The organism is Kribbella sp. NPDC023972 (genome assembly GCF_040639075.1).
Lineage (GTDB): Bacteria > Actinomycetota > Actinomycetes > Propionibacteriales > Kribbellaceae > Kribbella.
Genome location: NZ_JBEZZH010000003.1, coordinates 275317 through 331633, shown reverse-complemented (window position 1 = coordinate 331633; position 56317 = coordinate 275317). Strand labels below are relative to the sequence as shown.

Here is a 56317-nt window from a genome sequence, read left to right as displayed (position 1 = left end):
TCGTGGTGTTCACCCCGGCCCGGCCCGAGTTGATCGAGCGGACGATCGAGTCCGTCGCCGGGATGCGTTCGCCGGTCGTGGTGCACATGTACGCCGCCACCGCTCCGGTGTGGCGCGACGTCGTACTGCGTCGTACCCGAGACGAACTGGCGTCACTGATCTACGCCGGCTCGGAACGGATCCTGCGGCTGGCCGGGGACTCGGTGCGGTTCCAGTTCTCGCCGGAGGTGTTCAACCTGACCGAGCCGGATTTCGTGCTGGAGTTGAGCGATCAGCTGACCAAGCAGTGGGATGCGACGCCCGAGCGGCCGGTGATCCTCAACCTGCCGGCGACGGTCGAGGCCGCCACGCCGAACGTGTACGCCGACCAGATCGAGTACATGCACAAGAACCTCCCGCGCCGTGACGGCGTCATTTTGTCCGTCCACCCGCACAACGACCGTGGCACGGGCATCGCCTGCGCGGAACTAGCCGTACTTGCCGGTGCGCAGCGGGTCGAGGGCTGCATCTTCGGCAACGGCGAACGGACCGGCAACGTCGACATCGCCACCCTCGCCCTGAACCTGCACGCGCAGGGCGTCGATCCGATGATCGACTTCTCGAACATCGACGAGATTCGCCGGGTGGTCGAGGAGTGCACCCGGATGCCGATCCATCCACGGCACCCGTACGTCGGGGACCTCGTCTACACGGCGTTCTCCGGGACACATCAGGACGCGATCCGGAAGGGATTCGCCCGGCGGACGGCCGACGACGAGTTCTGGGAGGTCCCTTACCTGCCGATCGATCCGGCCGATGTAGGTCGCGGGTACGAGGCCGTCGTACGAGTGAACAGCCAGTCCGGGAAGGGTGGGATCGCGCATGTGCTGGAGGCGTCGTACGGCGTGCGTCTCACGGCCGCCCAGGAGGTCGAGTTCGCGCGGCACGTGCAGCAGCACACGGATGCGACCGGCCGGGAGGCGACCGCGGTGGAGCTGAAGGAGCTGTACGAGGAGGTCTTCGGGTGCTCGAACTGAAGGACGTCGGCTTCGTCCGGGACACGTGACCGAAACTTCTGCCACCCCATCAACATCACCCGAAACGCCGACCGCTGGACCGCCACCGCCCGACCAGGTAACCCACCCCGCTGATCACACCGAGCCCGGCGCAGATCCCGGCGACAGTCAGCCCGAACACCGCATCTGAGCGAGCAGCCTCGACAGCCCAGACACTCCGGCCATCCGCCGGGCGGGCGACGACGTACTCGATGGGTACGACGTCGCCGGCCCGGAGGAAGCGGTCGCCGGGATCCCTGGCGGTCTCGATCAAGTAGTCGACTCCGCCAACGGTGTAACGCACGATCACCGTGCCGGATCCCTTGTCGAACCAACCTGGCTCACGTTCCGCGAACACAGTCCCGTCTGCCACGGCCGTCGGCTCCGACCGCGGCCGCGACTCCTGCAACGAGTGCCCACCATCCGCCCCGATCAACACGGCCATCATCGCCAAGAACAACACCAACGACAGCCGGCGAACACCGCGTCGGAGACAGACCCACCGGCCACCATGCCGACCAGCGCCCCGATGCCCGCCCCCATGCCGGCGAACAACCCCATCGCGGCGACCACACCCACCGAGAACAGCGACGAGCCCGAGTCCGCCAACTCATAGGCCGCCGCCGGCCCGCGGACGAACACCCAACCGAGCAACGCCCGCACCCGCCCCATAAACCAAGTGTCACCGGTGCTGGGGGACTTGTCCTGCATTACAGTGATCCTGCTCCGGGGGGAGTCCAGAGCTGGGGGTCACATGGCGGTCATGGGGGAAGAGCAACCGGAAGTCTGGACGGCCGAACTCCAACGGTCCGGCCGAGTGCTGTTTCCGGTACGGCGACGTCCGGTGCTGATCCGGTCGGTCCTGTTTGGCATCGTGTTCGGGGCAAACCTTGCGGACTCGCTGATCGACGACCTGAACGCGGGTGGGGCGCGACGCGTCATGACTCTGCTCGGCCTCGCAGTGGTTCTCATGATCGTTGGCCTCTGCTTCTGGCAAGTGACCACCCGGCGCCCGATCCTGATCGTCGACCGCGAAGGCATCCGCCTCGGTCGGAAACGCTTCATGCCGTGGACCGACGTAGGCACCATCGGCATCCCCACCGGCCCGAAGTTCTTCATGAACGTCCCCGTGCTGCCAGCCAACGTCTGGGCCAAGGAACTCCGACTCTCGCAGGACAACGTGAAGGACATCCCAGCCTTCGCCCACTGGCTGGAAGACGTCCTGAAGGAGCAACGCCGCCTGACAACACCACCGGGTCAGCAGCCATGAGGGTTGAGGGATTCCTGTGGTGATGGGGGAGGCTTCGGCGATCACCTGGGCGGACGAGTTACGTCGTACTGGAAGAGTGGTCTTCACGCAACGGCCGCGGGCTGTGCTGTCGGGACTCTTGCGGATGTGGGTGCCGTACGCCTTTGCCCAGTGGTTGTCGTCGTCCGGCAGGTTAGGCGACGACGGGCCGTGGATTGTCGTCCTGGTTGTCGTCTTGTGTGTGACGATCACCTGCTGGTACGGCTTGGAGCTTGTCATCCGCCGCCCTGTGCTGACGGTGAGTCAGCAGGGGGTCCAAGTCCGGCGCAGATTCCTGACGTGGGCAGAAGTGGGCGCCATCGGGATTCCGCGCGGGTTCAAGGCCTACTGGTCTCTCCCCATCATCCCGAGAGATACGCGGGGCAAGGACTTGGTTGTCAACTACACGACTGTGAAGAACATCCCGGCGCTTGCCCGCTGGCTCGAGGACGTATCCCGGGAGCACCGGGAGAACGAGCGGGCCCGTGGGAGAACATCCGATGGCGGCGGCTAGCGTCGCCGCAGTCGGAGGGCTCGGGCGACTCGCGCCGGCAGCGGGAGTGGTCGCGCGGCGGCGGAGCCGGCCTCGCAGGCTTGCTGGGCTGCGGCGTAGGCCTCGGTGGCACCGGGGTCTTGCCTGCGGCTGTGGCGGAGCCCACAGCATGTGGCTGACGCTGTGAGGTTTCTACGTGACCGTGGGATCAACTGAGGCCGAGGCGTTTGGACAGGCGGGGGCCTCGTTTGATTTTGATTTCGGCGAGGATGGCGGTGCCGCGGATGTGGAAGGTGGTGGGGCGGGTGGTTGGGGTGTTGGGGTCGGCGGAGCCGGACTGCTGTTCGGACACGGAGCCGAGGATGGGGTTGCTGTCCAGGTGGACGATCGCGTTCTGGGGGACGCGGATCTTCACGTCGGCCAGGATCGACTTCACCTCGAGGTAGACCTCGTCGTACGGGAGCTGCGCCTCGGTGTAGTCCAGCGTCACGTCGCCCAGGACGGCATTGACTTCCTGGCGCTGCGGGACGAGCCAGTTGCCGGTGCGCTTGGTCTCCGACATGAACGCGTTGATCACCGGGCCGGACTCGACCATGGCGCCCGAGTACTGCGGGCTGACGGCCGGCGCACCGGGAATCCTCGGGCCGTTCGGAAGGTCGGCGGTGAGCTGGACGAGTTCGCCGTACGTCTTGGACGCGTACAGGGTCTCGAGTCGCTCCTCGAGCTCACCGTACGACAACCGCCCCTCGCCGGCGGCCTCGCGCAGTACGTCGGCGACCTCCTCGCGCTCAAGGTCCGACACGCGTCGTCGCAACGCCAGCTCGTCACCGGTCGGCGGCGCCGGCGTGGGCACAGCGTCCTGCGGTCGGTTGTCCTGGGGAACCTCATCCTGAGCCACGACAAAACCTTACGCGTCGACAGGTGTCGGGCGAGACGGGTTTCCTCCCCGATTCAACCCTGAGCGGATCCCTGATCCATGGCTCATACTGTCCGCCATGGATTGGCCCCGCGAACGCACAGGACGGATCTTGGCCGCCGCCTACCTGGCCGGTTTCGTCGCGACCCTGATCGGCATCGTCTGGACACTGATCACTCAGTGGACCGGCGGCAGCGGGCCGCAAATGGTCGTCGGCGGTGTGTTCTTCGCCGCCGGCCTGCTGGCCCTCTTCGCGGTGGCCTTCGCCCTCCGCGACCGGGGCGCGGCGGAATCGCGGGAGAGCGCCTGGCGGAAGACCGAGCGTGTCTGGCATCGGCTGGCTCTCGGACGTGAACTGCGCGCGGCGGTGCAGCTGCTCAGAGGATGAGGCGTACGACGGAACGCCGGGGTCCGGACGTGAGCGTCGGTGGCTCGATCTAGGCTTGGGGGCTCAGACCACTTGTGATGGAGGTACGCCGGTGTCCGCCGACTTCACCTACTCCGACCTGTTGCCGCTCGGTGCCGACGAGACGGAGTACCGACTGCTGACGACCGAGGGCGTGAGCACGTTCACGGCGGGCGACCGGACGTTCCTGCAGGTGCAGCCGGAGGTGCTGCAGGCGCTGACCGCGGAGGCGATGCACGACATCTCGCACTACCTGCGGACCGCGCACCTCGCCCAACTGCGCCGCATCATCGACGACCCGGCGGCGTCCGGCAACGACCGGTTCGTCGCGCTCGACCTGCTGAAGAACGCGAACATCTCGGCCGGCGGCGTGCTGCCGATGTGCCAGGACACCGGTACGGCGATCGTGATGGGCAAGAAGTCCGAGGGCGTGCTGACCGGCGCGGTCGACGAAGAGTGGATCAGCCGCGGCGTGTACGACGCCTACACCAAGCTGAATCTGCGGTACTCGCAGATGGCGCCGCTGACCATGTGGGACGAGAAGAACACCGGCTCCAACCTCCCGGCCCAGATCGAGCTGTACTCCACCCCGGGGACCGCGGACCCGGCGTACAAGTTCCTCTTCATGGCCAAGGGCGGCGGCTCGGCGAACAAGTCGTTCCTGTTCCAGGAGACCAAGGCGGTGCTCAACCCGGACGGGATGATGCGCTTCCTGGACGAGAAGATCCGCTCCCTCGGTACGGCGGCCTGCCCGCCGTACCACCTCGCGGTCGTGGTCGGCGGCACCTCCGCGGAGTACGCGCTGAAGACCGCGAAGTACGCCTCCGCGCACTACCTCGATTCGCTGCCGACCTCCGGGTCGCCGCTCGGGCACGGGTTCCGCGACCTCGAACTCGAGGAGAAGGTCTTCGAGCTGACCCAGCAGTTCGGCATCGGCGCGCAGTTCGGCGGCAAGTACTTCTGCCACGACGTCCGCGTGATCCGGCTGCCGCGGCACGGCGCGTCCTGCCCGGTCGCGATCGCGGTCTCGTGCTCGGCCGACCGGCAGGCGCTGGCGAAGATCACGCCGGAGGGTGTGTTCCTGGAGCAGCTCGAGCGCGACCCGGCCCGGTTCCTGCCGGACACCACCGACGAGCACCTGGCCGACGACACCGAGGTGGTCCGCATCGACCTCAACCGGCCGATGAGCGAGATCCGGGCCGAGCTGTCGAAGTTGCCGGTGAAGACCCGGCTGTCGCTGAGTGGTCCGCTGGTCGTGGCCCGGGACATCGCGCACGCCAAGATCAAGGAGCGGCTGGACGCCGGCGAGCCGATGCCGCAGTACCTGCGCGACCACGCGGTGTACTACGCGGGCCCGGCCAAGACGCCCGAGGGCTACGCGTCGGGGTCCTTCGGGCCGACGACCGCGGGGCGGATGGACGCGTACGTCGACCAGTTCCAGGCGGCCGGTGGATCGTTCGTGATGCTTGCCAAGGGCAACCGGTCGGCGAAGGTGACGCAGGCGTGCAAGGAGCACGGCGGGTTCTACCTGGGCTCGATCGGCGGGCCGGCGGCGCGGCTGGCGCAGGACTGCATCAAGTCGGTCGACGTGATCGAGTACGCCGAGCTGGGTATGGAAGCGGTCTGGAAGATCGAGGTCGAGGACTTCCCGGCGTTCGTGGTCGTCGATGACAAGGGCAACGACTTCTTCACCGACACCGCAAAGCCGGTCCCGCTGACTGTCCGCCCCCGCAGCTGAAACAAGCAGAGGCGCTGAGGGGGCACCGCAAAGCCGGTCCCGCTCACCGTCCGCCCCCGCAGCTGACGCATGCGTAGGCGCTGAGGAGGCGGCACCACCAGGCCCCCGCAGCTGGAGCCGTTTGTGGTGGGTGTCTTGACGGCGTGCGGTCGGCGCAGGAACCTCTGGGGAGGGGGTGGTGGTGATGAGCCGGCGGACGATGCGGATCGGGAACCGGATCGGGGTGTGGATGTATCGCACCCTGGACGGGCGGCTGGCGAGCGGTAGCAAGGACGTGCACGTGCTGATGCTGACCACGCCCGGCCGCCGGACCGGCGTACCGCACTCGACCTGCGTGCGGTTCCTGGAGCGCCCCGACGGCCTGCTGGTGTGGGGAACCGGCTCGGGCTCCCGGCAGGATCCGGACTGGTTTCGCAACCTCCGTGCGGTCGAGACGACCGACGTCCAGGTCGGCGCGAAGCACCAGACCATGCGCCCGCGCGAGCTGACCGGCCAGGAACGTCAGACCGTCTGGACCGACGTGATCCTGGGCGAGGATCCGCGCATCGGGCGCTTCGCGACCAAAGCCAAACGCACCATCCCGGTAGCCGTGCTGGAACCCGTGGAGAACTAGCCGGCCTTGACGTCTACTGGCTCAGGCAGCTTGAGGAGAAGCGTCTTCGCGGCCTGGACGACGTCGGCCTCGTTGTGGCCGAACGCCTGCAGGTACGACCCCAGGGCGGATCGCAGTAGTCGCAGCTCCTCAGGTTGCAGTTCGATCGTATACATGTTTCCACGGTAAGACGGATCCCGGCAGGAGCAACCCCTCGTGATCCACCCGTTGTCTCACGCCGGCCAGCCGGCCGTGACCAGGATGTCTGCGGCGACCTCCTCCGGTGTGCGGTCGTTGGTGACGGTGAAGTCCTGAATCGGCTGATGCGTGGCAGCCTGAGCCAGCGCGGTCGCCAAGTCCCACTCCGGTCCGCGCGTGGTCCGGGTGCGCTCCGCGATCACGTCCGCCGGGGTGAACAGCCGGACCAGCTGTACGTCGCACTCCGCCAACGACTCGGTGTACGCCGCCCGCAGTTCCGGCGACTCCACATGACCACTCACGACCATGAACTGAGCACCCGCCTCGCGGTACGTCGTCCAGACCGCGGCCAGGTTGCGGACCCGGAGCCGATCGTGAAAGCGCAGCCCTGAAGCGGGCTGTGCCGGGCCGAACTGGGAGATCGCGTCCAGGTCGAGCAGGCCGGTCGGGTGCCGGCCGGACGTGAGCAGGCGACCGATGGCTTGGGCGATGGTGGTCTTCCCTACGCCGTCGCCACCGGTGAGCAGAAGAGCTTGCGGCATCAGCTGTGGAGTTCCTCGGCGATCAGGGTTGGCTGGTGGGTGGTTGGGGCGGTCGGCAGGCGCCAGCTGGGCGGCGGGCTCCAGGATTTCCAGCCGTCGGAGAACGGCGGTCCCCACGCCTCGATCTCGCGCACCGCGGCCTGAGCGTCGGCAACGATGCCGGCGGCCTCGTCGGCGGTGAAGCGACCAGCCGTCACCGCACCTTCCAGCTCGTCCTCGTCTTTCCACTCGATCGTGCGATCCGGCCGGATCCACAGATCGAGGACATGATCGACGGTGCTGGTACGCCGGCCCGTGACGTCCCGCACATGCGGCGCCTCGAGGTTCACGTACCACCCGCGGAACGTGCCGTCGTCCGCCCAGAAGTGCCAGACCGACCACGGCTTGCCCGGCGGCAGCACCTTCAGGATCCCGGTACCGCGCCAGACGTCGAGCTTCAGCACCCGCTCCTCGGTGAACATCGCGACCGGACCGGCGTACCTGGTCTCTCGGCCGTCGGTGAGCACCGGCTTGATCAGCGGCGTACCGGGCGCGAGCCAGGCGACCAGCCCGTCGGAGTCGTCACGCACCACGGTCATCGGCCGGACGTTTGGTTTGTCCTCGTGCCGGCCGGTCCCCTGGTACACCCACTCGATCACCGTTCCCGGCTCCCAGAAGCGCCCCGGCCCAGGCACCGCCGCCGTCACGACTCGACCGGGCTCTGGGCCGGAGCCTGGGCCGGCCTGGTCATCGACAGTACGTCGAGCGCCGCGTCCAGCTGCTCCTCGGTCAGATCACCCTTCTCGACGTGGCCGTTCTCGATCACGACCTCGCGGATCGTCTTGCCCTGCTTGAGGGCGCTCTTCGCCACCGCGGCCGCGTTCTCGTAGCCGATGTAGCGGTTCAGCGGGGTGACGATCGACGGCGACGACTCGGCCAGCGCCCGGGCGTGCTCGACGTTCGCGGTGATGCCGTCGACACAGCGCTCGGCCAGCAGGCGGGACGAATTCGCCAGCAGGGTGATCGACTCGAGCAGGTTGCGCGCGATCACCGGGAGCATCACGTTCAGCTCGAAGTTGCCGCCGGCGCCGGCGACCGTGATCGTGGTGTCGTTGCCCATCACCTGGGCGGCGACCATCAGCGTCGCCTCGCAGATCACCGGGTTCACCTTGCCCGGCATGATGCTCGACCCCGGTTGCAGGTCGGGCAACTGGATCTCGCCCAGCCCGGCCCGTGGCCCGGACCCCATCCAGCGCAGGTCGTTGCAGATCTTGGTCAGGCTGACCGCGATCGTCTTCAGCTGCCCCGACAGCTCGACCAGCCCGTCGCGCGCCCCCTGTGCCTCGAAGTGATCCGCCGCCTCACTCAGCTCCAAGCCGGTACGGCGGTTCAACTCCTCGATCACCTTGGCGGCGAAACCCGGTGGCGTGTTGATCCCCGTCCCGACCGCCGTCCCTCCCAAGGGCAGCTCGGACACCCGCGGCAGCGTCGCGCGGACCCGATCCGCACCACGGCGGATCTGCATCGCGTAACCGTCGAACTCCTGTCCGAGCGTCACCGGCGTCGCGTCCATCAGGTGGGTCCGGCCGGACTTGACCACCTCGACGAACTCGGAACCCTTGTCCGACAGGGATTGCGCCAACTGCTCGAGCGCCGGCAGCAACTCCTGGACGACGCCCGCGGTCGCGGCGACATGGATCGCCGAGGGGAAGGTGTCGTTACTGGACTGGGACGCGTTCACATGGTCGTTCGGATGCACCTCGGTGCCGAGCTCGCGGGAGGCGAGGGTGGCGAGCACCTCGTTGGTGTTCATGTTCGTCGACGTCCCCGAGCCGGTCTGGAACACGTCGATCGGAAACTCCCCGTCGTACTCCCCCGCGGCCACCTTGTCCGCGGCGGCGACGATCGCGTCGGCCTGCGCGCGGTCGAGGACGCCGAGCTCGGCGTTCACCACCGCGGCCGAGGCCTTGATCTGGGCGAGCGCGTGCACGAGCGCCGGCTCCAGCGGCCGGCCGGAGATCGGGAAGTTCTCCACCGCACGCTGGGTCTGCGCCCGCCACAACGCGTCCCGAGGCACCTTGACCTCGCCCATCGTGTCGTGCTCGATCCTGAATTCGACGTTGTCACCCATACCTGCAGAGTACGTCGCTCAGCGCTGTCGGCCCGCCCTGATATCCATACCTGTGGACAGTGCCAATGCCCCCCGGCCGACACAGGAGCCGACCAGACGTCCTCACCGGGCAAGACCGTCGCGGCGGACGGCGACCCGACCGGTCTCACCGGCGCCGTCACCTACGAGCACGACGAGCAGGGCGCTCGCATCACGGTCGACTACGACCTGCCCTGATACACGTAGTACGTCTCGGCCCGTCCCTGCAACTGGACCGGGACGGGCTTGACCTCGCACCCGCCGAAGACTGACGCGACAGCGTTCTCCAGGGCCGCGGACGAGGACGACGACCAGATGGTCAGCGCACCATCGGGCCGCAGCTTCGAGGCGCACTGTTTCAGGAACGACGAGGAGTAAATGGCGGAATTCTCGTTGTAGACAAGGAAGTCCGGCCCGTTGTCGACGTCCAGCAGGATGGCATCCAGCGAAGCGTCGTCCTGGGCAGGCACCACTTCGCGTACGTCGCCAACGACCACACCCACCCGCGGATCGTCCAGCACGGACGGCACCAGGCCGGACCGCATCCACGCGACCAGGTCCGGCTCGATCTCGGCGACCACGACCGATCCCAGGCGCGGGTCAGCCAGGAGCGCCCGCACGGTGTAGCCGAGCCCCAGACCGCCCACGAGCACCCGGTCAGAACGTCGTACCGAGGCCAGAGCAGCTGACGCCAGCAGCTCCTCGCTGGAGGTCTCCACGTCGTCCATCACGAAGACGCCGTTCACCCGCAGCTCCAGCGCGCCGTCGCCGCTCCGCCGCCGCAGCACCAACTCTCCCCGCTCACTAACCGCCCGCGCCACCTCGCTCACGGGATCAACAGTAGGAGAGGATCAGTACCAGCCTTTGGCCTGGGAGTGGGCCCAGGCGGAGCAGGGGGAGCCGTAGCGGTCCTCGATGTAGTCGAGGCCCCACCTGATCTGGGTGACCGGGTTGGTGCGCCAGTCGGAGCCGTATGACGCCATCCGGTTGCCGGGCAGGGCCTGTGGGATGCCGTACGCCGAGGAGGTCGGGTTGTCGGCGTCGACGCGCCAGCGGGACTCCTTGTTCCACAGCTTCTCCAGGCAGCTGAACTGGCTGTCACTCCAGCCGTGGTCAGCCAGGAGGTTCTTCGCGACCTCCTTGGGCGTGCCCTCGAGCTTCTTTCGCTCGGCGTCGCGGCTGGCGCGCTCTTCCCTGGAGCTCTCGTTGGTCTTCCGCAGCGCCTCGTACCGCCGCAGAGCCGCGTTCTTGGCGTCCCGCTTGACCTGGGCCTGGTCCTGCGCCGCTTTTCGGGCCTGCTCGACGGCCTCGAGCTGATTGCGCATCCGGGCAACCTCCCGGGCATGCTCCTCGGCGCTGAGCGACGGCGTGGCCGACGGAGTACTGGCGGCGCGTGCCTTCTCGCTGTTCAGCACGGCCATCTCGGCCCGACCTGACACCTGGCCCGAGGCCGCACTGCTCCCGGGGGAGGTGAAGAGGTCGATACCGGCGACAACGGAGACGACCGCGATCCCACACACTGCGAGAGCCGCGACGGAGCGCTTCGCTTTCATCTGTCCTTCCGAGAAAACCCGACCCCCGTCGGCTGCAACAGGAACATACTCTGGACTAAAGAGACCGTGATCACAAGCAGGTCACAAAGAACGGTGCGGCCGCCTGACAGGCGGCCGCACCGGGTACTGCGGAAGTCTTACCTTTGCTTTACAGACTCCTATGACCTAAGAGCACAAACGCTCCTTACAGCTGCAGGTCGTCGAGCATCTCGGTGACGAGGGCGGCGATCGGGGACCGCTCGGAACGGGTCAGCGTGACGTGGGCGAACAGCGGGTGCCCCTTCAGCTGCTCGACCACCGCGACCACACCGTCGTGCCGGCCGACCCGCAGGTTGTCCCTCTGGGCGACGTCGTGGGTGAGCACCACCCGCGAGTTGGCCCCGACCCGGGACAGCACTGTGAGCAGCACGTTGCGCTCCAGCGACTGAGCCTCGTCCACGATCACGAACGCGTCGTGCAGCGACCGGCCCCGGATGTGGGTCAGCGGCAGCACCTCGAGCATGCCGCGGTCCATCACCTCGTCGATCACGTCAGCACTGGTGAGCGCACCGAGCGTGTCGAACACGGCCTGCGCCCAGGGCTGCATCTTCTCCGACTCCGAGCCGGGCAGGTACCCGAGCTCCTGGCCGCCGACCGCGAACAGCGGCCGGAACACGACGACCTTCTTGTGCTGCCGCCGCTCCATCACCGCCTCGAGCCCGGCGCACAGCGCGAGCGCCGACTTGCCGGTGCCGGCGCGGCCGCCGAGCGAGATGATCCCGACGTCCGGGTCCAGCAGCAGGTCGAGCGCGACCCGCTGCTCCGCCGACCGGCCGCGGATCCCGAACGCCTCCCGGTCACCCCGGACCAGCCGGATCCGCTTGTCCGGCATCACCCGGCCGAGCGCGCTGCCCCGCTCGGACAGCAGCACCAACCCGGTGTGGGTCGGGAACTCACCGGCCTGCGGAAGCTCCAGTACGCCGTTCTCGTACAGGTCGTCGACCTCCTGGGTGCCGACCTCGAGCTCGGCCATCCCGGTCCAGCCGGACTCCAGCGTCAGCTCGGCCCGGTACTCCTCGGCCATCAGGCCGCAGGCCGACGCCTTGACCCGCATCGGCAGGTCCTTCGAGACCAGCGTGACGTCCTTGCCCTCGGCCTTGAAGTTGCAGGCCACGGCCAGGATGCGGCTGTCGTTGTCGCCGAGCCGGAAGCCGGCCGGCAGGGTCTCCGGATCGGTGTGGTTCAGCTCGACCCGGAGGGTTCCACCGTTCTCCCCCACTGGCAGGGGCGCGTCCAGACGTCCGTGCAGGGTCCGGAGCTCGTCCAGCAGCCGCAGCGCGGTGCGAGCGAAGTAGCCGAGTTCCGGGTGATGCCGTTTGCCCTCCAATTCGGTGACGACGACCACCGGGACGACCACCTCGTGCTCGTCGAACCGCATCATCGCGTGCGGGTCGGACAGCAGCACGGAGGTGTCCAGCACAAAAGTGCGCTGGGCCGGTGTGGATGAGGTACTTGACGCCTTGGCGTGGGTGGCAGCCATGTCGCACGTCCTCTCGGGCCGCGACGTGCACCACGCCCGGCCCACCAGTGGTTAGGTGATGGACCGGGAGTTGAGGGCCCCGGGGTCTGGTGCAGACCCCGTCCGCTGCGCCGCACGAGCGTCAACGGGAACCAGTGAGATCGAGACCTCGGGTCTCGGGCACTCCGTTCTGCCCCTCATGGGGCAACCGGCTGGCGAACTATTCTCAAGCTGATCGGGCCTCCCGGACAGCCGGCTTCCCCTCCGACCGTCACTTAGGAGGGTAGATCCGCCGCACAAACGGCGCAGCCCGACACGCGCGTCCGCGGGGTTAACGGCTTGTTACACCTTGTCCACCCTGCGAGGGAGATCGCTCACTCTCCGGAGTGATCCGGTACGGCGCCCGCTCGCGCGACGCTGACGGCATGCGAAAACACTGGCCGAAACTGACCGGATATGCGACAGCCGTCTGGTCCTTCGCGTACGGCGTACTCGGCGTCTACTGGTCATTCGGCGGAGCCGGCTACCCGTTCGCGAAGGTGGCGGACGACCGCGCGACCGGCTCGATTCTGGAGGGGTCGCCGGCCGATGTGGTCGCGCCGGTCATGGCCGTGGTCGGCCTCGGCGGCGCCATCCTCGCGCTCGTGATGACCAGGCGGCGGGCACGCGGCTGGGTCCTGCAGACGATCGCCGGGATCCTCGCGGTCGGCATGGCCCTGGTGATCCCCGACTACACCTTGATCGCACTGCTCGCGTTGTCGCCGGCACTTGCCGTCTTCGCGTTCACCGGCGTACCGGGCCCTCAGGACCTGGGCGACATCCTGTACTGGCACCGGCTGAACCTGGTCATCATCTTCGTCGGCGGTCTGCTCTGGGCCGCGACGGCGATCGCGTACCACCGCCGCAGCCGCCACGCCTGCGTCTCCTGCGGCCGCAGCGAGCGGCCTGACCAGGGCTGGACCACGCCGGAGTCCGCACTGCGCTGGGGACGCTGGGCGGTCGCCGTCGCGGTGGTGGCGAACCTTCCGTACGAGTTCACCCGCGTGGCCTGGTACTTCGGCTGGCCGCTGGGCATCACCGACGAGTTCCACCAGATGATGGCGGACACTCCCGGGATGCTGGAGATGGGCCTCGGCCTGGCCGTGATGGGCATCGCCGGCAGCATCCTGACCCACGGCCTGGTGCGGCGCTGGGGTGAGGTCTATCCACGCTGGATCTGGTTCAAGGCCGGCCGGCGGGTGCCGCCGCTGCTGGCGATCATCCCCGCCTCGACGGTGGCCGTCGTACTGATCCCCGCGGGCCTCATGAACGCTCAGCTCCCGACGGACGCGGACAACTGGGCGGTGAACCTCCCGGGCGTCCTGTGGGTGCTCTGGGGAGCAGGACTCGGTACGGCGACGTACGCCTACTACCTGCGACGTCGTACGGCGTGCCGCCGGTGTGGACGCGGTGTCACGTCCCGAACCGGCGCTCCCGTTGTGCATAGCTCCGGATCGCCCGCAGGAAGTCGACGTGCCGGAAGTCCGGCCAGAGCGCCTCGCAGAAGTAGAACTCGCTCAGCGCGCTCTGCCACAGCAGGAACCCGCCCAGCCGCTGCTCACCCGACGTACGAATGACCAGGTCCGGATCGGGCTGGCCCTTCGTGTACAGGTGCCGGGCGATGTGCTCGACGTCGACGCGCTCGGCCAGTTCCTCGATCGAGATGCCCTTGGCCGCCTCCTCGAGCAGCAGCGAGCGGACGGCGTCGGCCAGCTCGCGGCGGCCGCCGTACCCGACCGCGACGTTGACCAGCATCCCGTCGACGCCCTGGGTGGCCGTCTCGGCCGCCTTCAGCGCCTCCGCGGTGGCGCCGGGCAGCAGGTCGAGCGCACCGACCGGGTGGATCCGCCAGCGGCCGATCGAGGTGAGCTCCTCGACCGTCTGCTCGATGATCCGCAGCAGCGGCTCCAGTTCGTCGGCCGGGCGGCTCAGGTTGTCGGTGGAGAGCATCCAGACGGTGACCACCTTGACGCCGACGTCGTCGCACCAGTCCAGGAACTCGGAGATCTTGTTCGCCCCGGCCTCGTGACCACGCGACACCGGGTCGCCGACCGCCCGGGCCCAGCGCCGGTTGCCGTCGATGATGACGCCGATGTGCCGCGGGATCCGGTCCGGCGACAGGGACCGGCGCACTCGACGCTCGTACAGGCCGTACACCGCGTCGCGCAGCTTCTGCTTGCCTGGTGTCCGCATGGGCAGGTTGCTCTCCTCGAAGGCTCTCAGGGCTTCGAGGCTAGCCCAGATTCGACCGTCGCGAGAGGCCGTGGCGAGCTGCAGAACGGCTCGGGAGAAAGTCCCGGCCGGCGCCGAACTTTCACCGCAGTTCGTGCGTCGGACACGCCAGGGGAGGTGTGCGATGGTGGTGATCTCGCCTACATTTCATCCTTCTGGACCATTGAAGCTACGGTTCCGTAGGTTACGGTTGCGTAGGTAAGACCACCGCCCGGCACCTCGAAAGGACGGCGATGACGGCTGCCAGCTCCCAGCCCCAGGAACTCGGTCACCGGATCTCCGGGCGGCTCAAACCCAAGCTCCGCGGCTGGCTGCATGCCGGCACCTTCCCGCTCGCGACCGCCGCCGGCATCGTGCTGATCTGCCTGGCCCCGGGTACGAGCGCACGCTGGGCGGCCGCGGTCTACACACTGGGCGCGATGCTGCTGTTCGGCATCTCCGCGCTCTACCACCGGTTCTACTGGGGCCCGGCCGGCGAGGCAGTCCTGCGCCGGCTCGACCACAGCAACATCTTCCTGCTGATCGCCGGCACCTACACCCCGCTCGGCATGGTGCTGCTGAGCGGCAGCGACCGGGTCCTGCTGCTCAGCATGGTCTGGGGCGGAGCGCTGCTGGGCATCCTGTTCCGGATCTTCTGGGTGCACGCGCCGCGCTGGCTCTACACGCCGATCTACCTGGCGCTGGGCTGGGTCGCGATCTTCTGGATGGGCGACTTCTACCACCAGGGCGGCGCCGCCGTGGTCACCCTGATCGCGGTCGGTGGCGGGCTGTACTCGATCGGTGCGGTCGTCTACGGCACCAAGCGGCCGAACCCGTCACCGCTGTGGTTCGGCTTCCACGAGATCTTCCACGCCTTCACCGTGGCCGCGTTCATCTGCCACTACATCGCGGTCAGCATCGCGACGTACCGAGCGGGTTGAGTTTCGGAAACTTCCGTGCCGGCCCTGAAGACTGGCTGAAGATCCTCCCGCACGATGGGCAGTAGACATCGCGTGGGGGGACACTGCCATGATCAGCGCACTGGAGCCGTTGGGGCGCGACGCCCTGGCCGAGGACGACTTCGCCGCTCTCGTCCGGACCATCACCGGCCATCCGGAGGCCGACCCGGGGGACGTCAGGGTCGAGCCGGTCGACTACCCGATCGGTACGCCGAGCACCGAGGCGCTGCTGCGCATCTTCGGTACGGCGACCCTGCCCACCGGTGCGCCGGAGACGTACACCGTCGACTGGTCCTGCTTCGTCAAGAAGCTGCGGTCGGTCCGGCACTGGCCATTCCTGCACATGGTGCCTGAGCCGTTCCGGGAGGTCTTCGTCCAGAACCTGCCCTGGCAGCTGGAGATCGCGGTCCACCGCAGCGGGGTCGCCGACCTCCTCCCCGACGGCATGCGGCTGCCCAAGGCCTACCGGATCGATCTGTACGACGACGACCGCGGCACGGTGTGGATGGAGAACGTGATCCAGGAGCCGGGCCCGTGGCCGCTGGAGCGGTTCGAGCGCGCGGCATACCTGCTCGGCCGGCTGTCCGCCCGTCGCCAGCCGCATCTCGTCGAACCGCTGCTCCCCCGCGGCGGCGCCTTCAACCAGCCCGGCTACGCACTGCGCTACTACACGAACGGACGCGTGATGATGTCCGCGCTGCCGGCTCTCGCCGATCCGGAGACCTGGCGCCATCCGTTGCTCGCCGCCGCCGTGTGTCATCTGGGTGACCACCGGCTGCGTGACGACCTGCTCACGCTGGCCGAGCGGCTACCCGCCGTACTCGATGCTCTCGACGCGCTGCCGCAGTGTTATCAGCACGGCGACGCGAGTCCGCAGAATCTCCTGGTACCGCGGGGGAAACCGGACGAGTTCGTGGTGATCGACTGGGGGTTCGACTGTCCGCAGGCGGTCGGGTTCGACCTCGGTCAGTTGCTTGTCGGGCTCGCACACGCCGGTGAACTCTCACCCGAGGCGCTGCCGATCGTGCACAAGACGATCGTCAAGGCGTTCCTGACCGGCCTGGCCGAGGACGGGATGGAGGCGACCGAGGAGCAGGTGCTGTACGGCTATCTCGGCTCACTACTCGCCCGCGCCACGTTCACCGCGCTTCCGCTGGAACAGATCAGCAAGCCCGGCGACGACGCCGGCCTCGCGATGTTCGAGCATCGGGTGATGCTCACGCGCGCGCTGGTGGATCTGGTCTCCACGGTCGTCTAACGACCGGATCTCAGTCGTGTCACAGCTGCAACGAACGCAGCGGCCCCGGGTATCCATGGTGCGTGAGGAACCTCAGCAGATACGCAGCGGCCGCCGCAGTGGCGGGACTTGCCCTGACCGGCTGCGGTAATGAGTCCGACGGCGGCGTGGGCGGCACCCCGTCCAGCACGCCCACACCGACGATGCCGACGGTGACCCAGTCGACACCGGTCGGAACTGCCCTGCCGCTCGTCGTCACCCGGACCGGTGGTTTCGCCGGCTTCGACGACAAGGTGGTGATCGACCCCGACGGTGTCGCGACGGTGAGCTCGCGCGGCAAGGAGACGGTCCGCTGCACGCTGGACAAGTCCCTGCTGACGTCCCTCGCCACGGCCGCGCAGCAGGTCGACTGGGCGAGCCTGCCGATGGTCAAGCCGACCACCCGGCACCCCGACGACATGATCGTCGCCGTCACCGCCGACGGTAAGACCGCCCGGCTGGAGGAACCGGCACTGAAGCCGATGGCGGCTCCGGTGAGCACCCTCCTCACCGAAGCCACCATCCCGCCGGGCAAGCGGTGCAAGCCGGTCTAGCTCGTCGTCACCGCGACATCGTCGATCACGAAGCTCGTCTGCAGCGACGAGTCCTCCTGACCGAGGAACCGGACCGTGACCGTCTTTCCCTTGTAGGCAAGGACGTTCAGGGTCTTCTGGACGTACGACGAGTTCTTGTTCAGGTTCGAGTACGTCGCCAGCGTGGTGGTCGTGGAGCCGTCGACGATCTGCACCTTGACGGTGTCGTACACGGTCGAGGTCGTCGTCTCCGCGGTGTCGATCCGGATCCACAGCGACAGGGACGCGGCGGTCGCGGTGGACGGAATCGCCACCGCCTGGCCGAGGTTCTCGGTCGTGGTCCGGCCGTTGCCCTGCAGCCACGCCTTGTAGCTGCCGCCGTGCGCCGGCCGCGAGGTGCTGTTGGTGATCACCCCGGTGGTGCCGGTCCAGTTCACCGCGCCCGACTCGAAGCCCGGGTTCTGGAGCAGGTTGCCCCCGGTCGGCGGCGGGCCTTCGCTGTAGTCCTTCTGGGCGTAGTTCCAGACCATGTGGCCGATGGCATCGATCTGCCGGTCCAGCGAGGTCAGGTCGATGTTGCTGATGGTGTCGCAGGAGCGGTGGTAACAGCGGTCGAAGGCCTGTCCCGCCGTACCGCCCCACTTGGCCGCCTGGGCGGACGTCTTCGTCCCCTCGGCGCCGGAGAACGTGCCCGCGGTCGGGATGCCGAGCGACCGGAAGGCCGCGTGGTCGGACCGGCCTTGGACGTCGACGAACTCGGTCTGCACGTTCTTGCCGGCGAAGTACGACACCAGGTCGTCACGGGCGCCGTTGCCCGCGGGATTGTCGTCGTACACGAAGTAGCCCGGGTTCGGCGACGCGATCATGTCGAAGTTCAGGTACAGCTCGATCTTGGCGCGTTCGGCCACGGGCAGGTTGTTGACGTAGTACTTCGAACCGAGCAGGCCGAGTTCCTCGGCACCCCAGAAGCCGAACCTCAACCGGTTCCTGGGGGTCTGGCCGCTGGCAGCGTAAGCGAGGGCGGTTTCGAGTACGCCGGCGCTACCTGAGCCGTTGTCGTTGATACCCGGACCGGAGCTGACCGAGTCCAGGTGCGAGCCGGCCATCACGACGTGGTTCGCGTCGCCGTGCGGCCATTCGGCGATGACGTTGTACGACGTACCGGCCGAGGTGGAGAAGGACTGCAAGGTGGTGGTGTAGCCGGCCGCGTCGAGCCTGGCCTTCACCCAGTCGGCGGACGCCTTGTAGCCGGGGCGGCCGGTGTAGCGGTTGCCGCCGTTGTTGGTGGCGATCGACTGGAACTGGTCGAGATGCGCCTTGGTGTTGGTGACGGAGATGTCGGGTGACTCGACCGCACCGGCAACGTTGCCGGGGGCAATCACCGCGGCGGCCAGCACGACGATGCCGGCTCCGGAGTACAGGGACTTGCGCATGGGGGTCTCCTTTGGCCTCACACAAAGGAAGTCCGGGACGCGGGGCCTGGGCGGAGGCCACGCGCCCCGGACGAGTCACCGCGGCTGGATCAGCTCGCGGTCAGCGAGGTGTCGTCGACCACGAAGCTGGTCTGCAACGACGAGTCCTCGTTCATCAGGAACCGCACCGAGATCGTCTTGCCCTTGTAGGCGGTCACGTTGAACGTCTTCTGGGTGTAGGTGGTGTTCTTGTTCAGGTTCGAGTACGTCGCCAGCGTCGTCGTGGTCGCACCGTCGACGATCTGGATCCGGGTCCGGTCGTACACGGTCGAGGTGGTCGTCTCGGCGGAGTCGATCCGGATCCAGAACGACAGGGTTGCGCTGGTCGCGGTCGCCGGGATGGTGACCTGCTGGGAGACGGTCTCGGTCGAGGTGGTGCCGTTGCCACCGAGCCAGAGCTTCCAGGTGCCGGTCCGGGCCGGACGCCCGGTGTTGTTGGTGATCGGGCCGGAGGTGCCGGTCCAGTTCACCGCGCCGGACTCGAAGCCCGGGTTCAGCAGCAGGTTGCCGCCCGGCGGCGGCTCGGTGCTGCCACCGCAGGTCGCCGCACCGGCCGGGACGGAGATGCCGTTGAACGCGGCCTCGATCCCCTTGCACTGGGTCGAGTCGGCGCCGTACAGCTCCTTGGCCGAGTTGATCGCGCCTTCGCGGGCGTCCTTGTAGGTGCTGCCCGAGCTCAGCTTGGTGCTCAGCGTGCGGTACCAGACCTTGGCGGCCACGTCGCGGCCGACCGGCGTGATGGTGGCGCCGTTGCAGGCGGTGCTGCTGTGCGTCACGCCGCCGATGACCTTGCTGCCGGTGCCCTCGGAGGCCAGGTAGAACCAGTGGTTCAGCGGACCGGACGAGTAATGCGGGTCCATGCCGCCCGTGCTGGTCGACCAGCAGTCCACGCTGCGGCCGTCCTTCGACGGCTTGTCCATGTAGCGCAGCGGGGTGCCGTTGCCGTTGATGTTGATCTTCTCGCCGATCAGGTAGTCACCCGGGTCGGACGAGTTGTTCGCGGAGAACTCCACCGCCGTACCGAAGATGTCGGAGGTGGCCTCGTTCAGTCCGCCCGCGTCACCGGAGTAGTTCAGGTTGGCGGTCGCCTCAGTCACACCGTGGCTCATCTCGTGGCCGGCGACGTCGATGCTGGTCAGCGGCCGCGCGTTGCCGGAGCCGTCTCCGTACGTCATCTGAGTGCCGTCCCAGAAGGCGTTCACGTACGCGTTGCCGTAGTGCACCCGGGAGCGGGCGCCCTGGCCGTTGTTGAAGATGCCGTTGCGGCCGTGGACGTTCTTGTAGTAGTCCCAGGTCAGCTGGGCGCCGTAGTGCGCATCCACACCGGCGGTCTGGCGGTTGGAGGTCGCGCCGTTGCCCCAGGTGTCGTCGGGGTCGGTGAACGTCGTACCGGCACCGGAGGTGGCGCCGTTGAGGTCGGTGGTGTAGTTACCACCGCGGCTCGGGTCGCTCATGGTGTAGCTGCCCGTGGTGCCAATGCTGACCGTGCCGGAGTACATCGAGTTTCCGGTACCGGTCTTGATCTCGTCGTCCTGAGCCAGCACGGCGCCAGACTTGGCGTCGATGAAGGAATGCAACACCGACGGAGTCTGGTCCGCCTTCACACCGGTGGTGACGACCTCGTAGGCGAGCACGGGCTTGGTCGGGGTGACGAAGACGACCAGTGAGCCCTTGTTGCCGGTGGCCTTGAACTTGGCGGCCTTGGCGGCGGTCGACAGCGCGGCCGACTGGGACAGAGTCGGCTTCGTCGGTACGCCGACGGACTTGGCGCCGCGGTTGTAGGTCACCTGGCCGATCGTCGCGCCCTTGCGCTTGACGATCAGGTCGCCGCCGACTACCGGCAGACCGTTGTAGGTACGGTCGTAGCGAACGTACTCGGTGCCGTCCGCATCCTTCACCACGTCACGGACTTTGAGCACCTCACCACTCGCGAGTCCTAGAACTGCGGCCGTCTGCGCGGTCAGCGCCTGTTCGGCCTGGACAGCGGCCGGCTGGTTGAAGCCGGATGCCGGGAGCGGAGCCGCACGATCAGCGGCTCCCGCGGGCGAGCCGGTGAACGAAGCGGCAAGTCCTGCTGCCGCGACGATGGCCACCGCCCCTGCTGATGTCAGTCGCTTCAAGACAACATCTCCTCACGGTGTGGTCGCTGTTTGGGCGCAGCGACCAATTCAGTTGGGGACGCCGGATGCTGGCGCAACAGTGCCACTGCTCAGCGGTGACACTGCGTGTCAGGACATGCGAGATCTGTTACATCCGACTGATGGCGAACTCTCCAGTGCGCGGGGCCAGGAGTCAAGGGATTCCCGCGAAACCGCAGGGAAAACCCGCACTGCGCTCGTTGTCAGTTCGCGGTTGTCAACTCACGGCGAAGGTCTTCCGGCAACACCACTGGCAGCCGGCAGGTGAACTTCTGACACACGTACGCCGCCGGCCGCCCGTCGACCAGGCCACGGCCTTCCATCAGCGGTACGCCGAGACCGGGCTCGCCGTGGACGATCGCCGTACCCCACGGAGCAGTGGCCAGCGCGGTCCTGCTCAACTCCGGGGAGGTGCCGACGATCGCGATCTCCAGCGGGCCGGAGGCAATGGTCTCGGCGACGGCGAGGGCCCGGCCGGCGAACCGGGGCGCGCGGGCGGCGATGGTCGCGGACGCCTTCAGGGCCTGTTCGGCCGCGGACTCGTACCGGACTGATCCGGTCAGGCTGGCCAGGGTGGTGAACGCCTCGGCGGCCAGGCTCACACCGGACGGGCTGGCGTTGTCGGTCGGGTCCTGCGGACGCCAGACCAGCTCCTCGGCGTCCGCGGCCGTGTCAAAGTAGGAGCCATCGGCAACAAACTGCTCGAGTACCCGGTCGAGCAGGGCTTTCGCGGTCTCGAACCACTCGATGTTGCCGGTGACACCTAAAAGAGTGAGACAACCTTGGGCGTACGCCGCGTAGTCCTCGAGCACACCGTGGGCGGTTCCCCGGACCCCGTCCCTCGAGGTCCGATGCAGCCTGCCGTCGTCGCCGAGGTGGACGTCCCGGACCAATCCGGCCGCTCGGCTTGCTGCCTCGACGTACTCGGACTTGGCGAGGATGACGCCGGCTCGGGCGAGCGCGGTGATGGCGAGACCGTTCCAGGCGGCGACCACCTTGTCGTCGCGGCCGGGGTAGGTGCGGTCCGCTCGCTTGGCGCGCAGGGTGGCGCGGATGCGTTGCCAGCGGTCGGGGTCGTCCGGATCGCTGCGCAGCTGGAGGACCGACGTGCCGTGCTCGAAGGTGCCGGTGACATCGCAGAGGTCGATGACCCACCGCGCGTCGTCCTCGGTCAGCGCTTCGCGCAACTGGTCCGGCGTCCAGACGTAGTACTTGCCTTCCTCTCCTTCGGTGTCCGCGTCGAGTGCGGAGGCGAAGCCGCCTTCCTCGGTGCGTAGCTCGGCGAGCAGGAAGTCGGCGGTCTCCTCGGCGATGCGCTTCGCCAGCGGGTTCTCGCTGACGGTCCACCACTGCGTGTAGACGTCGAGCAGCAGGGCGTTGTCGTACAGCATCTTCTCGAAGTGCGGGACGATCCACTGGCCGTCGACCGAGTATCGCGCGAAGCCACCGGCGAGCTGGTCGTACATACCGCCGCGGGCCATCCGCTCGCAGGTCGCCGCGACCATCGCGAGCGCGTCCTCCGAACCGGTACGGCGATGATGGCGAAGCAGGAAGTCGAGCACCATCGACGGCGGGAACTTCGGCGCGGACCCGAACCCGGCGTCGACCGGATCGAAGTCGGCCCTCAGCAGCGCGACCGCCCGGTCCAGGTCCACCAGCTCACCCTGCTGGACCTGCTGAGCACCCAGCTGCTCGACCACCCGTCGGCCGATGCCGTCGATCTGGTCGCGCTTCGTCCGCCAGGCGTCGACCAGCGACTCGAGCACCTGCCGGAAGGACGCCATACCACTGCGCGAATCGGCCGGGAAGTACGTACCGCAGAAGAACGGCTCGGCGTCCGGCGTCAGGAACACCGACATCGGCCACCCACCGTGCCCGGTCATCGCCACCGTCGCGGACATGTAGATCGCGTCCACATCCGGCCGCTCCTCGCGGTCCACCTTGATATTCACGAAGTGCTCGTTCAGGTAGGCCGCCGTCGCCTCGTCCTCGAACGACTCGTGCGCCATCACATGACACCAGTGACAAGCCGAATACCCCACCGACAGAAACACGGGCACATCCCGCTCCCGAGCCTCCGCGAACGCCCCCTCCGACCACTCCCGCCAAGCCACCGGGTTCCCGGCGTGCTGCCGCAGATACGGGCTCGTGCTCCGGCCTAGCTCATTGGTGGACGCCATACCCCCACGTTAGGCGGTCTGGGAGAGGGCGACGGACAGGCCCAGGGTCAGGGACATGGCGAGGAGCTCGAAGGTGACCAGTTGCCAGAAGGGGCGGTTGCCGTCGAGTAGGTTGCTGGTGGCTTTGCGGCGGTGCAGCCAGGTGCCGATGATGAGGATGACGAAGGCGGCGATCTTGGCCAGGAGGAGTGCGCCGTAGGCGTCCGCGGTGAGGACGTCGGGCAGGGAGCCCCAGCCGCCGGCCTTGGCCGCGAGCCGGCCGGCTCCGGTGAGCAGGCCGCTCAGCAGTACGGCGATCGACGAGATGATCGCGACCTGGTTGAACCGCTCGAGCACGATCGGGAGTCCAGCGCGACTGGCCCGCCCGTACCGGACCAGGCCCGCGAGACCGCCGATCCAGCTCGTCGCCGCGATCACGTGGACGACCAGGGCCGCGCCCGCGATGACGACGTACGACTCGTTGCGCGGGTACGCCGTGACCGCGGTCGGGATGAGGGCCGCGATGGCCACGAGTACGCCGAGACCGGCCGCCGCCGAGGTCTGGACGCGGCGGATGCCGATCGCCAGCGCGACCACGAGGATGCCGGTGATCAGCAGCGCCTTGACCTCCGGGACGCCGAGCGCGTCGTCCAGCCGGAGCCGGAGCAGGTCGACCGGAGTGTCGAGCAGGATCGCGGCGGTGACGACCGCGCCGGCGAACGCCGAGACCGCCCAGATGATCGCCGAGTTGCTGGCGTCCCGCACGGCCCGCCGGCCCTGGACGCCGAGCGACCCACCCTCGATCCGGAGCAGGACGACGGCGGCCAGCAGAGCACCCGCGCAGCCGACGGTCGCGAGCGTGGCGATCAGCCGGAAGAACGGCAACGACCAGTCGACCAACAGGCCCGGCCCGCCGATCCCGCCGAGGTCGCGCGGTTCACTGCCGGCCGCGAACAGCGCCACCACCAGCGCCACCGAGGCTACGACGACCGCGCTCGCACCACCCGCGACCAGACGTCCGGGCATGCGGTGCCGGGCGGCGCGGGTCGCTGTCCCCCGACCCGGGCGGTGGGGCGGGGTCAGAGGCGACACTGAGCGTCGCCGCTCTCGGCACGGTTCAACACGCGGCTCACTATAGGGTCAGCCAGCAGTGGGCTGCCCAGTCCGACACCATCTCGTGATGAGGGGGTCGGGAGATTGCCCGGGTTCAGTGCGGCGAGTGCGCCTTGCCGTCACTCTCTGTCGACTCGGCCGGCTTCGTTTCCGGGTCAGACGTCGTCCGGGCGTCCGTCGCCTTCGGCTCGGCATCGCCAGCCGGGGCCGCTGAGCTGTCCGCGCTCGCTGGGGCGTCGGACGGTGCTCGGTCGCGCGCACCAACGTCGTCGAAGTCGATCTTCTTCAACTGCTTGCCCATGTTGCGCATCAGCAGCACCGTGGCGGCACCGAGCGCCAGCACGATCAGCAGCGCGACCCAGCCGGGGCGCACCGAGTTCGGATCGATCTCGGTCGTCACAAGGGTGGTCATCGCTGTCACGCCACCAGTCTCTCACTGTCCGCGCCCGCCGTCAGCGCAGCCCCGCGAACAGGTCGTCTTCGGGCAGTTCGGACTCCACCAGGCTGCGGGCCAGCTCGTAGTCCTCGGTCGGCCACGCCTCCTGATGTACCTCCAGCGGTACGGCGAACCACGCGCCGTCCGGGTCGATCTGGGTGGCGTGGGCGAGCAGCGCCTTGTCCCGGGTGGCGAAGTACTCGGCGCACTCCACCCGGGTGGTGATCCGGCGCTCGTTCTCCGGGTCCGGCTTCCAGTCCTTGAGGCGTTCGGCGTACGGCGACTCCAGGCCGCGCGCGACCATCCCGTCGTGCAGCGCCTTCATCCGCTCGTAGTGGAACGTGTGGTGGTAGTACAGCTTCAGCGGCTGCCACGGCTCGCCGAGGTCCGGGTAGGCGTCCTTGTCCCCGGCCGCCTCGAACGCGGCGACGGTGATCTGGTGGCACATCACGTGGTCCGGGTGCGGGTAGCCGCCGTTCTCGTCGTACGTCGTGACGACCTGCGGACGGAACTCGCGGATCAGCTTCACCAGCGGCGCGGCCGCGTCCTCCACCTTGAGCGCGGCGAAGCAGCCCTCCGGCAGCGGCGGCAGCGGGTCGCCCTCGGGGAAGCCGGAGTCGACCCAGCCCAGCCACTCCTGCCGGATGCCGAGGATCTCCCGGGCCGCGTCCATCTCCTTGCGGCGGATCTCGCTGATGTTCTCGAGCACCTCCGGCCGGTCCATCTTCGGATTCAGGATCGACCCGCGTTCCCCACCGGTGCACGTGGCCACCAGGACCTCGACGCCTTCGGCGACGTACCGGGCCGTCGACGCGGCTCCCTTGCTCGACTCGTCATCAGGGTGGGCATGCACATGCAACAGCCGAAGATCTCCACTCACAAGACACAATGGTCCTCCAACCCCGGCCCACCCGCACGACCGACCCCCTGGACCTCCCTTGACTGAGCCATCACCCAGTGTTCCGACGCCAGACCTCGACGCACGGTACGGACGAGGTGGACGGTCGCGCCGGCCGTTGGTCATCGGAGTCGTGGCCGTGGTCGTCGCGGTCGGGCTGGTCTGGTTGCTGTGGGCCGCGTTCGTGCAGTCGAACCCGCCGGTGACGTCGCGGCTGCTGGGCTTCGAGATCACGTCGGCGACCAGTGCGAAGGCGAGCATTCAGGTCGACCGTACCAAGTCCATCGAGGCCAGCTGCCGCCTGCAGGCGAAGGCCGCCGACTTCTCCATCGTCGGCGAACTCACCATCACGGTGCCGGCCGACTCCCCCCGTCACCAGACGCTGCCCGCCACCCTCACCACCCAGCGCGCCGCCACCTCGGTCGTCCTCATCGGCTGCACCACCTCGGACACCCCCCGCCCGCACTGACGCATGCTCCAGAGTCATGGCTTCAGGCCGGGCCGTCGTACTTCTTGAGCGCCGCGACCAGCGCCGCCCCGGTGACTTTCAGGTGCTTGCGCACTACCTGCTCCCGTACGCCGATCCACGGCAGCCGCCGCCGCGGCCGCGGTTCGCGGGCTCGGCCGGCGTTGGCTCCACATCCATTTCAGTCCCCTGCCCCTGCCGGTCGACTGCGATCCGGCCGGCAAAGATGACGCCGGCGGGGCGGTCCAGGTCGCGCTGACAACGGACGCCGTACCGGAAAGTGCAGGTCAGGAACCTGCCCCGGTGGTGCCTGGCAACCGATTGCCGGGGACCTGCTCACGATGTGGGAAAAACCATTCGGCAAGCGATCTCCCCGTGCTTGAGGGTGAAAAGAACTGTGGGGTTCCGGGCCGTGACTTGCTACGCTCAGTGGATTGGTCGCCGTCGACGACGGCGGCCAGCAGCATTTCTGCCCCATCCCACCGACACAAGGAGCAGCCCGTGACGCAGCGGATCGAAGAGGACAGCGTTGTCTGGCTGACGCAAGACGGTTACGACCAGCTGAAGTCCGAGCTCGAGCACCTCAAGGGCCCGGCTCGTGCCGAGATCACCCAGCGCATCAGCGAGGCCAGGGACGAGGGCGACCTCAAGGAGAACGGCGGGTACCACGCCGCCAAGGACGAGCAGGGCAAGATCGAGGCCAGGATCCGGCAGCTGGAGGACATGCTGCGCCGGGCCCGGGTCGGCGAGACCCCGAAGGCCGGCGCGAAGATCGGGCCGGGGATGAAGGTGTCGATCAAGTTCGCCGGTGACGACGACGTCGAGACGTTCCTGCTCGGCTCCCGCGAACTGCTCGCCCTGGACGCGTCGGTCGACATCGACGTCTACTCGCCGCAGTCGCCGCTGGGATCGGCGATCCTCGGCAAGAAGAAGGGCGACAAGGCGACCTACGAGGCGCCGAACGGCAAGGACGTGACGGTCGAGATCGTCGCCGCCGAACCCTTCACCGGCTGACCCCACCCAAGCTCGAGCGCCCGGTGGGACTCCCACCCGGGCGCTTCGCATTTCTCGGGGTAGGCCGGGGTATCAGCCACGCCGTACGTCGGGTGCGCCTACTCGCTTGCCCACGGCCGCACGCGGGCGGGCGATCCGGTGCTGCCTGGCTCAGGTAGCTCAGGTTCGGGACTTTGCAGGTTGCTTCCGGCTGACCGTCGGCGGCCACGCAAAGTCCCGAACCTGAGCGGTTGGACAGGAGCCGGCGTCGCGTGGGACGCGAGGCGTGCGCGGCCGGCGCGGGCGCGGCCGGTGCGGGCGCGACCGGCCCGTGCGCGACCGGCGCGGGGATTAGTGGGTGGCCGGGGCGAAGAGTTCCAGCTGGATGTTGTCTTGGTCTCGGAAGACGAGGACTGAGGCGTAGGGCTCGTCGGCGATCGGGGACTGGGTCAGGGGTTTGTCGGCGGTTTCGGCGCGGACCACGCCGTGGGACTCCAGGTGGTCCTGCCAGCGTTCGAGGTCGGCACGGGTGGGGACGGTGAAGCCGGCGTGGTCGAGGCCGGTCACGGTTTCCTTGCACAACCCGCCGTCGTTGGTGTCGTGGTGGTGCAGGGCGATCATCAGCTGCCGGTCCTCGTCGGCCAGGATGCGGCCCACGCCGCCCTGGTGCGGTACGTCGAGCACCGGTCGCACCCCGAACACTTCGCCGTACCACTGGACGCTCGACTCCAGGTCGGTCACGGTCAGGGCGAGGTGGTGCAGTCTGGGCTGGGTCACGTTGGTCATGGTTCCCCCTTGCGTTACCGGCGTTCCCCGAACTGAGCGAGGAACATCCGGGTGACGTCCTCGGCGAGACGGCTCCACCGGTCGCCGCCAGGGTCGTTGGAGACCTGCTGGTCGACCAGGCCGGTGTTGATCGCCGTCCAGATGTCGAGGTGCCGCGGATCGTGCGCGCCGTTGCGCGCGAGGAGTTCGCGGGTGGCGTCCAGCGCCTTGACCGCCAACTCGTAGGACTCGGCCGACGGCGTGAACCCGGGCACCGCGTGCTGGAACAGCAGCTGATACCGCGGTACGTCGGAGACACAGAACGCGATGAACGCCCGTACGTCGGCCAGCAGATCCTGCTGTGGATCGCCCGTCACCGGCAGCGAGGCCTTGCACTCGACGAAGGCCTCGGCCGCCTGCGCGAACATCGCGTCCAGGATGGCGTTCTTGGACTCGAAGTACGCGTACACCGTCGGCGTGGTGATACCGGCCCGCCGCGCCAGCTCACGCAACGACAACGCGGCCAGTCCATCGGCCCGGACCAGCTCCCAGGCGGCGGTCAGCACCGCGGCCCGGGCATTCTCCCGCCGCGCCTCCCGCCAGTTCGCCGCCGGTTTCTTTAACATAGTTCGAAGTATTTGCACGCCGTATAAATATTGTCAACGGCTCGGGACGTGCGACGGCGGCCGGACACGCAGGTCCGGCCGCCGATCGACTGGTTCAGTGACTGGTTGCGCTGCGGTACTTGCGGACCGCGAGCGGCGCGAAGATGACGATGATGACCGTGCACCAGATCAGCGAGAGCAGGACCGGGTGCTGGGCCGGGAAGCCGTCACTGGCGAATGGGGACGGGTTGCCGAACAGGTGCCGGCAGGCCGCGACGATGGAGGAGATCGGGTTCCACTCCGCCACCGGTTGCAGACCGCCGGGCAGGTTCGGCGTCGGGACGAAGGCGTTGGACAGGAATGTCAGCGGGAACAGCCAGATCAGGCCCGCCGACGCCGCGACCTCGGGCCCGCCGACGGACAGGCCGATCAGCGCTCCGACCCACAGCATCGCGAACGCGAACAGCAGCAGGATCGCGAACGCCGCCAGCGCGTTGCCGAACCCGTTGTGCCAGCGCCAGCCGACGATGAACCCGCAGAGCACCATCACGACCATCACGAACGCGTTGAACACCAGGTCGCCGATCACCCGCCCGGCGATCACCCCGGACCGCGCCATCGGCAACGACCGGAACCGGTCGATCAGGCCCTTGGACATGTCGTCGGCCAGCCCGACACTCGCCGACGCGACCGCGAACGCCATCGTCTGGGCGAAGATCCCGGACATCAGGAACTCCCGGTACGCCTTCGCCCCCGGCGCACCCGGGATCGGGATCGCGTCACCGAACACGTACGCGAACAGCAGCACGAACATGATCGGCTGGATGGTCGCGTAGATCAGCATGTCCGGCGTCCGCGGGATCCGCTTCAGGCTCCGCCACGCCAGCACCCCCGCGTCCGTCACCGCCCGGCCGACCGGATTCACCCTGGCCGCCTCACCGGCCCGAACCTCCGGCATGCTCATCGACGTCCTCGCTTCGCTCCGGGCGCCGATGAGACACCAAACACCCCGTGCTTGATGGTGAACTCGCTCCGCTCCTTCACACCATCTCCTTGTCTTCTGCCTCGTGCCCGGTGAGGGTGAGGAACACGTCGTCCAGGGTCGGCCGCCGCAGGCCGATGTCGGCGATCCGGATGCCGGCCCCGTCGAGGGTGCGGATCACGTCGACCAGCGAGCTCGATCCGCCCGGCGCCGGCACGGTGATCCGCCGGCTGTGCTTGTCCATCGTGGTCGCGTCCGGGTCGGTGATCTCGAGCGCTGCGGTGAGCAGTTCGAGCGCCCGGCCCGTCTCCTCCGGATCGTGGACGACGACCTCGATCCGCTCGCCGCCCACCTTCGCCTTGAGCTCGTCCGCCGTACCGCGGGCGATGACCGAGCCGTGGTCGACCACCGCGATGCTGTCGGCGAGCTCGTCGGCTTCTTCCAGGTACTGCGTCGTCAGCAGGATCGTGACCCCCTCGCTGACCCGGTCGCGGATGATCTTCCACAGGTCGAGGCGGCTGCGTGGGTCGAGCCCGGTGGTCGGTTCGTCGAGGAACAGCACCTTGGGATGGGCGATCAGCGATCCGGCCAGGTCCAGCCGGCGCCGCATCCCGCCCGAGTAGGTCTTCAAGATCCGGTCCGCGGCCTCGGTCAGGTCGAAGATCTCCAGCAGCTCGTCGGCCCGCTGCTTCGCCTGCTGGCTGCCCAGCCGGTACAGCCGGCCGAACATCCACAGGTTCTCCCGGCCGGTGAGCAGCTCGTCGACGGCGGCGTACTGACCGGACAGGCCGACCAGCGAGCGGACCGTGTCGGCCTCCTTCACCACGTCGTGCCCGAGCACGCGGGCCGAGCCCTCGTCCGGTGCCATCAGTGTGGTGAGGATCCGGACCGTCGTCGTCTTACCCGCACCATTCGGCCCGAGCAGCCCGAGGACACTCCCCTCCGGCACGTCGAGATCGATCCCGTCGAGTGCCTTCACCGTGTTCTTCCTGGACCTGAACGTCTTCACGAGGCCAGTCGCCTCGATAGCAGCCATGCCGCCCGTCCCCCTTCTGGATGTGATGCGGGCCACCATCCTTACCGAGGCCGCCGACAGTTTCGACACCTTTATCTCTGAGCAGAACCTTGAGTCGGGCGGACTCAACTTTGTTGATAGTTGAGTCGACACGACTCAACTGTGCCTCTACCGTCCGGATATGACGCCCAGCCAGAGCATCCTCAGACACCCCGATTTCCGCCGCCTCTGGACCGCGGACCTGCTCAGCCAGCTCGGCACCCGCTTGAGCATGATCGCCATCCCGCTGCTGGCAGTACTCACCCTGGACGCGACCACCTTCCAGGTGTCACTGCTCCGGACCTGTGAGACGGCAGCCTGGCTACTGCTCGGCCTGTTCGCCGGTGCGTGGGTGGACCGGGTCCGCTGCCTGCCAGTACTCGTGTTCGCGGACCTGGGCCGCGCAGTGCTCTTCGGCTCGATCCCAGTCGCCGCACTTCTCGGCGTACTGACTCTGACGCAGCTGTACGTCGTACTGGTGCTGGCTGGGATCCTGACCGTGCTGTTCGACGTGGCACACAGCTCCTACCCACCCCGACTGCTGCAGCCTGAGCAACTGCTCCCCGGCAACGCAAAGCTGGCCGCCAACCACTCCGTCGCTGCGGTACTGGGTGCAGGCGCTGGCGGCGTACTGGTGCAGTGGCTCAGTGCCGCGGTGACGATCGGCGTGGACGCTCTGAGCTTCCTGTGGTCCGCGATCTGGCTCCGCTCGATCCGTACGCCGGAACGACAGCCGGCCAAACCGGACCAGCCCAGCCTCCGCCGGGAGATCGCGGACGGCCTGCGCTACGTGTTCCGGCATCCTCTCCTGCGGCCGATCGCACTGAACACCGCGACCACGATGCTGTTCCAGGCCGCGAGCGGAGCGGTGATGATCGTGTTCCTGGTCCGTGAGATCCACCTGCAGCCGAGCACGATCGGCGTATTGAGCATGATCGGCCTCGCCGGCGCCATCGTCGCGTCCGCGATGACGGAGAAGATCAGCAACCGGTACGGCGATGCGCGGTCACTGCTCGTGTCGTCGATCGGTATCGGCGTGGCCTTCACCCTGCAGGCGCTGACCGGGAAGGGCTGGCAGCTGAGCTGGTTCGTGGTAGCCACTCTGCTGGCCGGGTTCTCCATCATCGTCAGCTACATCTTGCAGGTGAGTACACGGCAGCGCGTGTGCCCGCCAGAACTGCAGGGCCGCGTCAGCGCCACCATGAGCTTCGTCAGCTGGGGCGCTACCCCGCTCGGCAGCCTGCTGGGCGGCGCGCTCGGCACCGCGTTCGGCCTCCGGTCCACACTCTGGATCGCGGGGCTGGCGTCACTCGCCGGAACTGCGTTCCTGGTCTTCTCGCCGTTCCGCACCTTGCGCACTGTTCCCACGACAGAGCAGCGCCAGGCAGACCCACAGAATCTGCCTGGCACCCAAAGTGACTAGTCAGAGACGATCTGAGCCGTGCCGACGAGCACCTCGACGTCCAAGGCGGCTCGGCCGCGGCCGATCTCCACGTCCTTGGACTGGCCGGTGACGGCGCCGGCCCAGCTGACCCGGCCGAGCTGGGACTCGGTGTGCACGCGGACGTCGGAACCGCGGCGCAGGTTCACGGTGGCGGCGCCGGACTCGACCCGGACCCGGGACCGGCCCTTGGTGATCTGGGCGTCCAGGCTGGCCGAGCCCGCCTGGACCAGCAGATCGATCGGACCGGCGACGTCGGAGACCTTCGCCGTACCGGCGGTGACGCGGACGCGGGTCAGGCCGGGGAGGCGCTCGGCGTTGACGCTGCCCCCGGTCACCTCGACCTCGACCTGGAGGCTGGGGTTGACCCGGATGGACAGTTCCCTGGCCAGGCCGTTCACGTGCGACTTCAGGTTGGTCGGGTTGCGCAACATGCTGAACCCGTCGATCGAGACGCCCATGTCACCCTCGCTGCTGATCGCGAGCGTGTCGCCGTCCCGTTTGATCACGTGCGGGCCGTCGACCGCGACACCGTTGATGGCCGGCTCGCCGATCAGCCGCACCCGCCGCCCGATCGCCCGCACCGTCACCCGCTGCACTCCAGCCGGCATCGGCACGTTGCTGTGCTCCTCCTCGACGTCCTCGGTCTCGGTCGGCGCCTCGTCGACCACACTGTCCTGAGCATCGTTCTCCTGAGCACCGTTCTGCGCAGCAACCGGCTCAGGCTCCGCGGCGGCGGCAGGCTCAGCAACCGACGCGGGCTCCGCAGCCGCGGCAGGCTCAGCACCCGGCGCCGACTCAGGGGCCGAGGCAGGCTCAGGGCCCAAGTCAGACTCAGTGGCAGGCTCGGTCACCGGGGACGGCCCGGCGGCGTGTTTGCCGGCGGGCGCGTCGGCGGGATCCGGGGAGTCGACCACGTCCGCCCAGACGGACGGCGACGGCAGGTCGTCCGCCGACGGCCAGCCGGTCTTGCCCTTCGAGCCCGCGTCGGCAACCGGCTCCTGGGCGACCGGCCCGTCCGCGGCGCCCGGCTCAGGCGTCGTACCGCCGCCGGACGCCGCGGATGGCGCGGGCCGGATGGCGGCGATGAGGGTCGCACCCTCCTCGGTGGACAGGTGGCCCTTGGCGACCCGGTCGAGGATGTCCTTGACCCGCCGGTCGTAGTCGCTCTCGTTGCTCATGCCCGTCCTCGCTTCGCTGCGGGCGTGCATGAGCAAAGCTCGCAGGGCTTGATGATGCACTCGCTTCGCTCGTCCATGTGCCCAGTGCAGCACCCAGGAAGGTCGAAACCAATCCGGGATCGCCCCGAACCACATCCCGCCGCACCCTGACCGGCGCCGAAACACAGCAGTGCGGGCCACAAGCGTGACCCGCACTGCTCCATATACACACAGCCCACACGGAGCTGGTTGTTGATACACACAGCCCACACGGAGCTGGTTGTTGTTACGCGGCCGGTGTCATCGCCTCAGCGGCCAGTTCGTCCTGTACGGCGGCCAGCTCGGCCGCCTCGGCAGCCTCGGCCTCGCGCCGGGCGCGCAGTCCACGCAGGCCGGTGAGGGCGACCACCAGACCGAGCGCGGCGATACCAGTCACCACGGCCAGACCCGGCTTGTACGCCGACAGCATCCCGGCCGGCGTGGTCACACCGACCGACTGGCTGCTGATCACCGCGGTCACGATCGCCAGGACGACCGCGCCACCGACCTGGTTGGAGGTGTTGAAGAGCCCGGACGCCAGTCCCTGCTCGTGGTCCGGGACGCCGGACACCGCCTGGATGTTCAGCGCCGGGAACCCGATCGCGAAGCCGAGACCGAGCAGCATGATGGTCGGGAACACGGTCGAGAAGTACGCCGCCTCCGGACCGATCCGCAGCGACAAGGCGTACCCGACCACGAACAGTGCCATCGCGGTGATGATCATCGTCTCGGTGCCGAACCGGTCGGCCAGCTTGCCGGCGTTCGGCGACAGCGTGGCCACCAGCAGGCCGGCGGGCAGGAAGGCCAGCGCGGTCTCGAACGACGACCAGCCGAGCAGGTTCTGCAGGTAGAGGGTGCCGATCAGCTGGAAGGCGACGTACGCACCGAACACGGTCAGGATGGCCAGGTTCGCCCGGCGCAGCGACGCATTGCGCAGGATGCCGAGCCGGACCAGCGGGTGCTTCGACCGCAGCTCGATCGCGACGAAGGAGGCCAGCAGTACCGCGGACAGCGCGAACATCCCGATGGTCTGCACCGAGACCCAGCCGGCGTGCTCGGCGCCGACGACGGCGTACACGAGCGACAGCATGCCGGCCGTGACGGTGATCGCGCCGGGGACGTCGTAACCGCCGGCGGCGTTGTCACGCGGGCTGGTCGGGATCAGCTTGATCGCGAACAGCAGCACGATCAGGGCGACCGGGCCGGGCATCAGGAAGGTCCAGCGCCAGCCGACCTCGGTCAGCGCGCCACCCAGGATCAGGCCCATCGAGAAACCGCTGGCGGCGCAGGTGGTGAAGATGCTGAGGGCACGGTTGCGGTCCGGGCCCTCGTGGAAGGTCGTGGTGATGATGGACAGGGCGGCCGGCGCTGTGAACGCGGCGGCGACCCCCTTGACGAACCGCGAGGCGATGAGCAGTTCGGGGCTGGTGGCCAGCGAGCTCAGCATCGAGACCACGGCGAACACCGCCAGGGCGATCAGGAACACGCGGCGGCGGCCGAGCAGGTCGGCGGCACGCCCGCCGAGCAGCAACAGGCCGCCGTACCCGAGCACGTAGCCGGTGACCACCCACTGCAGGGAAGAGAGCGGAACACCCAGATCGGCGCCGATGGACGGCAGGGACATGCCGACCATGGAGACGTCCAGGCCGTCGAGGAAGATCACGCCGCAGACCACCAGAAGTGCGCCCCAGAGGCGCGCGTCCCAGGTCATGCGGGCCGGTGATGTGGTGTGCGTTGTCTGTGTCACGAGGGGAGACTATTCCATGCACATGCATCTAATGTCTAGGCATTAAATGCGCTTGCATTCAATGCGCATGCATGATAACGTCGCCTCCATGACCGCCACGAAGGTCAGCGCCGGTCCTGGTGAGACCAGCGCCGATGACAGTGCTGATGTGCGGGAGTGGCGCGAGCTGCTCGCCCGCCACGCCGACCTGACCTGCGCCCTCGACCGGGCGCTGCAGGCGGGTCACTCGCTGGGCATGAGTGAGTACGAGGTGCTCGAGCGCCTCGCCGAGCTGCCCGACCGGTCCGCCAAGGTGGCCACGATCGCGAAGTCGGTGCACCTGAGCCAGAGCGCGCTGTCCCGGGTGATCGGCCGACTGGAGGCAGCGGGCCTGGTCGAGCGGAGCATGTGCCCCGAGGACCGGCGCGCGGTCACCGTCTGCCTGACCGATGAGGGCCTGCAGCGCCAGACCGAGGCCAAGCCCACCCAGCGCCAGGTCCTCGCCGAGCGCCTGCACGCCCCCTTGGGCAAGACCTGCCAGGCGCTCTGATCACTCCCGTACGGCGCATTCTCACTCCCGTACGGCGCCTTCCAGCATGCCGGCGATGAAGTGGCGCTGCAGGAACGCGTAGACGAGGACGACCGGCGTACCCACGATCACCGCGCCCGCGGCCAGCAGAGTGAAGCCGGACGTGTACTGACCGGAGAAGAAGGCCAGCCCCAGCGGTGCGGTCCGCAGCGACTCAGTCGTCACCATCACCAGCGGGATCAGGAACTCGTTCCACGTCCACATGAACACCAGCACGATCAGCGTCACCAGAGCGGGCCTGGCCGGCGGCACCAGCACCTGCCACAGCGTCCGCCAGTGACCGGCGCCGTCCAGCCGCGCCGCCTCCACCATCGAGCGGGACGCGGACCGGAAGTACGCCCGCATCCAAAAGGTGCCGAAGGCAACGGACTGGGCGACCTGCGGCAACGCGACGGCCCAGAACGTGTCGGTCAGCCCGAGGGTGCGCAGATCGAAGTACAGCGGTACGACGATCGCCTCGGTCGGCATAATGATCCCGATCAGGAACAGGTAGAACAGCACGCCGGCGCCGCGGAACCGCATCGTGCCGAACGCGTACCCGCTGAGGATCGACAGCAGCACACTGACCACCACGACCGTCACCGACACCGCGACACTCATCCGCAGGTAGGTGCCGAAGTGCCCGATCTCCCACGCCTTGCCGAAGTTCCCGAACCCGCTCGATCCGCTGCCCGCGTCGTCCCGGCCGAGCGCGGCGGCCAGGATCGTCACGATCGGGCCGAGCGCGAACAACCCGAAGACGGTCAGCAGCGCGTAGTTGCCGATCCGCTCGGCCACCGACGCCCTCACGCGGTACTCCGATCCGCGAGCCGGTTGATCCCGAGCGTGATCCCGAAGATCAGCACCGTCAGGCAAACCCCAATGGCAGCAGCCGATCCGACCTGCCCGAGCTCGAACGCCCGGTGATAGACCTCGTACGACGGAACACTGGTCGACGTACCAGGACCGCCGCTCGTGGTGATGTACACGAGGTCGAAGGTCCGCAGCGCGGCGATCACCGTCAACGTCGCCGCGACCGCGATCTCACCCCGGACCGCGGGCAGCACCACCGCGAAGAACTCCGACACCGGCCCCGCACCGTCCAGCCGCGCAGCCTCATAGCGCTCACGGGGGATCCGGGACATCCCGGCCAGCAGCAGCACCGTCACCAACCCGGTCTCGAACCACGTCCCGATCACGCCGACCGCCGGCAGAGCGAACGTGTAGTCGCCCAGCCAGCCCCGCGCGACACCATCCAGCCCGACGGCCCGCAGTACGTCGTTCAACGGGCCGTCGGGAGCGTAGATGCGGCGCCAGGCAACAGCCACCACGACCATCGCGACCACCTGCGGCAGGAACACGATGGTCCGGAAAAACCCGAGCCCGCGAACCCTGGCCCGCTGCAGCACCGACGCCAGCGCCAGCCCGATCAGCACCGGAAGCACGGCGTAGAAGACGATCAGCACCAGCGCGTGCCCGAACGCGGCCCGCAGCCCGGCATCCCGGACCACGTCGGCATAGTTGCTCAGGCCAACGAATCGGCCGAGGGTGATCCCGTTCCACTCGAACAGCGACAAGTGGACCGCCCGGATCAACGGGTACAACAGGAAAGCGCCGTACACGAGCAGCGCCGGCAGGATGTAGAGGTACCCGATCCGGCGCGGCTCTCCAGGTGGCGAACTCACTTACCCGCGAACTTGCTGTAGTCGGCCTCCAGCGTGGCCAGGAACTGCTGCGGAGTCGCCTTCTTCGCGAGCAGGTCCTGCAGCGCCGCGCCGATCGTGTCGTACATGGTCGGCGTCGCGTAGTCGAGGTACGGCACCAGGGCTTCCTTGCTCACCGCCGTACCGAAGCTGCTGAAGATGTCGCTGGCCAGACCGGGCGGGGCCTGCTGGGCCGAGGTGTCGGCGATCGGCAGGTTACCGGTGCTGGTGAGGATCTTCATCGCGTCCGGGCTGGTGATGAAGTTGATGTACGCCGCGGCCGCGTCCGCGTTCTTCGCCTTGCTGGTGATCGCGAACGGCAGGCCGGTGCCACCGGTCACGACCGGCTTGGCGTCGGCCGACTCCCCCGGCGGCAGCATGAACCCGACCTTCTCGCCGAGCGCCTTCTGCAGATCCGCCTGCAGCCAGGTGCCGGCGATCAGGAACACGCCGTTGCCCTTGCCGAAAGCCTGCCAGGCCGGGTCGTACCCCTGCCCGTTGAAGCCGGAGTTGAAGTAGCCCTTGTCCACCCAGGACACCAGCGTCTCGGCGGCCTTCGTGTTCTCCGGGGTGTTCCAGGACGCACCCGGCCGGCCGAAGGCGAGCGTGGTGATCTGGTCCGCCGGCACGAACCGGTCCTGCACGGTGCCGAACACGTGGATGGCCGGCCACTTGTCCAGGTTGCCGAGCTGTATCGGCACCTCACCGGCCGCCTTCGCCTTCGCCAGCGCATCCTCGAACTCGGCCCACGTCTTCGGCGGTTCTACGCCGAGCTTGGTCAGCTTCTCCTTGTTGTAGTAGAGCCCGACCACCTCGCCGACCTGCGGCAGCCCGTAGAGGTTGCCCTCGCCGAAGGTCTTGCCGTCGGCCGAGTAGCGCGAGTACTGCAGCACCGAGCCCGGATAGCGGCTGCCCCAGTTGTACGCCTTGGCCCACTCGTCCAGCGGCATCAGCTGACCGGCCTTGACGAACTCCCCCATGTCCGAACGGCCGTTGTTCGCCTGGACCACGTCCGGCGCGTTGTTGCCGGACAGCGCCAGCCGCAGCGTGGTCTTCAGGTCGTCGAACGAGCGGGACACCCGGTTGACCTTGATGTTCGGGTACTTCGCCTGGAACTGCTTGACCAGCTCGGCCATCTGAGCCGCCTGGCCGCCGCGGACCTCCTGGTCCCAGACGGTCAACTGCACGTCGCCGAGCGCGGCGGCATCCGTCTTCACCGTGCTCGGCGCGCTGGTGCCGCCGGTCGGGCTGTCGGACCCCGGCGTACAGGCTGCTGCCGTGAGCAACAAAGCCGTTGCCGCGATGAGCGTCTTCTTCACAGGCGGACTCCTCAGTTCAGCGTGTACGTGTACCCGTTGCCGGTCAGACTGGCCAATACCCGCTCGCGGTGCTCCTCACCCCGCAGTTCGAGCTGCAGAGCGACCTCGACCTCGTCCAGATTCAGCGTCTCGGAGATGCGCTCGTGCAGCACCTCGATGATGTTCGCCTCCAGCGTCGCGAGCTGGGTCAGCAGCGTCGCCAGGCCGCCCGGCGTGTCCGGGATCCGCACCCGCAACGACAGATACCGGCCGGCCGCCGCCATTCCGTGCCGGATCACCCGCATCAGCAGCAGCGGGTCGATGTTGCCACCGGACAGCACCACCACGACCGGCGGCTTGAACCGGGCCGGCTCGTCCAGTACGGCGGCCACCGCGGCGGCGCCGGCCGGCTCGACCACGAGCTTCGCGCGTTCGAGGACCAGCAAGAGGGCCTTGGACAACGAATCCTCGCCGACCGTGCGCATCTCCCCGACGTACTGCTGGATCGCCTCGAACGGCACCTTGCCCGGCAGTCCGACGGCGATACCGTCGGCCATCGTCGACATGTCGGCCAGCTGGATCGGCTCACCTGCCGCGAGTGAGGCCGGGTACGCCGCGGCGCCGGCCGCCTGGACGCCGACCACCTCGATCGGCAGCCCGTCGCGCTGCACCGCCGACGCGATCCCGGCGACCAGTCCACCACCTCCGGTCGGTACGACGACCGTCCGCACCTGCGGGCACTGCTCGACGATCTCCAGCCCGGTCGTTGCCTGACCGGCCACGATGTCGGGGTGGTCGAACGGGTGGATCAGCACCGCACCTGTCTCGGCCTCGAACGCACGAGCCGCCCGCAGGCAGTCGTCGATCGACGTCCCGGCGAAGCGGATCTCGGCGCCGTACGCGCGGGTCGCCTTCTCCTTCGGGATCGGCGCGCCGTGCGGCATGAACACGGTCGCCTTGATCCCGAGCAACTGCGCCGCCAGCGCCACCCCCTGCGCGTGGTTGCCCGCGCTGGCCGCGACCACCCCGCGGGCCCGCTCGGCCTTCTTCAGCCGGGCCATCCGGACGTACGCGCCGCGCAGCTTGAACGAACCGGTCCGCTGCAGGTTCTCGCACTTGAGGAACACGTCCCCGCCGACGAGCTCACTCAGCCACCGCGAGTACTCCAGCGGCGTCGGCGCCACCACGTCATGCAGCAGATCCGCCGCCCGGGCGATGTCCTTGGCATCGATCACGCCAACACCCTACGACCGCCTGAAGGTGGTGCGCCGACAACGCGGACCGAATAGGCTCCGGGAAGTTGGCGAGAGGGGTTCCATGGCGGTCACGGCTGTGGTGATGCGCGCGTCCGACGAGGCTGTCCTGCTGCTGCCTTCGGGCCTTCCGCAGGTGGAAGTCACCGAGAGGTTCTGGTTTCCAGATGCCGAGACAGTGGCGCGGGCACTGCGGGAGCAGTTGGAGATCGATGCCTACGTGCTCACTTGTCTCGACGATCGGCCGGGCGCGACGACGTACCTGATGGTTTCGGTCGGCGCGGCGCCGGCGGGCACCCGGTGGGTGCGCGACCACGACGATCCGGCAGTCGCCGCCGCTCGCGAGCACCTCGCCCTGCCTGCGGACTCTCCGGTGACGCCGTCGTGGACGATGCCTGGCTGGTACGCCGAGGCCTTGCCGTGGATCGACGAACAGCTCGACGCAGCAGGCGCGGCGCGGACCGGCCCGACGACACAGGTGAGGTCGTGGGCGTTGTCGAATGTCCTGCGCTGTCCGACCGCTCAGGGCGACGTGTACTTCAAGGCTGTCGCTCACTCCAGCACGATCCGGCCGGCTCGGGTGGATGCGTTGCCGCTGTTGTTCGCGCATGAGCCCTTGCTGCTGAAGATGCTCTCCGAGGAACGACCCGGCACGGTGCCGGCGCCCCTGGTCATCGACGAGAAGCGGGCCTGGATGCTGTTGCCCGACCTCGGAGCTTCGTTGGCCGACCAGCCGGATGTCTCGGTCTGGATCGACGCCGTGCGGAGGCACGCAAGGTTGCAGCGCAGCTTCGCGGATCAGACGGATCGGCTGCTGGAGTTCAGTTGCGTCGACCGCCGGCTCGTCGTACTGGATGCCGAGCTGGACCGGCTGCTCGGACCGAACCCGGCGACAGATCAGCTCGACCCGGGCGAACGCGCGCTGCTCCCGCAGCGCGCTGAAGAGTTGCGTGCCGCAATCAGCGAGCTGGCCGCGATCGGCGTACCGGAAACGCTGCTGCACGGTGACCTGCACCCGCGGAACCTCGCCGTACGGGACGGCAGGGTGCTGGCGTTCGACTGGACCGACGCGGCGGTGTCCCACCCCTTCCTCGATCTGGTGACATTCTTCGAGGAGCGCTCACCCCTCTCGACCGATCCGCGGGTGAAGGACGCCTATCTGGCCGAGTGGGAGGAGTACGCGTCGCCTGCGGACTTGCGCCGGGCACTCGAGCTGGCCGGGGAATTGGGCGCGCTGCATCAGACGATGACGTCCTTGCATCTGCCGGATCACGTCTCCGGACCGAGCAGCGAGGCCATGTTCCGCGGCGCCATGTGGTGGCTACGACAGTTGCTGGCGCAGTAGCCGGTCACTTGTGCAGGATCGCGAGGTGGTTGCGCATCAACCGGCGTACCGGTGGATCGAGGTGGCGGTCCCAGGTCGGGTGGCGCTCGCCGCGGAGGCGGGCGTAGTGCGCCAGGGCCTCGGACAGGGCCGCCTCGCGCAGGTAGCCACGGGCGAGTGACTGCTTGCCTCGGCCGTTCGGCCGGGGACGCCGGTCGTACGCCGCGTTCGCCGTGAAGATGCCGAGCCCGTAGAACACGGTGAGCAGATCGGTCAGGGGCTCGTGGTCGGGCCGGTGCGCCGGTGAGATCCGGCGGCCGCCGAGCAGCAGTTCGTGACCGGCCTCATGAGCGAAGATCGCGACCAGGGCGACCGGATCGGCGGCCAGCACCGGCGCGAGCTGGATCTCGTTGCGCTCGGCACCGCGGACCCACCGACCGGACTGCTCCTTCACCACTCCCCGATACGCCGGTCGCCGTACGTCGCCCGCGACGAGCCCGAAGTTGAGCGCGCACTGCCCGGACGGCAGGTCCATCCGCTCCGCGACCCGGGCACACAACGCCTCCGCCGCGGTGAGCCCACCGTCATACCCAGCCGGGATCAGCTCGGACGGCACCACGATCGGCCGCAGCAGTACGTCGCGCCCGAACTCGGCGACCAGCCAGTCCATCGACGACCGGATCCACCGCCGACGCCCACCCGGCAACCGCTCCCGCGGCGCCTTCAACTCGGCCCGCCGCCGCAACACCCCCATCGGATTCCGCACCGGCCGGATCATGCCATTCGGACGCCACCCACAACCTACCGGTTCCGGATCGTCACACTAGGTGACTCACTTGAGCAGGAGCTTTCCGAGGCGTCGGGAGGCGACGTACATGCCGAGGGTGCCCATGGTGGCGAGGTAGAGGATGTTGATCAGCAGGGACCAGCTGACGGTGCCGGTGGTGAAGGCTCGCTCGAGGACCACGCCCTGGTAGAGCGGGGTGATCTCGACCAGCCAGCGGATCGCGTCCGGGTAGGTCTCGACCGGGTAGAAGGTGGCCGAGAACAGGAACATCGGGATGATCGCCAGCTGCACGAACTCGAAGTCCTGCCAGCTGCGCATGAATGTGGTCAGCGCCATCCCGGCGCCGGCGAACGCGAACCCGATCAGCACCGAGGCCGGCAGTGCGACCAGCGCCCACCACGACGACACCAGGCCCATGAACAACATCACCAGGATGAACATCGCCGAGTAACACGCCCCACGCAGCAGCGCCCAGGTCACCTCACCGGTCGCGATGTCCCACGGCCGCAGCGGCGTGGCCAGCATCGAGTCGTACAGCTTGGCGTACTTCATCCGGAAGAAGATGTTGTACGTCGAGTCGAAGATCGCGCCGTTCATCGCCGAGCTGGCCAGCATCGCCGGCGCGACGAAGGCGGCGTACCCGATCCGGGTGCCGTCGGACAGCGTGAAGTCACCGACCAGCTGGGCGACCCCGACACCGATCGACAGCAGGTAGAACACCGGCTCGAAGAACCCGGACAGGAAGACGACCCACGACCGGCGATACATCACGAAGTTGCGCTCCACGATGTGCCGACCGCCGCCAAGGCGCAGCGGCACCGGAACGACCCGTGCGGTGAGCGTCCCCATCAGCCGACCAACTTTCTGGTGAAGCCGCGGACGGCGAGCCAGGTGCCGATGGCGAACCAGGCGGACAGGTAGCCGACGTTGAGCAGGGCCATCCACGGATCGACCGTGCCCAGGCTGAGGTCGCGGGACAGCTCGACGCCGTGCCACAACGGGCTGACGTAGGCGAGCCACTCGATCCAGTTCGGCAGCTGTGACACCGGGAAGAACGCGCCGGAGAACAGGAACGCCGGCACCACCCCGAACCGGAAGATCATCGCGAAGCCGGCGTCGTTCTCCAGCTTCGTCGCGTACGCCGCGACCGGAGCCGCGGCCGCCATCCCGACCAGCAACGCGACCGGCAACCCCAGCAGGCCCAGCGGCGACTCCAACCCACCGAACGCGGTGATCACCACCAGGAACACCAGGCAGGTGCTGGTCACCCGGAAGGCGATGAACGCCAGCTGACCGTAGACGACATCCGCCGGCCGCAACGGCGTCGCGATCATCGAGTAATAGAACTTCTGCCACTTCAGCCCGCTCAGCACCGGGTACGTCGCCTCGCCGACAGCGATCTGCAGTCCGGTCGAGGCGAGCAAGCCTGGCGCGATGTACTGCAGGTAGCTCACACCGCCCAACGCGCCGGTCCCATTGCTGTCCACGAAGGAACCGAGCCCGATCCCCATCGCGGCCAGGTACAGCAGCGGCAGCAGGAAGCTGCTGACCAGCGTGCCCTTCCAGGTCCGCTTGTAGACGGTCAGCCAGTAGTCGAATTGGCGTCGACCGTTCTCCAGTGCGAGCGTCATCAGTCCACCAACGTCCGGCCGGTCAGCCGCAGGAACACGTCCTCGAGGGTGGAACGCCGGACCAGAACCGCCGCCGGCTCCAGACCACGCTCGTGGACGGCGGCGACCGCGTGCTCACCGTCGTCGGTGTAGAGCAGCAGACGGTCCGGCAGCACCTCGATGCGGTGGGCCAGATCCTCCACCTTGCCGGCGAGGGCGTCGTGGTCGGACTGCATCACGTCCGGCGCGAATCGCAGCTCGGTCACCTCGCGGGTCGAGTACTCGCGGATCAGCTGGGCCGGCGAACCCTCGGCCGCGATCAGGCCGCCGTCCATCACGACCAGCCGGTCGCACAGCTGCTCGGCCTCGTCCATGTAGTGGGTGGTGATGATCAGCGTGACGCCGGCCTGCTTCAGCCGGAACAGCTTGTCCCACAACAGGTGCCGGGCCTGCGGGTCGAGACCGGTTGTCGGCTCGTCGAGCAGCAGCAGGTCGGGCTTGCTCACCAGCGACCGGGCGATCGTCAGCCGCCGTTTCATCCCACCGGACAGCTCGTCGACCTTGACGTTCGCCTTGTCGGTCAGCGCGACGAACTCGAGCAACTCGTCGGCCCGCAGCCGGCACTCGGCGCGGCTGAGCCCGAAGTACCGCCCGTAGACGGTCAGGTTCTCCCGGACGGTCAGCTCGGTGTCGAGGGTGTCGTCCTGCGGGCACACGCCGAGCCGGGCCCGGATCGACGGCCCCTCGGTCGCCGGGTCCATGCCGAGGATGCGCAGCGTCCCGCCGCTGGCCGGCGAGACCGCGCCGATCATCCGCATCGTCGACGACTTGCCCGCGCCGTTCGGCCCGAGGAACCCGAACGCCTCCCCGCGCCACACATCCAGGTCGATCCCGCGGACCGCCTCGAAGTCGCCGTACGACTTCCGCAGCCCGCGGACATGGACCAGGGACTCCCGCTGCTCACTCACGCCCTCGACCCTAGAGGGATCGGCCGACAGTTTCTTGTTCTTTTGCGACCAATCAGCCGCGGCCGACGTACGGCATGCCGGCCGCCATCACGGTGAGCGTGGGTACGGCGACCGACGTCGGCAACTGGGCGATCCGCACCACGAAGTCCGCCACGATCTTCGGGTCGAACGTCGGCTCGACAGCGACCGAACCGTCCGCCTGCAGTACGCCCTGCTCCATCCGCTCGGTCATCGGGGTGGCGGCGTTCCCGATGTCGATCTGGCAGGCGGTGATCCCGTGCGCGCGGCCTTCCAGCTCGAGCCCCTTGGTCAGGCCGGTGATCGCGTGCTTGCTGGCCGTGTAGGCGATGCCGTGCGGCCGCGGCGCGTGCGCCGAGATGGACCCGTTGTTGATGATCCGCCCGCCCTTCGGATCCTGCCGCAACATCAGCGCGAACGCGGCCTGCGCACACAGGAACGATCCGGTCAGATTCGTGTCGACGACCCGTCGCCAGTCCTCCTCCGAGACGTCCTGAACCGGCGCCGCCGGCGCACCGGTGCCCGCGTTGTTCACCAGTACGTCGATCCGCTCCAGCCCTCCGAAGAACGCCCGTACGGCGGACCCGTCCGCCACATCCAGCACCGCAAACTCCACCCCACGCGCCGTGGCGGTTTCACGCAGCTTCTGCTCGGTGCGGCCGGTGATGATCACCTCGAATCCGGCTGCCGCCAGCGCAAGTGCCATCTCCCGCCCGAGGCCCGAACCGCCCCCGGTCACCACCGCCACCTGCGCCATCCCGCCAGCCTCCTGTCGCCGCCGAACCGTCCGCGCCGATTCTCCCCTGTCCACCCGCTGTGACCGGCTAGCCACGGAGCGCCAGTGAGTGGCGGCTCAGTCAACAGCCGCGGAAACTCATTTGCGTGTATCACGCAAGCATGCATATGCTTGCAGCATGCAAGTAAACGACGCGTACTCTCCGCAGACCCCGATCGAGGGGGTCATGCACGCGTTCACCCGGATCGGCCGCCGGCTCAAGGCGAAGCAGCCCGGCGACACACTCGACCACAGCGCCCATGTCGCGCTGTTCGTGCTGCGCTGCAGCGGCGCGCTCCGGCTGTCCGACCTCGCCGCGCGGATGGAGCTCGACGCCTCCACCGCCAGCCGGCATGTCCGGGCGCTGGAGCAGCTCGGCCTGATCCGCCGCTCCCCCGACCCCGACGACGGCCGCGCCTTTCGGGTCGAGCTGACCGAGCAGGGTGTCGAGCAGTGGGAGTCCAGCGCCCGCCGCCGGATGGAGCTGCTCAGCGCGGCCATGGACGGCTGGCCCGAGGAGGACATCGAGACCTTCGAGCGGTTGATGACCCGGTTCGCCGACGGGGTCGCCAACCTGACCGACCCCGCCACCGACAAGACCTGGGCGGACAAGGGGTGGGCCGCCGTGGCGCCCCGTCTGCGGCGCGAGCGCCGTACCGAAGATTTCGCGCCCGGTGGGGGTCCCGCCGCCCGCGAACACACCGACGAGAACCTGGAGAACACCAGATGAGCACGACCGAGCCCGCCACCGCCGGCGGCGCCGCGCCTGCACCCGATCCTGACACCCCGCAGTACCTGTCCCACAAGCAGATCCTGGTCGTCCTCGGCGGCCTGATGGCCGGCATGTTCCTGGCCGCGCTCGACCAGAGCATCGTCGGGACCGCGCTGCCGCAGATCGTCAGCGAGTTCAACAGTCTGGACAAGCTGTCCTGGGTGGTCACGGCGTACCTGCTGACCTCGACCGCCTCCACCCCGTTGTGGGGCAAGATCTCCGACCTCTACGGCCGCCGCCCGCTGTTCATCGCGGCGATCGTCACCTTCCTGGCCGGCTCGGTGCTGTCCGCGCTGGCGCAGAACATCGAGATGCTGATCGGCTTCCGGGCCGTCCAGGGCCTCGGTGCCGGCGGTCTGATGTCGCTGGCCTTCGCCACCATCGGCGACGTGATCCCGCCGCGCGAGCGCGGTAAGTACATGGGGTACTTCGGTGCCGTCTTCGGCCTGTCCTCGGTGGCCGGCCCGCTGCTCGGCGGCCTGCTCACCGACGGCCCGGGCTGGCGCTGGATCTTCTGGATCAACCTGCCCATCGGTTTGGTTGCCCTGGGCATCGTGGCGGCCGTGCTGAAGCTCCCGCACGTGAAGCGGTCGCACAAGATCGACTACCTCGGCGCCACCGTGGTCACCGCGGCCGTCACCTCGCTGCTGCTCGCGGTCTCCTGGAGCGGCCCGGACAACGGCTGGGGCGACACCACCACGATCGCGCTGCTGGCCGCGGCCGTCGTACTGGCCGTCAGCTTCGTCTTCGTCGAACTGAAGGTGTCCGAGCCGATCATCCCGATGGACCTGTTCAAGGGCCGGATCTTCTCCGGGTACGCCGGGTTCGCGTTCCTGCTCGGGTTCGCGATGTTCGGTGCGCTGATCTTCCTGCCGCTGTACCTGCAGGCGGTGAAGGACATGTCGCCGACCCGTTCCGGCCTGGCCCTGCTGCCGATGATCGTCGGTATCTTCTCCGCCTCGATCCCGAGCGGCCAGCTGATGAGCAGGAACGGCCGGTACAAGGTGTTCCCGATCATCTCCGCGGTGCTGGTCGGCGGCGCGATGGTGCTGCTGTCCACGCTCAGCATGAGCACGCCGTACTGGCACCTGGCGATCTACATGTTCGTGATGGGCGCCGGCCTGGGCCTGTCGATGCAGATCACCGTCACCGCCGCACAGAACAGCGTGCCCCGGCAGCACATGGGCACCGCGACCTCGACGATGACGTTCTTCCGGTCGATGGGTGGCGCGATCGGTACGGCGGTGTACGGCGCCGTACTGACCAGCCGGCTGAAGGACCACCTGACCGATATCGTCCCGCACGCGACCCAGTCGATGGTCGACGGGCTGGCCAAGGCGGCGAACAGTGTCGACGCGTTGCACGCGCTGCAGCAGCCGATGAAGGGGTGGGCACTGCAGGGCCTGGTCGAGGCGATGGGCGACGTCTTCCTGGTCTCCCTGCCGTTCCTGGCGATCGCGCTCGTCATCGCGGTCATCACCCCGGAGCAGCGGCTGGCCGGCCGCTCCGACGGCGCCAAGCCGGAGGAGTCGGTGGAGAGTTCCGCAGCCGCCTCGATGCACTGACGGCAGCAGTCTGCTGAGCGGAGGGCCTCACCGGGCAACCGGTGAGGCCCTCTGCGTTCTGGTGGGTGAGACGGACTGCCGCTCTGACCCCGCGGAGCCCTAGGTTGCCCTGACAACGTGATACGCAGATCGATTGGACCAATCTGGGGATGAAGACACTGGATCGCCCGTTGGACGACGACGACCACGCGATGGCGGACCTCGCCGAGGTGCGCGACTGGCGACGGGTCGGCGGTCCGCATACGGGTGAGACCGGTCCGAAACCGGTCCGCACGCTGATCAAGCGGGTCAAGTCCGCGACCGGCTGGCGGCCGTGGCCGATCGACCGTAAGACGGTCATCGACGACCAGCTCGACGGCTGGGGTTTCCTGACCCGGCGCAACACCGAGATGGCCGTGTACGACGACCAGATCCTGCCGCACAGCCCGTTCAGCGGCTGGGTCGCGTTCGCGATCGAGCCCTACGACCTCGGCGCCGCGGCGGCGGGCCTGGACGAGCACTGGCCGACGAAGTTCGACCTGGCCCGCAAGCACTGGGGACAACCGGCGTACGTCGGAACCGACAACACCCCCGGGTTCGTCGATGAGTGGGCACCCGGTGCGGGCGCCGATCGCCGTCATCTGGCGGTTTGGACACCACCGGGAGCGGAGATCCATCTGTATAGCAACAAGCCGACCTTGCACCCGTTGTCCGTGTCGGTGGGAATCAACTATGTGGTCTACCTCAACGAGGAGGGGGCATGACGACACCAGCACCTGAGGTCACCGCCCGGCGGAACCACCGCAGCGCCCAGCGCGACCTGCTGGCCAACAACGACGTCCGGCCAGGTACCGGCGCGAACAGCACCGTCTCACCCGAGGCCCTGACCCGGATCGCGCAGGGCGCCGCGGCGGCCGCCGGGACCGTCCGGCCGGCCAGCTCACCTGCACTCGGCGATTTGGCCGCCACTCTCCGGGCTGCGTACGTGCCACGCGTCGAGCCGGGCCAGGCACGGGGCGCCACCAGTGCCGGCGAACGTCCGAAGACCGGTTCGCAGCAGCAGCAGCGCACCCCCGGCAAGGGCGGCAACAGCCTTTAGGCAGTCTCATGCGCCCGGTCCAGGCCGTTCTGGTCTGGGCCGGGAAGCCTTCTGTTCAGCTTCTGTTGCGCCTGGCAACGGCGGTGTCATGACCCCGGCCGGGCCCTAGGGTTTCGGCTGCAGGCAGCCAGCCGAGGACGAAGGGGACACACCCTCGCATGAAGATCAAGGACAGGCCTCTCGACCTGGACGCGGCCGCGATGGCCGACCTCGCCGACGTCGCCGACTGGACCAAAGTCGCCGGGCCTGAGTCAGCCGGGACCGGGTACGAGGTCGTCAAGGCATTGGTCGACCGAGTCACGCCCGCGACCGGTTGGAGGCCCTGGTCGGCCGAGCCGGCCACGAACTTCGACAAGCTGCAGTCCTGGGGGTTCGAGACCCAGCGCGGCACGACCATGATCGTGTTCGACGGCCTGGTGTTCGCCGACGTGCCGGACAGCGGCTGGTCGGCGTACGACCTGCAGCCTGAGGACATCCCGCAGGCCGAAGCCGGCCTCGACGAGCACTGGCCAGCCGCCTTCGAGCTGGGCGTGAAGACCTGGGGCCCGCCGATCTGGGCGAGCGACTACCGCAATCCGGAGTTCGTCGACGAGTTCTCACCGGGCGCTGGCTTCGGCAAGCGCCACCTGGCGATCTGGTTGCGTCCTGGCGCGCAGTTCCACCTCTACAGCGACCTGCCGACGGCGGACCCGCTGTCCCCAGCGGTCGGCATCAACTACACGGTCTACCTCGACTAGGAGCGAATGTGACCAACCCATCCGAAGGACCGGGGCCGTCGGACGCCCTGCGCGAGGCTCTCGGCCGCAGGGAGTTCTCGGAGGAACAGGTAAACGTGTTCATGGCGTTCGCCGAGCACCAGCGTGAGTTCTACGAGCAGCAGCTTGCACTCAACGCGCAGCAGCAGGCACGACTCGAAGCACTTCAGCAGCAAGTCGATGCGCAGGCAGGCGGCGGGCGCGCACGCCGGGCTGCGCCGTACGTCGGCACGGCGGCCGCGGCAGCAGCAGTCGCTTCGGACCAGGGTCAGGCCGTGATCGGCGATGTCGGCCGCTGGACCGGCGACCAGGCGACCGCGTTCGGACAGTACGCCGCCGAGCAGTACACCGCGGCCCGCGACGGCCTGCAGCAATTCGGCCAAGACGTCGCCCGCGAAGCCAGCGAACGGTACAACGCCGCCGTCGACGGCCTGCAGCAGTTCGGCCAAGACGTCGCCCGCGAAGCCAGCGAACGGTACAACGCCGCCGTCGACGGCCTGCAGCAGTTCGGCCAAGACGTCGCCCGCGAAGCCGGCGAACGGTACGACGCAGCCGTCCAGGGTGCACAGGAGGCCATCAGCACGGCTTCCGGCTGGGCCGTACAGACCTGGGGCGTCGCGACGGACGCTGCTCACGCCGTCGGAGGGTGGGCCAGCCAGTACGCCGACGCGGTCGCCGCGAACCCGGGAAACTACGCGACGACCGCAGCATTGGCTGCAGGTGCCGTTGTTGCCGCGACGCCGCAGCTCCGGAAAGCAGTGGGGCAAGCGGCGAATGCCACCAGCCGATGGGCGAAGGCGGGATGGGAAGCAGTGCGGAACGCCCCGGCGAACGCCAGGCAGTTCGTGGCGCAGAACGTCAAGCAGATGTACGACGCCGTTCGCTCGGATCCGCGGGTGATGGTCGCCATGGCCGCCGTCCGCATCACTCCGCGGCAGATGCACGAGGGGGCCAACGAGGTGACGTCGCCCGAGAGCAAGCTGCCCAAGTCCCAGGAGATGGTGGCGGCGACGCTGGCGAACGACCCGTCCAGGCCGGCCCCGTCCACGACGATCAAGGTGGAGCAGAACTCCGAAACGCAGGCCACCGGCACGGGTGCCGGCGAGGCGGCCGCCACGCAGCGCACGACCAACCCGTCCGAACGCGGTAAGGGCGGCATCGGCAAGGGCTGACCTGCCCTGGCTGGTCTGTGGACCTGACGCCGCCGGGTTGCTCAGCTGAGCAGCCCGGCGGCGTTTCGTCGTACCTGCGGGTGAACCGTTTCGTCGTACCGGCGCTAGCCGTCGACGACCTCGGGTGACGGTTGTTTTCGGCGCGGTAGCTGGCGGCGCGGAGGTTCGGGATCGACGTCGTTGCCGGCCAGGTGGTTGACGATGGCGTTCAGAACGGCAGCCGTCGGTACGGCGACCAGCGCGCCGACGATCCCGGCGACGACGACACCGGTCGCGATCGCCAGGATGATGGCCAGCGGGTGCACGGCCACCGCGCGCCCGAGCAGGAACGGCTGCAGCACGTGCGCCTCGAGCTGCTGGACGCCGATCACCACCGCCAGCATGATGATCGCGACGAGCGGGCCCTTGGCAACCAGTGCGACCAGTACCGCGACGACACCGCTGATCAGCGCACCGACGACCGGGATGAACGCGCCGACGAAGACCAGGATCCCGATCGCGCTGACCAGCGGCAGGCCGAGAATCGCCGCACCGAGCGAGATGCCGATCGCATCCACCGCCGCGACGACGATGGTGGCCCGGACGAACGCCGTCAGCGAGACCCACGCCTTCCGGCCGGACGAGTCGGCCTTCTGCCGTGCCTGCCGGGGGAACAGCCGGACCAGCCAGCCCCAGATCTGCTCCCCCTGGTAGAGGAAGAAGAACAGGCAGAACAGCGCGATGAACAACCCGGCGACGACGTGCGTCGCGGTGGTCCCGACCTCGGCCGCTCGCTGGCCGAGCGCACCGCCGGACGTGATCTCGTCGCGCAGCGAGTTGAAAGCGTTGGTGATGTCCTGGTCGTCGAGGCCGAAGTTGATCCTGGCGATGTCGCGCAGCCTCTGAACCCCCTCGCCCACCTGGGTGGACAGGCTCTCGAACTGGCTGGCGATCTGCGTACCGACCATCGTGAGCAGACCGGCCACCAGCACGACAGTGGCGAGCACCGTGATGCCGGCCGCCGGTCCACGCGGAATACGCATCCGCTGCAGGCCGTTGGTCACCGGCACCAGCAGAGCGGTGAGCAGTACGCCGACCGTCACCGGGACGACCACCTCGGACAGGTAGCGCATCCCGTACCCGATCACGAGCACCGCGGCCACGATCACCAGGAACCGCCAGGCCCACGCACTGGCGATCTGCATCCCCGGCGTCACCCCGGTGTCCACCCGCCCGCGGCTCGAGGCCGCCACCACATGGTCGGCCGAGCTGGACTCCAGCACGTCGTTGTCCGCTACCGGGCTCGGCTTGTCACCGCCGACCTCAGGAACATCGGCCTTGGGAACATCGGCCTCAGGTGCGCCGACCCGGTCGTCCCGCCCCACCTCGCTCATCGCACCTCCGCAGCTTGCTTGCTGTCGAGACTAGTGCCCGGCGCGGACCGTTCCATGAATGCGGCGGGCGAGCCCCTCGGCTGCGGTGGGGTCGACGTCGGCGAGCAGGCCGACGCCGGCCAGGACGTAGTCCATGTCGACGCCGATCGCCGCGCGCTCCGGGACCAGCCAGCCCTCCTCCTGCGCGTTCGCCGCCACGGACCCGAGGATCCGCGCCGCCACGTCGGGCCCGTTGTGCCGCAGCACTCCCCCGGACCCGACCAGCAGATCCACCTCGCGCAGATCCTTCCCGGACCGCTCGATCACCCGTCCGCCCGGCCCGAACACGATCCGCTGCCGGCCCGCATGCCTGCGTAGCGCGACCGTCGCCGCGATTCTCGCGAGTGTCTCGTCGTACGACGTCTCGATCGCGGTGTCCGGCAGGTACGACGGATCGTCGTGCCGGCGCAACGCGGCTGCACGGAACGACTCGTCGTCCGGGACCAGCCCGGCGTCGACACCGGCCGCGATCACCGGTATCGCGCTCCATCGCATGCCGAGATCGCCCTCGACGGTCCGCGTCACCGGATGCGGCGCGACCACCTCACGCCCGAGGTTGGCGTCTTCCGGATCGAGCTCGATCACCGAATGCACGTCCGTGGTCGCCCCACCGATGTCCACCACCGCCACATCACCGTGCAACCCGGCGAGCACCTCGACTCCCCGCAGTACGACATCCGGCGTCGCGGCCCGGACCATCCGCGCGAAGGACGGATCCTTGGACAGGTTCTTGCCACCGATCACGTGGGCGAGGAACATCTCCCGGATCGCGGCCCGGGCCCCGTCCGGAGCGAACACCCCGATCTCGGGTACGACGTTGTCCGCGAGCACATGCGGCACGCCCGCGGCACCAAGTGTCTCGCCGATCTCCGTCCGGGCCTCGATGTTGCCCGCGACAACGACTGGTCGGCGCCAGCTGTACTTCGCCAATGTCTCGGCAGCCTTGAGCAGCACGGCTTTGTTTCCACCGTCGGTGCCGCCGAGCAACAGGACGACGTCCGGGCGGTCCTTGCGCAGGGCCTTGAGCGAGGTCGCCGTGAGCCCACCGTTGACGACGGCAACCACTCGCCCACCGCTCGACAGCGCGACCCGGCGGCCGGCTTCCGCGGTGACGAGCTCTTCGTTGCCGACGACACCGATCCGGAGTCCGCCACCGGCACTCGAACAGGCCATCACCTCGGCTTTCGCGATCCCGCGATCAGCTTCCTCGAGGACGGCCCGGCAGGCGTACCAGCCGTCCATCACATCGGTGCCGATCGTCGTCCGGTGCTCGGCCCGGGCAACCAGGTCGCCCGAGCCGAAGTCCACCGCGATCGCCTTCGTGAACGTCGACCCGAAGTCGACCGCGACCACGAGGCTGCCCATGCGCTACGCCATCGCGCGGTCGAGGTCCAGGAGGAGGTCGTCGATGGTCTCGATCCCGACGCTGAGCCGGATCAGGTCGCCCGGCACCTCCAGCGGCGTACCGGCGACCGAGGCGTGCGTCATCTTGCCCGGATGCTCGATCAGCGACTCGACACCGCCGAGCGACTCGCCCAGGGTGAAGACCTCCGCCTTGTTGCAGATCTCGATCGCCTGCGGCTCTCCGCCTGCGACCCGGAACGACACGATGCCGCCGTACCGCTTCATCTGCTTGGCGGCGGTCTCGTGCCCGGGGTGACCGTCGACGCCCGGGTAGAGGACCTGGGTGACGGACTTGTGCCGCTGCAGGAACTCGACCACGCGCTCGGCGTTGTCGCTGTGCCGGTCCATCCGGACGCCGAGGGTCTTGATACCGCGCAGCACCAGCCAGGCGTCGAACGGGCCGGCCACCGCGCCGATCGCGTTCTGGTGGAAGGCGATCTGGTTGGCCAGCTCGGTGTCACGGACGATCAGCGCACCGCCGACCACGTCGGAGTGACCGCCCATGTACTTCGTGGTCGAGTGGACGACCACGTCGGCACCGAGCTCCAGCGGCTGCTGCAGGTACGGCGAGGCGAAGGTGTTGTCGACGACCAGCAGGGCGCCCGCGTCATGCGCGATCTGGGCCACGATGGCGATGTCGGCCACGTTGAGGAGCGGGTTGGTCGGCGTCTCCAGCCAGACCACCTTGGTCTTGCCGGGCCGGATCGCGGCGCGGATCGCCGCCGGGTGGGTGACCGCGGCGGGCGTCATCTCGACCCCCCAGGTGCCGAGCACCCTGGCGAACAGCCGGAACGTGCCGCCGTACGCGTCGTCGGGGAACACCACGTGGTCACCCGGCACGCACAGCGAGCGGATCAGGGTGTCCTCGGCGGCGAGACCACTGGCGAACGCGAAGCCGCGGTTGCCGCCTTCGATCGCGGCGAGACACTCCTCTAGCGCGGTCCGGGTCGGGTTCGCCGACCGGGAGTACTCGTAACCGTTGCGCAGCCCGCCGACGCCGTCCTGCTTGTACGTGCTGGTCGCGTAGATCGGCGGCACCACCGAACCGGTGGTGGGGTCGGGCTCGTTTCCGGCGTGGATGGCGAGCGTCTCGAAGCCGTAGTGGTGTTCCGTGTTCACCGAACCAGCGTACGGCCTGGTCTGATCGGTCCGGCGGGCGCCGTCCACAGGTGAGATGAACCGGCTCGGTCAGCGAGGGATCCAGGTTGTCCACAGGCGCGTCGAACCCGCTGGCGACTGACCCACGCGGGGCTTTACCGTTGCGGTCAGTGATTGCCTCCGCGGAAGCCAGTGCAGTCCCCGGGGGGCGTCATGGAGTTGCTGAAGTGGTTGCCCTGGTCAATGCAGGCTGAGACGGAAGGACGACGACGCCGGATGAAGACACAAACCCGGCCGCTGGACCAGGACGACCTGGCGATGGCGGACCTCGCCGAGATTCGGGACTGGACCGTTATCGCCGGCCCGGACAACGACGACTCAGGCCCGCAGGTCGTCCGTGCGCTCGTCCATCGGGTGATGGCGAACACGTCGTGGCAGCCGTGGCCGCTGCAACCGGGTGAGGTGATCGCGGACGAGATGGTCTCCTGGGGATTCACCACTCCCCGCGGTACGACGATGATCGTCTTCGACGGCCTGGTCTTCTCCGACTGCCCGGACAGCGGCTGGTCGGCGTACGACATCGGCCCGGACGATATCGCGGCTGCCGAGGCCGGCCTGGACGCGCATTGGCCCGAGCACCTCGCGCTGGCGACCCGGCACTGGGGCGAGCCGGACTACGTCGGCAACGACAGCAGCCCGGACTTCGCCGACGAGTGGGATCCCGGCGCCGGCGCGGGACGGCGGCATCTGGCTGTCTGGCTGCGGCCGGGGGCGCAGTTCCACCTCTACAGCAACAAGCCCAGCAAGGACCCGCTGACGATCGCGGTCGGGGTCAACTACGCGGTCTACATCGACTAGGAGAGCCATGAGCACGCCTTCCCCGGAACCCTCCCGGCTCCGCCGCATGTCGAACAACGTTTCCCGCGCGCTGAACACCCGCCGTGGCGCCTGGCGGCTCAAGGGCGCGCTCAACCAGGCAAAACGCGACGCGAAACGGATGAATCCGGCCCTGCGCCGGCAGATCGACCTCGCTAACGTGACCCAGGCCGAGGTGCAGCTGATCCTCCAGAGCCACTTCGCCGCGACGTTCGGCGGGCCGCAGAGCGCCGCACTGTCCCAGCAGTTGCAGCAAAGCATCGCCGATCGCCTCCAGTCAGCGACCGGACAGAACCGCCGGGGCTCCGCCAGGCGCGGCAAGAACGTGCTCAAGGGCGCCCTGGGCCAATTTGCGAAGGACGTCAAACGGATGGACGGTGACCTGCTCGCGTCCATCGGGGAGCGCCACTTCACGAAAGCGGATTTGAGGGCCATGGCGCGGGGCCATATCACCGACGTCTTCGGCGCCGGCGGCCGCCCGGGCGCTCCAACAGGCCAAACCCAGCAGCCGGGCCAGCAGCAAACCCAGCAGTCGGGCCAGATCGCCCAGGCGCTGCAACAGATCCAGGACCAGCTCGAGGTCACCAGGCTGCAGAATCAGCTCCTCCAACAGCAGCTCCAGTCCATCCAGCTCCAAATGGGCATCCAGTCACTGCAACCCCTCCTGCAAGCCCAACAGGCCGCCCAGGGGCCGCAGACCCAAACCCCGCAAACCCCAGCCCAGGGCACCCAGCCCCAGGCCCAGGCCCCACAAGCCCCGGCGCAGGCCCAGGGTTCGCAAGGTCCTGCCCAAACCCAAGCCCCCCAAGCTCCGGCGCAGGCCCAAGGCACGCAGGCTCCCGCGCAGGCCCAGGGCCAGGCACAGGCCCAGGGTCAACAAGCTCCCGCACAGGCCCAAGGCGCGCAGGCTCCCGCGCAGGCCCAAGGCACGCAGGCTCCCGCGCAGGCCCAAGGCACGCAGGCTCCCGCGCAGGCCCAAGGCACGCAGGCTCCCGCGCAGACCCAAGGCACGCAGGCTCCCGCGCAGACC

The 56317-nt window shown here is 68.5% G+C and carries 57 protein-coding genes (1 of these 57 cut by a window edge); 22 read left to right on the top strand and 35 right to left on the bottom strand.

The window, feature by feature from the left end:
* Nucleotides 1-1016, top strand: the 3' portion of a protein-coding gene (locus AB0F43_RS14650; protein WP_360475473.1) for a 2-isopropylmalate synthase. The gene continues 325 nt to the left of window position 1, outside the view; the window shows 1016 of its 1341 coding nt (coding positions 326-1341); the start codon falls outside the window, past its left edge; the stop codon is at nt 1014-1016.
* A gap of 55 nt (nt 1017-1071) precedes the next feature.
* Here the strand turns inward: AB0F43_RS14650 and AB0F43_RS14645 are convergent, their stop codons facing one another.
* Together AB0F43_RS14645 and AB0F43_RS14640 are read right to left on the bottom strand one after the other, a co-directional pair.
* Nucleotides 1072-1407, bottom strand: a complete 336-nt coding sequence (locus AB0F43_RS14645) for a hypothetical protein (RefSeq protein WP_360475470.1) — start codon at nt 1405-1407, stop codon at nt 1072-1074.
* Between the two features lie 71 nt (nt 1408-1478).
* Nucleotides 1479-1706: a hypothetical protein gene (locus AB0F43_RS14640; protein ID WP_360475467.1), complete on the bottom strand. Its 228-nt coding sequence runs from the start codon at nt 1704-1706 to the stop codon at nt 1479-1481.
* A gap of 7 nt (nt 1707-1713) precedes the next feature.
* Here AB0F43_RS14640 and AB0F43_RS14635 point away from each other — a divergent pair, with 7 nt between their 5' ends.
* Together AB0F43_RS14635 and AB0F43_RS14630 are read left to right on the top strand one after the other, a co-directional pair.
* The gene (locus AB0F43_RS14635; RefSeq protein WP_360475464.1) at nt 1714-2304 is read left to right on the top strand and encodes a hypothetical protein; all 591 of its coding nucleotides are present in this window, start codon (nt 1714-1716) and stop codon (nt 2302-2304) included.
* A 22-nt stretch (nt 2305-2326) separates the two neighbouring features.
* Complete coding sequence (locus tag AB0F43_RS14630) at nt 2327-2836, top strand: hypothetical protein (RefSeq protein WP_360475461.1); 510 nt, start codon at nt 2327-2329, stop codon at nt 2834-2836.
* Between the two features lie 187 nt (nt 2837-3023).
* Here the strand turns inward: AB0F43_RS14630 and AB0F43_RS14625 are convergent, their stop codons facing one another.
* Entirely contained in the window at nt 3024-3713 is a 690-nt protein-coding gene (locus AB0F43_RS14625; protein WP_360475458.1) for a DUF1707 domain-containing protein, read from the bottom strand.
* Between the two features lie 97 nt (nt 3714-3810).
* Between AB0F43_RS14625 and AB0F43_RS14620 the strand changes: the two genes are divergently transcribed.
* The 3 genes from AB0F43_RS14620 to AB0F43_RS14610 all read left to right on the top strand — a co-directional run bounded on the left by AB0F43_RS14620 (nt 3811) and on the right by AB0F43_RS14610 (nt 6488).
* Nucleotides 3811-4119, top strand: a complete 309-nt coding sequence (locus tag AB0F43_RS14620) for a hypothetical protein (protein ID WP_360475455.1) — start codon at nt 3811-3813, stop codon at nt 4117-4119.
* Nucleotides 4120-4210: 91 nt separating this feature from the next.
* Nucleotides 4211-5875, top strand: a complete 1665-nt coding sequence (locus tag AB0F43_RS14615) for a fumarate hydratase (protein ID WP_360475452.1) — start codon at nt 4211-4213, stop codon at nt 5873-5875.
* A gap of 184 nt (nt 5876-6059) precedes the next feature.
* Nucleotides 6060-6488: a nitroreductase/quinone reductase family protein gene (locus AB0F43_RS14610; RefSeq protein ID WP_360475449.1), complete on the top strand. Its 429-nt coding sequence runs from the start codon at nt 6060-6062 to the stop codon at nt 6486-6488.
* On the opposite strand, the gene AB0F43_RS14605 is transcribed toward AB0F43_RS14610, so the two are convergent.
* The 8 genes from AB0F43_RS14605 to AB0F43_RS14570 all read right to left on the bottom strand — a co-directional run bounded on the left by AB0F43_RS14605 (nt 6485) and on the right by AB0F43_RS14570 (nt 14618).
* A complete protein-coding gene (locus AB0F43_RS14605) occupies nt 6485-6643 on the bottom strand; it encodes a hypothetical protein (RefSeq protein WP_360475446.1) in 159 nt (52 codons plus the stop codon). The two genes, AB0F43_RS14610 and AB0F43_RS14605, sit on opposite strands and share 4 nt — an antisense overlap.
* Before the next feature lie 57 nt (nt 6644-6700).
* Nucleotides 6701-7207, bottom strand: a complete 507-nt coding sequence (locus tag AB0F43_RS14600) for an adenylyl-sulfate kinase (RefSeq protein WP_360475443.1) — start codon at nt 7205-7207, stop codon at nt 6701-6703.
* The gene (locus AB0F43_RS14595) at nt 7207-7845 is read right to left on the bottom strand and encodes a DUF402 domain-containing protein (protein WP_360475440.1); all 639 of its coding nucleotides are present in this window, start codon (nt 7843-7845) and stop codon (nt 7207-7209) included. The genes AB0F43_RS14600 and AB0F43_RS14595 overlap by 1 nt, the downstream gene beginning before the upstream one ends.
* A gap of 44 nt (nt 7846-7889) precedes the next feature.
* Nucleotides 7890-9317, bottom strand: a complete 1428-nt coding sequence (locus tag AB0F43_RS14590) for a class II fumarate hydratase (RefSeq protein ID WP_360475438.1) — start codon at nt 9315-9317, stop codon at nt 7890-7892.
* A gap of 200 nt (nt 9318-9517) precedes the next feature.
* Nucleotides 9518-10165 (bottom strand): hypothetical protein, encoded by a 648-nt coding sequence (locus tag AB0F43_RS14585; RefSeq protein ID WP_360475435.1) that lies wholly within the window; start codon nt 10163-10165, stop codon nt 9518-9520.
* Between the two features lie 21 nt (nt 10166-10186).
* Nucleotides 10187-10888, bottom strand: coding sequence for a hypothetical protein (locus AB0F43_RS14580; protein ID WP_360475432.1), 702 nt, complete (start codon nt 10886-10888; stop codon nt 10187-10189).
* 184 nt (nt 10889-11072) lie between these two features.
* A complete protein-coding gene (locus AB0F43_RS14575; protein WP_360475429.1) occupies nt 11073-12407 on the bottom strand; it encodes a PhoH family protein in 1335 nt (444 codons plus the stop codon).
* A gap of 1431 nt (nt 12408-13838) precedes the next feature.
* Nucleotides 13839-14618 (bottom strand): isoprenyl transferase, encoded by a 780-nt coding sequence (locus AB0F43_RS14570; RefSeq protein WP_360475426.1) that lies wholly within the window; start codon nt 14616-14618, stop codon nt 13839-13841.
* A gap of 272 nt (nt 14619-14890) precedes the next feature.
* Here AB0F43_RS14570 and AB0F43_RS14565 point away from each other — a divergent pair, with 272 nt between their 5' ends.
* From AB0F43_RS14565 to AB0F43_RS14555, 3 genes are all read left to right on the top strand, one after another.
* Nucleotides 14891-15577 carry a hemolysin III family protein gene (locus AB0F43_RS14565; RefSeq protein WP_360475423.1) on the top strand — a complete coding sequence of 229 codons (687 nt, stop codon included), beginning with the start codon at nt 14891-14893 and terminating at the stop codon, nt 15575-15577.
* Between the two features lie 88 nt (nt 15578-15665).
* Nucleotides 15666-16853: a phosphotransferase gene (locus AB0F43_RS14560; protein WP_360475420.1), complete on the top strand. Its 1188-nt coding sequence runs from the start codon at nt 15666-15668 to the stop codon at nt 16851-16853.
* A 62-nt stretch (nt 16854-16915) separates the two neighbouring features.
* A complete protein-coding gene (locus AB0F43_RS14555; protein ID WP_360475417.1) occupies nt 16916-17425 on the top strand; it encodes a hypothetical protein in 510 nt (169 codons plus the stop codon).
* Here AB0F43_RS14555 and AB0F43_RS14550 read toward each other — a convergent pair.
* The 6 genes from AB0F43_RS14550 to mca all read right to left on the bottom strand — a co-directional run bounded on the left by AB0F43_RS14550 (nt 17422) and on the right by mca (nt 25602).
* Entirely contained in the window at nt 17422-18837 is a 1416-nt protein-coding gene (locus AB0F43_RS14550; RefSeq protein WP_360475414.1) for a M20/M25/M40 family metallo-hydrolase, read from the bottom strand. The two genes, AB0F43_RS14555 and AB0F43_RS14550, sit on opposite strands and share 4 nt — an antisense overlap.
* Nucleotides 18838-18926: 89 nt before the next feature.
* Nucleotides 18927-20996, bottom strand: a complete 2070-nt coding sequence (locus AB0F43_RS14545; protein ID WP_360475411.1) for a M4 family metallopeptidase — start codon at nt 20994-20996, stop codon at nt 18927-18929.
* 221 nt (nt 20997-21217) lie between these two features.
* Nucleotides 21218-23194 (bottom strand): thioredoxin domain-containing protein, encoded by a 1977-nt coding sequence (locus AB0F43_RS14540; RefSeq protein WP_360475408.1) that lies wholly within the window; start codon nt 23192-23194, stop codon nt 21218-21220.
* Nucleotides 23195-23203: 9 nt separating this feature from the next.
* Complete coding sequence (locus tag AB0F43_RS14535; RefSeq protein WP_360475405.1) at nt 23204-24199, bottom strand: CopD family protein; 996 nt, start codon at nt 24197-24199, stop codon at nt 23204-23206.
* Nucleotides 24200-24380: 181 nt separating this feature from the next.
* The gene (locus tag AB0F43_RS14530) at nt 24381-24698 is read right to left on the bottom strand and encodes a hypothetical protein (RefSeq protein ID WP_360475402.1); all 318 of its coding nucleotides are present in this window, start codon (nt 24696-24698) and stop codon (nt 24381-24383) included.
* Between the two features lie 40 nt (nt 24699-24738).
* Nucleotides 24739-25602 (bottom strand): mycothiol conjugate amidase Mca, encoded by an 864-nt coding sequence (gene mca, locus AB0F43_RS14525; RefSeq protein WP_360475400.1) that lies wholly within the window; start codon nt 25600-25602, stop codon nt 24739-24741.
* 58 nt (nt 25603-25660) lie between these two features.
* On the opposite strand from mca, the gene AB0F43_RS14520 reads away from it, so the two are divergent.
* Nucleotides 25661-26089, top strand: a complete 429-nt coding sequence (locus AB0F43_RS14520; RefSeq protein WP_360475397.1) for a DUF4307 domain-containing protein — start codon at nt 25661-25663, stop codon at nt 26087-26089.
* A gap of 498 nt (nt 26090-26587) precedes the next feature.
* A complete protein-coding gene (greA, locus tag AB0F43_RS14515; RefSeq protein ID WP_132324853.1) occupies nt 26588-27100 on the top strand; it encodes a transcription elongation factor GreA in 513 nt (170 codons plus the stop codon).
* A gap of 330 nt (nt 27101-27430) precedes the next feature.
* Here the strand turns inward: greA and AB0F43_RS14510 are convergent, their stop codons facing one another.
* The 4 genes from AB0F43_RS14510 to AB0F43_RS14495 all read right to left on the bottom strand — a co-directional run bounded on the left by AB0F43_RS14510 (nt 27431) and on the right by AB0F43_RS14495 (nt 30467).
* On the bottom strand, nt 27431-27865 hold the full coding sequence (locus tag AB0F43_RS14510) for a VOC family protein (protein WP_360475395.1): 435 nt from the start codon (nt 27863-27865) through the stop codon (nt 27431-27433).
* 14 nt (nt 27866-27879) lie between these two features.
* Complete coding sequence (locus AB0F43_RS14505; RefSeq protein WP_360475392.1) at nt 27880-28470, bottom strand: TetR/AcrR family transcriptional regulator; 591 nt, start codon at nt 28468-28470, stop codon at nt 27880-27882.
* Nucleotides 28471-28564: 94 nt separating this feature from the next.
* Nucleotides 28565-29413 carry an ABC transporter permease gene (locus AB0F43_RS14500; protein WP_360475389.1) on the bottom strand — a complete coding sequence of 283 codons (849 nt, stop codon included), beginning with the start codon at nt 29411-29413 and terminating at the stop codon, nt 28565-28567.
* Between the two features lie 76 nt (nt 29414-29489).
* On the bottom strand, nt 29490-30467 hold the full coding sequence (locus AB0F43_RS14495) for an ATP-binding cassette domain-containing protein (protein ID WP_360475386.1): 978 nt from the start codon (nt 30465-30467) through the stop codon (nt 29490-29492).
* A gap of 160 nt (nt 30468-30627) precedes the next feature.
* Between AB0F43_RS14495 and AB0F43_RS14490 the strand changes: the two genes are divergently transcribed.
* Complete coding sequence (locus AB0F43_RS14490) at nt 30628-31908, top strand: MFS transporter (RefSeq protein WP_360475383.1); 1281 nt, start codon at nt 30628-30630, stop codon at nt 31906-31908.
* Here AB0F43_RS14490 and AB0F43_RS14485 read toward each other — a convergent pair.
* On the bottom strand, nt 31905-33107 hold the full coding sequence (locus tag AB0F43_RS14485; protein WP_360475380.1) for a hypothetical protein: 1203 nt from the start codon (nt 33105-33107) through the stop codon (nt 31905-31907). The two genes, AB0F43_RS14490 and AB0F43_RS14485, sit on opposite strands and share 4 nt — an antisense overlap.
* Nucleotides 33108-33372: 265 nt before the next feature.
* Nucleotides 33373-34872: an MFS transporter gene (locus AB0F43_RS14480; RefSeq protein ID WP_360475377.1), complete on the bottom strand. Its 1500-nt coding sequence runs from the start codon at nt 34870-34872 to the stop codon at nt 33373-33375.
* A gap of 88 nt (nt 34873-34960) precedes the next feature.
* On the opposite strand from AB0F43_RS14480, the gene AB0F43_RS14475 reads away from it, so the two are divergent.
* On the top strand, nt 34961-35401 hold the full coding sequence (locus tag AB0F43_RS14475; protein ID WP_360475374.1) for a MarR family transcriptional regulator: 441 nt from the start codon (nt 34961-34963) through the stop codon (nt 35399-35401).
* A 21-nt stretch (nt 35402-35422) separates the two neighbouring features.
* On the opposite strand, the gene AB0F43_RS14470 is transcribed toward AB0F43_RS14475, so the two are convergent.
* From AB0F43_RS14470 to ilvA, 4 genes are read right to left on the bottom strand one after another with little or no spacing between them, the layout of a single operon-like run.
* Nucleotides 35423-36229 carry a carbohydrate ABC transporter permease gene (locus tag AB0F43_RS14470; protein WP_360475371.1) on the bottom strand — a complete coding sequence of 269 codons (807 nt, stop codon included), beginning with the start codon at nt 36227-36229 and terminating at the stop codon, nt 35423-35425.
* Complete coding sequence (locus tag AB0F43_RS14465; RefSeq protein WP_360475368.1) at nt 36226-37104, bottom strand: sugar ABC transporter permease; 879 nt, start codon at nt 37102-37104, stop codon at nt 36226-36228. Before AB0F43_RS14465 ends, AB0F43_RS14470 begins: the two co-directional genes overlap by 4 nt.
* On the bottom strand, nt 37101-38441 hold the full coding sequence (locus AB0F43_RS14460) for an extracellular solute-binding protein (protein WP_360475365.1): 1341 nt from the start codon (nt 38439-38441) through the stop codon (nt 37101-37103). The genes AB0F43_RS14465 and AB0F43_RS14460 overlap by 4 nt, the downstream gene beginning before the upstream one ends.
* An 11-nt stretch (nt 38442-38452) precedes the next feature.
* Nucleotides 38453-39655, bottom strand: coding sequence for a threonine ammonia-lyase (ilvA, locus tag AB0F43_RS14455; protein ID WP_360475362.1), 1203 nt, complete (start codon nt 39653-39655; stop codon nt 38453-38455).
* An 82-nt stretch (nt 39656-39737) separates the two neighbouring features.
* Between ilvA and AB0F43_RS14450 the strand changes: the two genes are divergently transcribed.
* Nucleotides 39738-41018: an aminoglycoside phosphotransferase family protein gene (locus AB0F43_RS14450; RefSeq protein WP_360475359.1), complete on the top strand. Its 1281-nt coding sequence runs from the start codon at nt 39738-39740 to the stop codon at nt 41016-41018.
* A 4-nt stretch (nt 41019-41022) separates the two neighbouring features.
* Here AB0F43_RS14450 and AB0F43_RS14445 read toward each other — a convergent pair whose 3' ends face one another.
* The 5 genes from AB0F43_RS14445 to AB0F43_RS14425 all read right to left on the bottom strand — a co-directional run bounded on the left by AB0F43_RS14445 (nt 41023) and on the right by AB0F43_RS14425 (nt 45137).
* Nucleotides 41023-41763 (bottom strand): hypothetical protein, encoded by a 741-nt coding sequence (locus AB0F43_RS14445; RefSeq protein ID WP_360475356.1) that lies wholly within the window; start codon nt 41761-41763, stop codon nt 41023-41025.
* Between the two features lie 66 nt (nt 41764-41829).
* Complete coding sequence (locus AB0F43_RS14440; protein WP_360475353.1) at nt 41830-42633, bottom strand: ABC transporter permease; 804 nt, start codon at nt 42631-42633, stop codon at nt 41830-41832.
* Nucleotides 42633-43415: an ABC transporter permease gene (locus tag AB0F43_RS14435; protein ID WP_360475350.1), complete on the bottom strand. Its 783-nt coding sequence runs from the start codon at nt 43413-43415 to the stop codon at nt 42633-42635. The genes AB0F43_RS14440 and AB0F43_RS14435 overlap by 1 nt, the downstream gene beginning before the upstream one ends.
* On the bottom strand, nt 43415-44362 hold the full coding sequence (locus AB0F43_RS14430; RefSeq protein ID WP_360475347.1) for an ABC transporter ATP-binding protein: 948 nt from the start codon (nt 44360-44362) through the stop codon (nt 43415-43417). The genes AB0F43_RS14435 and AB0F43_RS14430 overlap by 1 nt, the downstream gene beginning before the upstream one ends.
* 52 nt (nt 44363-44414) lie before the next feature.
* Complete coding sequence (locus tag AB0F43_RS14425) at nt 44415-45137, bottom strand: SDR family oxidoreductase (protein ID WP_360475344.1); 723 nt, start codon at nt 45135-45137, stop codon at nt 44415-44417.
* Nucleotides 45138-45294: 157 nt separating this feature from the next.
* Here AB0F43_RS14425 and AB0F43_RS14420 point away from each other — a divergent pair, with 157 nt between their 5' ends.
* The 6 genes from AB0F43_RS14420 (at nt 45295) to AB0F43_RS14395 (ending at nt 50497) form a co-directional block, all read left to right on the top strand.
* The gene (locus AB0F43_RS14420) at nt 45295-45885 is read left to right on the top strand and encodes a MarR family transcriptional regulator (protein ID WP_360475341.1); all 591 of its coding nucleotides are present in this window, start codon (nt 45295-45297) and stop codon (nt 45883-45885) included.
* Nucleotides 45882-47492, top strand: a complete 1611-nt coding sequence (locus AB0F43_RS14415; protein WP_360475338.1) for an MDR family MFS transporter — start codon at nt 45882-45884, stop codon at nt 47490-47492. The genes AB0F43_RS14420 and AB0F43_RS14415 overlap by 4 nt, the downstream gene beginning before the upstream one ends.
* Before the next feature lie 149 nt (nt 47493-47641).
* The gene (locus tag AB0F43_RS14410) at nt 47642-48235 is read left to right on the top strand and encodes a hypothetical protein (RefSeq protein WP_360475336.1); all 594 of its coding nucleotides are present in this window, start codon (nt 47642-47644) and stop codon (nt 48233-48235) included.
* A complete protein-coding gene (locus AB0F43_RS14405; RefSeq protein WP_360475333.1) occupies nt 48232-48570 on the top strand; it encodes a hypothetical protein in 339 nt (112 codons plus the stop codon). The genes AB0F43_RS14410 and AB0F43_RS14405 overlap by 4 nt, the downstream gene beginning before the upstream one ends.
* A 158-nt stretch (nt 48571-48728) precedes the next feature.
* Nucleotides 48729-49307 (top strand): hypothetical protein, encoded by a 579-nt coding sequence (locus AB0F43_RS14400; RefSeq protein ID WP_360475330.1) that lies wholly within the window; start codon nt 48729-48731, stop codon nt 49305-49307.
* Between the two features lie 8 nt (nt 49308-49315).
* Nucleotides 49316-50497, top strand: a complete 1182-nt coding sequence (locus tag AB0F43_RS14395) for a hypothetical protein (RefSeq protein WP_360475327.1) — start codon at nt 49316-49318, stop codon at nt 50495-50497.
* 104 nt (nt 50498-50601) lie between these two features.
* Here AB0F43_RS14395 and AB0F43_RS14390 read toward each other — a convergent pair whose 3' ends face one another.
* The 3 genes from AB0F43_RS14390 to AB0F43_RS14380 are packed head-to-tail and all read right to left on the bottom strand — an operon-like array spanning nt 50602 to nt 54432.
* A complete protein-coding gene (locus tag AB0F43_RS14390; protein WP_360475324.1) occupies nt 50602-51870 on the bottom strand; it encodes an AI-2E family transporter in 1269 nt (422 codons plus the stop codon).
* 30 nt (nt 51871-51900) lie between these two features.
* Nucleotides 51901-53274, bottom strand: coding sequence for a glutamate mutase L (locus AB0F43_RS14385; RefSeq protein ID WP_360475321.1), 1374 nt, complete (start codon nt 53272-53274; stop codon nt 51901-51903).
* Between the two features lie 3 nt (nt 53275-53277).
* Nucleotides 53278-54432, bottom strand: coding sequence for a cystathionine gamma-synthase (locus AB0F43_RS14380; protein WP_360475318.1), 1155 nt, complete (start codon nt 54430-54432; stop codon nt 53278-53280).
* 255 nt (nt 54433-54687) lie between these two features.
* Here AB0F43_RS14380 and AB0F43_RS14375 point away from each other — a divergent pair, with 255 nt between their 5' ends.
* The gene (locus tag AB0F43_RS14375) at nt 54688-55269 is read left to right on the top strand and encodes a hypothetical protein (RefSeq protein WP_360475315.1); all 582 of its coding nucleotides are present in this window, start codon (nt 54688-54690) and stop codon (nt 55267-55269) included.
* A 7-nt stretch (nt 55270-55276) separates the two neighbouring features.
* Nucleotides 55277-56317 (top strand): hypothetical protein (locus tag AB0F43_RS14370; RefSeq protein WP_360475312.1); only part of this gene is annotated, 1041 nt, incomplete at its 3' end.

Coding starts and splice junctions, on each gene's coding strand:
- AB0F43_RS14410 (WP_360475336.1), top strand. CDS start 47,642: ATGAAGACACTGGATCGCCCGTTGGACGACGACGACCACGCGATGGCG.
- AB0F43_RS14640 (WP_360475467.1), bottom strand. CDS start 1,706: ATGGGGCGGGTGCGGGCGTTGCTCGGTTGGGTGTTCGTCCGCGGGCCG.
- AB0F43_RS14490 (WP_360475383.1), top strand. CDS start 30,628: ATGACGCCCAGCCAGAGCATCCTCAGACACCCCGATTTCCGCCGCCTC.
- AB0F43_RS14560 (WP_360475420.1), top strand. CDS start 15,666: ATGATCAGCGCACTGGAGCCGTTGGGGCGCGACGCCCTGGCCGAGGAC.
- AB0F43_RS14435 (WP_360475350.1), bottom strand. CDS start 43,415: ATGACGCTCGCACTGGAGAACGGTCGACGCCAATTCGACTACTGGCTG.
- AB0F43_RS14620 (WP_360475455.1), top strand. CDS start 3,811: ATGGATTGGCCCCGCGAACGCACAGGACGGATCTTGGCCGCCGCCTAC.
- AB0F43_RS14575 (WP_360475429.1), bottom strand. CDS start 12,407: ATGGCTGCCACCCACGCCAAGGCGTCAAGTACCTCATCCACACCGGCC.
- AB0F43_RS14550 (WP_360475414.1), bottom strand. CDS start 18,837: ATGCGCAAGTCCCTGTACTCCGGAGCCGGCATCGTCGTGCTGGCCGCC.
- AB0F43_RS14505 (WP_360475392.1), bottom strand. CDS start 28,470: ATGTTAAAGAAACCGGCGGCGAACTGGCGGGAGGCGCGGCGGGAGAAT.
- AB0F43_RS14415 (WP_360475338.1), top strand. CDS start 45,882: ATGAGCACGACCGAGCCCGCCACCGCCGGCGGCGCCGCGCCTGCACCC.
- AB0F43_RS14385 (WP_360475321.1), bottom strand. CDS start 53,274: ATGGGCAGCCTCGTGGTCGCGGTCGACTTCGGGTCGACGTTCACGAAG.
- AB0F43_RS14390 (WP_360475324.1), bottom strand. CDS start 51,870: ATGAGCGAGGTGGGGCGGGACGACCGGGTCGGCGCACCTGAGGCCGAT.
- AB0F43_RS14535 (WP_360475405.1), bottom strand. CDS start 24,199: ATGCCCGGACGTCTGGTCGCGGGTGGTGCGAGCGCGGTCGTCGTAGCC.
- AB0F43_RS14495 (WP_360475386.1), bottom strand. CDS start 30,467: ATGGCTGCTATCGAGGCGACTGGCCTCGTGAAGACGTTCAGGTCCAGG.
- AB0F43_RS14565 (WP_360475423.1), top strand. CDS start 14,891: ATGACGGCTGCCAGCTCCCAGCCCCAGGAACTCGGTCACCGGATCTCC.
- AB0F43_RS14425 (WP_360475344.1), bottom strand. CDS start 45,137: ATGGCGCAGGTGGCGGTGGTGACCGGGGGCGGTTCGGGCCTCGGGCGG.
- AB0F43_RS14570 (WP_360475426.1), bottom strand. CDS start 14,618: ATGCGGACACCAGGCAAGCAGAAGCTGCGCGACGCGGTGTACGGCCTG.
- AB0F43_RS14630 (WP_360475461.1), top strand. CDS start 2,327: ATGGGGGAGGCTTCGGCGATCACCTGGGCGGACGAGTTACGTCGTACT.
- AB0F43_RS14485 (WP_360475380.1), bottom strand. CDS start 33,107: ATGAGCAACGAGAGCGACTACGACCGGCGGGTCAAGGACATCCTCGAC.
- AB0F43_RS14475 (WP_360475374.1), top strand. CDS start 34,961: ATGACCGCCACGAAGGTCAGCGCCGGTCCTGGTGAGACCAGCGCCGAT.
- AB0F43_RS14590 (WP_360475438.1), bottom strand. CDS start 9,317: ATGGGTGACAACGTCGAATTCAGGATCGAGCACGACACGATGGGCGAG.
- AB0F43_RS14400 (WP_360475330.1), top strand. CDS start 48,729: ATGAAGATCAAGGACAGGCCTCTCGACCTGGACGCGGCCGCGATGGCC.
- AB0F43_RS14405 (WP_360475333.1), top strand. CDS start 48,232: ATGACGACACCAGCACCTGAGGTCACCGCCCGGCGGAACCACCGCAGC.
- AB0F43_RS14440 (WP_360475353.1), bottom strand. CDS start 42,633: ATGGGGACGCTCACCGCACGGGTCGTTCCGGTGCCGCTGCGCCTTGGC.
- AB0F43_RS14605 (WP_360475446.1), bottom strand. CDS start 6,643: ATGTATACGATCGAACTGCAACCTGAGGAGCTGCGACTACTGCGATCC.
- AB0F43_RS14610 (WP_360475449.1), top strand. CDS start 6,060: ATGAGCCGGCGGACGATGCGGATCGGGAACCGGATCGGGGTGTGGATG.
- AB0F43_RS14420 (WP_360475341.1), top strand. CDS start 45,295: ATGCAAGTAAACGACGCGTACTCTCCGCAGACCCCGATCGAGGGGGTC.
- AB0F43_RS14540 (WP_360475408.1), bottom strand. CDS start 23,194: ATGGCGTCCACCAATGAGCTAGGCCGGAGCACGAGCCCGTATCTGCGG.
- AB0F43_RS14580 (WP_360475432.1), bottom strand. CDS start 10,888: ATGAAAGCGAAGCGCTCCGTCGCGGCTCTCGCAGTGTGTGGGATCGCG.
- AB0F43_RS14450 (WP_360475359.1), top strand. CDS start 39,738: ATGGCGGTCACGGCTGTGGTGATGCGCGCGTCCGACGAGGCTGTCCTG.
- AB0F43_RS14600 (WP_360475443.1), bottom strand. CDS start 7,207: ATGCCGCAAGCTCTTCTGCTCACCGGTGGCGACGGCGTAGGGAAGACC.
- AB0F43_RS14375 (WP_360475315.1), top strand. CDS start 54,688: ATGAAGACACAAACCCGGCCGCTGGACCAGGACGACCTGGCGATGGCG.
- AB0F43_RS14500 (WP_360475389.1), bottom strand. CDS start 29,413: ATGAGCATGCCGGAGGTTCGGGCCGGTGAGGCGGCCAGGGTGAATCCG.
- AB0F43_RS14510 (WP_360475395.1), bottom strand. CDS start 27,865: ATGACCAACGTGACCCAGCCCAGACTGCACCACCTCGCCCTGACCGTG.
- AB0F43_RS14530 (WP_360475402.1), bottom strand. CDS start 24,698: ATGACCACCCTTGTGACGACCGAGATCGATCCGAACTCGGTGCGCCCC.